The organism is Streptomyces megasporus, assembly GCF_000718985.1.
Lineage (GTDB): Bacteria > Actinomycetota > Actinomycetes > Streptomycetales > Streptomycetaceae > Streptomyces > Streptomyces megasporus.
This window is the reverse complement of the sequence record NZ_JODL01000020.1, coordinates 1-57,671: the sequence shown is the minus strand read 5'-3', so window position 1 is coordinate 57,671 and position 57,671 is coordinate 1. Positions and strand designations below refer to the sequence as shown.

Sequence of the window (57,671 nt, the reverse complement as noted above, 5' to 3'; positions counted from 1 at the left end):
GCGAACCGTCGGAGGTCTCGTTGGTCACGCGGAAACATATGACTCATCACTCTTTGTAGAGAAAGTGATGGCGGGGCGAAGGAGATCGGAGGGCCGGCCCGACCGGAGGGGCCCGGCTCACCAGGCCGTTTCCCGGCCGCCGGGCGGGGCAGCCGAACCATCGGAACCGGACGCCCGGCGGCTTGCAGCCGGAGCCCAGGGAAAGGACCGAGCGCCACCATGCCGGACCGACGCGAAGCGATTCCGTTCGAGCCCCCTCCGGACCGTCCGGAGCCGGTGCTCGACGTCGACTCCTCCGCCCGGAGCCTCGCCCGGCTGGCCGAACAGATCGTCCGCTGCACCCCCGGCTGCTGCGGAGCCACCGCCACCGCCCACACCGGCGGCGAGAGCTCCGAGGCGCCCACCGCCGTCACCCATCCGGACCTGTCCGCCCTGGTGGCCGTCCAGTGGGAGGTCGGAGACGGCCCCGTCCCCCACGCCCTCCACACCGGGCGTCCCGTCGGGACCGACGACCTGCTGCGGGAGGAGCGCTGGCCGCACTACCGCGCCAGGGCCCTGGACATGGGCCTGCGCGCCAGCGCCACCCTGCCCTACCGCCGCGACGTCCTCACGCTCGCCATCACCGTCTACGCCTTCCGCCCCCGCCCCCTGGAGGAGACCGTGCGCGGCTCGGCAGCGCTGCTGGGCGACCTGGCCGCCACCGGACTCGCCCGCGACCTGCGCTACCACGAGGCGCTGGCGGAGGTCGAGCACCTGGAGAGCGCCCTGCGCAGCAGGCCCGTCGTCGACCAGGCCTGCGGCATCGTGATGTACGTGCTCGGCTGCGACGCGGAGGAGGCGTTCGCCCTGCTGCGCCGGATCTCCCAGCACACCAACCGCAAACTCTCCGACCTGGCGCGGGCCCTGGTCCGCACCCGCGGACACGGCATAGAGCAGGAACTCCAGCGGTTCCGGCGGCACACCTAGCGGCGGAGGCACGGATGCAGCCGATCCACACCCACGCACCCATGGCCGGCCCCACACCCACGCCCACACCCACGGCCGTGGCCGAGGCGGCCGGCGACTACTGGCACCGGCGCGGCCTGCCCACCGACCCCGACCACGTCGTGGCGGCCCCCACCGCGCCCCTGCTGCTCCTGGCGCTGCTCGCCGCCGCCTGCGGGGACGACGGACGGGGCGGAGTGGTGGTGCCCCGGCCCGGCGCGGCCTGGCACGCCGAACAGGCCCGACTGCTCGGCCTCCCGCTGCACACCGTCCCCGTGCCCGCCGAGTGCGGCGGGGTGCCCGACTCCGTCGCGCTGCTGGAGGCCGTGAGCCGGGCCCGCGCCGACGGCGGCGACCCGCGGGTGCTGGTGCTCTCCGTGGCCGACGACGTCACCGGTACCACCGCGCCGCCCGAAATCCTGCACGAGGTGTGCGAGGCGGCCACGCGGGAGGGACTGCTGATCATCAGCGACGAGAGCCTCCGCGACACCCTCCACGACCCCCACGACACGGTGATCGTCAGCCCGGCCGAGATCATGCACTGCGCCGGACCCGTGGCGAGTGCGGGCACCCGCCCCGAGGGCGCCCCGGGAACGGGCCCGCGCACCCCGGCCACCCCGACCACGTCGGCCGCGGCCGGCCGCTCCGTCGTGGTGCTCGCCGACCTCGGCGCCGACCCCGGCGCCGATCCCCGGCCCGGCCCCGGGGTGGGCGTCGCCCGGCTCCCCGCCGGAGCCGGACCGCACGGCGGGGAGACGGGCGACAGGACGCGCGCCGTCCTCAACGCCCTGCGCGCCCGGCTGGACGGACCCCGGACCACCGCCGCGGTCCGGGCCCTCACCGAACCCCGGGCGCTGCGCGAACGCCGCGCCGCCGCCGGCCGCGCGCACGGCGCGCTCGCCGCCGCACTCCACCGCGTCCTGACCGACGCCGGCGCGGTGTGCCGCCCGCCGAACGTCGGACGGCACCTGTACCCCGACTTCGAGGCGCTCCGCCCCGACCTGGCCGCCCGCGGCATCGAGGACGCCCCCCGACTCGAGGCGGCACTGGTACGGCGCCTGGGCCCCCACGTCCTGGGCGGCCACCGCTTCGGCGACGACCCCGGCGCTCTGCGCGTGCGGCTGTCGACCGACGTGCGGCCCCCCGGCGTCCGCCCGGACCACCCGGACCGCGTGGACCGGCCGGAGGCGGCGGAGACGTCGGCGGCGGTGGCGTCGGCCCTGGCCGGGCTGACGGCGGGGTGATCCGCCGGCCGCGCATCCCGTGAAGTTCTCGGACGCTGATGGGAGCCCCGCATGACCCAACGGACCAGGAAACCCGCCCACGTCCTCCACGACGCCCCGCGTCCCGGGCCCGCCCCGTCCGCGCCCCGACCGATCGGCGAACCGCGCACCTGGCCGTCCTCCTTCGCCGACCGGCTCACCGACCCGCTGCCCGGCATACGCTCGCTGGCGCGCGTGGCCCGGGAGGGCACCACGCGCCCCGATCCCGCCTCGCTCCGCGACATCCCCCACGTGCCCGTCGAGCGGGGCCCCCTGCCGCGGGTCGACGCCGACACCGTCGCCGTCACCTGGGTCGGACACGCCTCGTGGGTGGTGCGCGTGGGCGGTCTGACCGTCCTGACCGACCCCGTCTGGTCCCGCCGCATCCTGGGCACCCCGGCCCGGATCACCCCGGTCGGCGTCCCCTGGGAGGACCTGCCCCGCGTCGACGCCGTGGTGATCTCCCACAACCACTACGACCACCTCGACCTGCCCACCCTGAAACGGCTGCCCCGCGACACCCCGCTGTTCGTCCCGGCCGGACTCGGCGCCTGGTGCCGGCGCCGCCGCTTCACCCGCGTCACCGAACTGGACTGGTGGGAGGCGGCCGAGCTGCCCTCGCCGGGCGGCGGCGCCGTGCGGTTCGACTTCGTCCCCGCCCACCACTGGTCGCGGCGCACCCTGACCGACACCTGCCGCTCGCTGTGGGGCGGCTGGGTGCTCACCGACCGCCACGGCCGGCGCGTCCACTTCGCGGGCGACACCGGATACGGCCACTGGTTCGCCGAGATCGGGCGCCGGCTGCCCGGCATCGACCTGGCCCTGCTGCCGATCGGCGCCTACGCCCCGCGCTGGATGCTCCGCCCCGTCCACACCGACCCCGAGGAGGCCGTCGCCGCCTGCCTCGACCTCGGCGCGCGGCGCATGGCCCCCATGCACTGGGGCACCTTCCTGCTCTCGGCCGAGCCTCCGCTGGAACCGCTGATCCGGGTGCGGGCCGCCTGGGAGGCCGCGGGCCGTCCGCGCGAGGACCTGTGGGACCTGCCGATCGGGGCGTCGAGAGTGCTGGACTGACGGCCGTTCCCCAAGGACCCGCCGGAAAGGGGACGGCTACCGGGAGGCCCGGGCGGAACGCAGCCGCCGCCACACCGACGGCGCCGCGCCGATCAGCAGCGTCAACCCCACCGCCGCGGCCACGCCCTCCCACGGCTCGGGGAACAGCGACCCGCCCAGCACGCCGATCAACTGGTAGGTCGCCGCCCAGGCCAGACACGCCGGCACGTCACCGCGCACGAAGGAACGCATCGGCATCCGCGACAGGAGGCAGGCGACCATCACCGGAATCCGCCCGGCCGGCACCAACCGGGAGAGCACCAGCACCGTCACCCCGTGCTCGTCCAGCTTCCGGCGGGCCGCCACCAGCCGATCGGGCTCGGCCCTGGAGCGCAGCCACTCCCGCCAACGCGTGCCGACCCCCGACCGCTCACCGCGCTGCCCCAGCCAGTACAGGCCCAGGTCGCCGAGGAACGCGGCCGTCGCCGCCACCACGAACACCAGCAGCAGCGAGAGCGCCGGGAGACCGCTGTGGAAGGCCACCACCGCCGCCCCGCTGACCACCGCCCCCGTCGGCACCACGGGCACCAGGGAGCCGAACACCACCAGCAGGAACAGCGATGGATAGCCGGCCTCCCCCGGCACCACCTGGGCCGGGAACTCCTGTATCGCGGCGAGCAACGCCTCTAACACCCCTCGTCCCCCAGCCGCACGCTCTCGCCGTGCTCCAACCGGTGCACCGCCGCCTCGGGCGCCGCCCGCGCCGCCAGCCGGACGAACTCGTCACCGGGGGAGTGGAACTCGTGCGGGCGGACCGCGTCCAGGCCGATCGGCCAGTACGTGCCGTAGTGGACCGGCACCGCGCGGGGCGCCTTCAGCCTGGCCAGCGCCTCGGCGGCCCGCCGCGCGTTGAGGTGTCCCTCGCCCAGCCGCGGCCCCCAGCCGCCCACGGGCAGCAGCGCCACGTCCACCTCGCCCACCGCGTCCGCCATGGCGTCGAACAGCCCCGTGTCCCCGGCGAAGTACGTCCGGGCCTCGCCCTCCACCACGTAGCCGAGCGCGGGGGCCAGTCGCGGCCCGTACGGCAGCCGCCGCCCGTCGTGCAGCGCGGGCACCACACGGACGTCCACCGGACCGACGCGCACCAGGTCGCCCACGTCCACCTCCTGGAGCCGCAGCCGCTCCGCCAGCCGTCGCAGTCCCGCCACCGAGGCGAGCGCGCCGCGCGGCACGACCACCCGTGTCCCGGGCTCCAGCCGGGCCAGGGAGGGCAGGTGCAGGTGGTCGGCGTGCAGGTGCGAGACCAGCGCCACGTCCACCTGCGCCACCGACTCGGGCGGCAGATCCCCGCGGCGTCTGCGCAGATGGGCCAGCCGGCGGACGAAGAGCGGGTCGGTGAGCACCGTCACACCGGAGTCCCGCACGGTCGCCGTCGCGTGTCCCCACCAAGTGATCTCCACCGGCACTCGGACTCTCCTTCCGTCCGCTCGCCCCGTTCCCGCACCGATCCTCTCATCATTCCCCTCCGGTGCCCCGTCCTCCTCGCCGCGCCCCCGGCCGCCCCCCGGTCGGGACCGGGTGCGCCCCCGGCCGGGTGGCCCACTGTGGAAAAGTGGAACGTGCCGCCGCAACCGGGGCCACACCCGGACCGACGGTCACACACGGTCGCACAGGGACGCGAAACCGGCGGGGCCGGCGGCCCGTCGGCGCGCCCCCGAGAGGAGCGCGTGGAGCAGGGGAAACACGAGGAAAGGCGGGACGGCGTGCGGATGGCAGCCTGGCGCAGGGCGGGCGGCGCGGTGCTGCGCGTGCTGGTCGTATGGGCGGTGAGCACCCTCACCATGCTCGTGCTCGCCGGAGTGCTGCCCGACTTCCGCATCCAGTCCGCCGACGGGGACTCCGCGACCCGCATCGGGATCACCGCCGCCGTGGCGGCCGGCGCCTTCGGCCTGCTCGGCGCGCTGGTGTGGCCCGTGCTGGTCAGAGCGCTGCTGCTGGTGCCCGCCCTGGTGCTGGGCCTGCTGGTGTTCTTCCTCAACGGCTCGCTGCTGTGGATCGCGCTCAGCCTCCTCCCCGACGGCAGGGGCGAGGCCGATCCCCGGACCGCCGTGGTGGTCGCCGCCGTGATGTCCGCGACCTCCTCGGCGGCCAGCACCTTCCTGGCCGTCCGCGACGACGGGGCCTACCGCCGGCGCATGGCCCGGCTCGCCGACCGCCGCTGGCGCCGCGCCGGACGCCGGGAGCCGCCCACCACCCCCGGCACCGTCTTCCTCCAACTCGACGGGATCGGCCACGACGTGCTGCGCGACGCGATCGCCGCGCCCGAGGACGGCGAGCCGCTGATGCCCACCGTCGCCGCCATGTGCCGCGACACCCACCGCCTCGTCCCCTGGCACACCGACTGGTCCAGCCAGACCGGCGCCAGCCAGCTCGGCATCCTGCACGGCTCCAACGAGGACGTGCCCGCCTTCCGCTGGTACGAAAAGGAGACCGGCGAGGTGATGATCAGCAACCGGCCCAGCAGCGCCGCCGAACTCCAGCGCCGCGCCGCCGCCCGCAGCGGACACCCCGGACTCCTCGCCCACGACGGCGCCAGCCGCGGCAACCTCTTCAGCGGCGGAGCCGCCCAGGTCGCCCTGGTGCTCTCCGTCTCCGCCCGCCGCGGCCGGCACAACCGCTCCCGCGCCGGCTACTTCGCGTACTTCTCCGACCCCGCCAACGCCACCCGCACCGCCGCCTCCTTCGTCGTCGAGGTCGTCCGCGAGCTCCTCCAGGCCGGCCGGGCCCGGCTGAGCGGAGAGCGGCCCCGCGTGGGGCGCGGCGGGCTCTACCCCTTCATCCGGGCCTTCGCCACCGTCGTCGAGCGGGACGTGGTGGTCGCCGCCGTCCTCGGCGACATGCTCAACGGACGGACGGCCGTCTACGCCGACCTGGTCGCCTACGACGAGGTGGCCCACCACTCCGGCCCCCGCGGTCGCGACACCCACCAGGTGCTGCGGAGGCTCGACCGGTCCGTCGCCCTCATCGCCAAGGTCGCCGAGCGGGCCCCCCGCCCCTACCGCCTGGTGCTCCTCTCCGACCACGGACAGAGTCCCGGCGAACCCTTCGCCGCGCGGTACGGGCTCACCCTGGAGGACCTGGTGCGCGCCGGATGCGGGCTGCCCGTCTCCCGACGCGCCCGGCGGTCGGCCAGCGGGGCCGAGGCCCGCGCCGCCGCGCGGGCCGCCCTCCACCGGCCCGAGGACGGGCACGGCGCCGAACCGCACCGGGTCACCGGCCCCGGACCGGTGGTGCTGGGGTCGGGCAACCTCGGACTGGTCTCCTTCCCCGGCATCCCCGGCCGCGCCACCCGCGAGGAGATCGAACGCCGCCACCCCGCCCTGCTGCGCACCCTCGCCGACCACCCCGGCATCGGCTTCCTGCTCGTCCACAGCGAACGCCACGGGCCGGTGGTCCTCGGCGCGAACGGCGGCGAGCACCGGCTCGTCACCGGCGAGGTCGTCGGCCACGACCCCCTGGCCCCCTACGGGCCGCGCGCCGCCGACCTGGTGCGGCGCACCGCCCGCTTCCCGAACGCCGCCGACGTCATGGTCAACTCCGCCCTCGACCCGGCCACCGGCGCCGTCCACGCCTTCGAGGAGCAGATCGGCTCCCACGGCGGCCTGGGCGGCGAGCAGTCCCGGGCGTTCCTGCTCTACCCGCGGCTGCTCTCCGCGCCGGACGAGCACGGCGAACTCGTCGGCGCCGAGCGGGTCCACCAGGTGCTGCGGCGCTGGCTGCGCGAGGCGGAGAACGCCCCCGCCCCGCCCGCGTCCCTCCCGGCCCGCGTTCCCCTCCGCTGACCGGCTCTCCACGGGCCGGTTCCGTCCGGGCCGGACGGCGGCAGGGTCACCCGTACGGGTGAGGAACCCTGCGCGAGCAGGGACGTTTAGTCTATTGTGAATGTGATGAATGAAGCGGAGCGTGTACTGGACAGAGGCCGGGTGAGCCTCCACTACTGGACGGGAGGGCCGCCCGGCGCCCCGCTGGTCGTGCTGACCCACGGCGCGGCCACCGACCACCGGATGTTCGACCCCCAGGTGCCCGTGCTCCACGAGCACGGCTTCCGGACCCTGCGGTGGGACGTGCGGGCGCACGGCCGCTCGCGGTCCGGACACGACCGCTTCCGGGTCCCCGACGCCGCCGAGGACATCGCGGCGCTGTTGGACCACGAGGGCGAGCGGGAGCCCGTGGTGCTGCTCGGCCAGTCCATCGGCGGCAACATCAGCCAGGAGTTCCTGCGCCGTCACCCGGAGCGGGTCGCGGCGCTGGTCGTCATCGGGGCGTCCTGCAACACCCTCCCGCTGAGCTTGCCGGACCGGATCAGCCTCGCCCTGTCCGGCCCCGCCCTGCGGCTGGTGCGGTACGGGCGCCTGGTGGACGCCATGGCCGACGCCTCGGCCGAGACCGAGGAGAGCAGGGACTACCTGCGGGAGGTGTTCCGGAAGACCGGGCGCAGGCAGTTCCTCAGCACCTGGCGGGGCGTCACCCGGGCCCTGACCCCCGACGCCGGCTACCGGATCGACAAACCGGAGCTGCTGCTGGTGGGGGAGCACGACGGCACCGGCCGAATCCGCCGGGACATGCGGCGCTGGAAGGACCGGGACCCGGACTGCGAACTCCACACCATCCCCGGCGCCGGGCACGTCGCCAACCTCGACCGGCCCGATATCGTCAACCGGTTGATCACCCGTTTCCTCGAAAAGAAGAGTCGAACATGACAGATGAGGCGGAGGCGGAGTTCATCGCCTCCCTCGGAGGCCTGATGGAGCGGTGGGGTCTGCCGCAGACCACCGGACGTCTCCTGGGCTACCTCCTGCTGCGCAACGAGCCGGTCGACCTGGACACCATGGTCAAGGACCTGGGGGCCAGCAAGAGCGGCCTGAGCGTGGCCGCCCGCCAGTTGGAGGCGTGGTTCCTGGTGCGCCGCAGCTCCCGCTCCGGCAGCCGCCGCGTGTGCTACGAGGTGGTCGGGGACATCGAGCGGCTGCTCACGGTCAACACCCTCCAGATCAGGAAGTTCAGCGAGGCCCTGCGCGACGGCGCCTCCGTCGCCAAGGGGCCGGCCGCGGAACGTCTGGCGGACCTGGCGGGGCTGTTCGAGGCGTACGTCAGGGAGACGACCCGGCTGGTGGAGGAGTACCAGGACGCCAGGAGGCCGACGGCATGACCGACCCCGCGACCGGCGCCGCGGCTCCCGCCGTACCCGCCGCCCCCGTCGTCGACGCGTGCGCGCTGCTGTACGACAACGCCTCCTGGCGCGCCTACCTGCGACGCTTCACCCACGGCGCCGCGGAGTACCTGGACGTGTTCTCGAAGTCCTTCGCCCGGTTCTTCGGCGCCGACCACGGCGCGTACCGCGCGGCGCTCGCGGACGGCTGGGAGGCGGCGGTGGACGTGCTGCTGCCGCGGGACCGACCCGAACCGGACCTGGCGGCGTACCTGGCCGACCGCGCCGCGCAGGGCGTCGTCGCCGAGATCGCCATGGGCAGCCCCGAGCGGCTGCCCGACGGCGACACCGTCAACGACCGGGTGCTCGACCTGACCTCCCGGTTCCGCGACCGGGTCCGGGTGTGGGCCGGGATCGCGCTGGGGGACACGGGCGCGGCGCTGGCGGAGCTGGACCGCGCCGTGCGGGCCGGGGCCACCGGACTGTGCGTCATACCCTTCCTCGACGGGACCGACGCGGCCGACCCCGCGCACACCCCGGTGTTCGGCGCCGCCGCCGAGGCCGACCTGCCCGTCTGGCTGCACACCGGACACCACTTCGCGGCCGGCCGCCCCACCGGGATCGGAAGCTGGCGCACCCTGGAGGCCCTGGCCGCCCGCCATCCGCGGCTGACCCTCGTGGCCGGGCACGCGGGCTGGCCGGACGTCATGGAGACGCTGCTGACGGCCGCCCGCCACCCCCGGGTGTACCTGGAGTTCTCCTCCCACCGGGCACGGAACATGGCCTCGCCCGGCTCCGGCTGGGAGCCCCTGCTGCACCACGCCCGCACCCTCGCCCGGCACCGCGTGCTGTTCGGCACCTCCACCTGGGTGAACCCGCTGCCCGTGGGCGTCCTCGCCGCCGAGGTCGAGGCCCTGGGACTGGGAGAGGAGATCACCGCGGACTGGCTGTCCGGGAACGCCCTGCGCATGCTGGACGGCCCGCGCCGGCACCGACGCCCGGCTCCGGCGGTCACAGGGACGGGGTGACCGCCGGAAGCCGGGCGGAACGGGCGGGAGGGACGTGACGCCGCGCCCTCCCGCCCGTGGTCGGGGGCGGCCCCGGGGGAGCGGGCCGCCCCCGGGACTCAGCGGCCCTCGAAGCGGGGCGGACGCCGCGCGACGAAGGCGTCCAGGCCCTCGGCGGCGTCGCGCACCTCGTCGTGGGTGCGCAGGTGGTACGCGTCCTGGAGCCGCAGACCGTACTCGGCCGGCTGCCCCCAGGACCGCTCCCGCAGCTCCTTGAACAGGCCCACCGAACGGGTGGGCAGGGCGGCGAAGCGCCGCGCCGTCTCCGCCAGCTCCGCCTCGAAGGAGGCCGCCGGGACCACCCGGTCCACCAGCCCCAGGGAGAGCGCCTCGGCGGCGGGCACCATCCGCCCGGTCAGGTAGATCTCGGTCGCCCGCGCCGGGCCGACCAGCCGGGACATCAGGACGACGTTGCCCACGTGTCCGACGGAGGCCAGCCGGCTGCCGATCGCCGCGGTGTCGTCCGCCAGCCGGTAGTCCGCCGCGCAGGCGATCTCCGCACCGGCCCCGGCCGTCGCCCCGGTCAACCCCACCACCACCGGCTTCGGCAGGTGGAGCATCTGCTCGCAGATGCGCAGGTAGTGGGCGTCGGAGGTGACGGGGTCGAAGGGCACGTCGGCGCGGTCGCCGTCGAGCCAGCGCCGCACGCTGGGCACGTCGTCCCCGGCGCAGAAGGCCGGTCCGGAACCACGCAGCACCACGGCGCGCACCCGGTGGTCGGCGCCGGCCCGCACCAGGCCCTCCAGCAGGGCGCCGGACAGGGGGAGGGTGAGGGCGTTGCGTCGTTCGGGCCGGTCCAGCCGGAGCACGGCCACGCCCTCGTGGAGGGAGGCCAGCAGCGGCACCGCGGGGTCGGCGGACACCCGGTCGGCGAACGCCGCGAAGCGGCCCCGGGCGCCGGGGTCCGGGCGCCCGCCGGAGGTGACGGCCCCGACGTCCGGGGCCGGGGCGGTCTCCGCGGTCTCCGTGTCGTACGCGGGAGCCGTCATGTCAGCCTCTCCATCCTCATCCGCAGACCGGCGTCCTCCCGGTCCCAGGTGTCCTCGGTGACGCCCTGCTCGCGCAGCACGTTCTTGCGGGGCTTGCCGGTGGGCGTCTTCGGCAGCTCGTCCACCACCCGCAGGTAGCGGGGCACCATGAAGTGGGCCAGTCGGTCCCGCAGGAACAGCGACAGCTCCACCGGGTCCGGGGGCTCGCGGTCGGCTTCTCGCCGTGCGCCGTCCTCCGCGTCCCCGCCGACCGGGGCGACGACGAGCAGCACCTCGTCCTCCCCGCCGTCACCGGGGACGGCCACCGCGGCGGCCTCCCGCACCCGGGGGTGGGCCAGTGCCTGCCGCTCCACCTCGAACGAGGAGATGTTCTCGCCGCGGCGGCGGATCGCGTCCTTGAGGCGGTCGACGAAGACCAGACCGCCGTCGGGCAGCCGCCGGAAGGCGTCACCGGTGTGGAACCAGCCGTTGCGCCACGCCCGTTCGGTCTCCTCCGGCCGGCCCAGATAGCCGTGCGCGAAGGACCAGGGCCGCTCCGGGCGGAGCAGCAGCTCGCCGGTCTCCCCGTCGGGCACCTCCCGGTCGTGCTCGTCCACCACCCGGGCCGCGATCCCCGGGCGGGGCTTCCCGCAGTACATGGGGACGGCCGGGTCGGGCTCGGAGATCACCGGGCACGACACCTCGGTCATGTTGAACAGGGCCCGCACCCGCACCCCGAAGCGCTCGGCGAAGGCGACCGTGTCCCCGCCCAGCGGGATGACGAACGCCTCCCGCAGGGGGTTGTCCGCGTCGTCCGGGCGCGGCGGCTCCTTGAGGAGGTAGGTCGCCATGACCCCCAGCAGGGTGCACATGGTGGTGCCGGTGCGCCGCACCAGCGGCCAGAACTCCCCGGTCCGGAAGGACGGGACCACCGTGATCGAGGCCCCGTGGACGAGCATCCCGTACGCGCCGATGGTGCCGCCCGCGTGGAACAGCGGGAGTTGCAGCAGGTAGCGGTCCCGCCGGGTGGTGCGGCCGTGGAAGGCGGCGGTGCAACTGCTGTACAGGTGCGCGTAGGAGGACAGCACGCCCTTGGAGGGGCCGGTGGTGCCGGAGGTGTAGATCACGGTCTGCGTGTCCCAGGGCTCCGGTGCCGGCACCGGCGGGGCGAAACGCTCGGCGGAGCCGTCGAGGCCGACGACGACGTGCAGTTCCGTGGCGGCCAGCTCGTCCAGCGCCGCGCACAGCTCGTCGGCGGAGTCCTCCGGCCCCGGCAGGAGCACCACGGTGCGCAGCTTTGCCGTGGCCAGACCGGTCAGCCGCCGGGCGAGGGCCGGACGGGTCACCAGCAGGCCGGCCCCGCTGTCGGCCAGGACGTGCTCCAGCATCGCCCCCCGGTAGGAGACGTTGACCGGCACCACCACCGCGCCCGCGAGATTGCCGCCGAACCACGACCGCAGGGCGTCGGCCCCGTTGGGCAGCCAGGTCATCACCCGGTCCCCGCGGGCGACGCCCAACGACTGCAGGGCCGCCGCGGCCGCCGCCGACTCCTCCCAGGTCCGGGCGTAGGTCCACTCCTCCCCGCCCGGCATGACCGCGTAGACGTCCCGGGGACGTTCCGCGGCGCGGCGTCGCAGCAGCGGCTCAAGGACGCACTGCTCGGCGGTCGGCACCCGAGGGTCGTCGGGGGCGAGGATGTCGCCGGGGACGTCGCCGAGGACGTCCCCGACGGTGTTCTCGGGAATGTCCCCGGGGACGTCCACCGCGCTCGGACCCTCCGCGCCCGCCTCCGGCACGGCGGTCGCCGTCGTCCCGTCCGCCCGGTCCGGGGCCTTCGGGTGCGGCCGGACCTGCAACCGCAGTACCGAGGGGTGGGAGGGGCCGTGCCGCACGGTCTGCCGGGCGGTGACCGGGATGGTCGCCAGTCCCGGGGCCTCGCCGGTGTTGGGATTGCGGTCCAGATGGGGGAAGTTGCTGCTGGTGACGTGGAGCCGTATCCGGTGGCCGGCCGGGAACCGCCAGGCGGTGTCGCCGAGCGGGACGTGGACCTCGGTGACCGCGTCCTCGTCGAGCCCGGTGAGCCGGACGTTGCCCTCGGCGACGAGCACGGAACGGCCGTCGGGGTGGACGTCGGTGAGCTTGGCCACCACGTCCGTGGAGGGGGCGTCGGAGGCGAAGAACAGCTCGACCCGGTGACGCCCGACGGCGTCCAGCGGGCTCTCCAGCGGGGCGGAGGTGTAGCAGAGCACGTCGGACCGCTTCTCCAGGTGGCTCTGGTCCAGCGGGCCCGCGACGAGCCGCCCGAGCTGCAACACCCGGCCCCCGTGGGTGGGCACGGGGTCCTGCGGGTCGTAGCGGAAGGTGTCCTCGCCGTCGGTGCGCGGCACGGCCCCGGACAGCAGCCGGCCGTCGCCCTCGGCGGTCCGCGCGGCGCCGCCGGACAGGTGCCAGGTGCGGTACTCGCACTCGGGGGGCGGCCAGCTCTCCGCGTCCCGCCACTCGTCGGCGCCCATCAGGAAGTAGCGGACCGGCGGCGGGGCGGGGGTCTCGGAGCCGTCGCCGGGACGCAGGTGCCGGTCGAAGAAGTCCAGGTGGAGGTCGGCGAGCCGGCTGCCCTGCGCGGAGCCGTACAGACCGGTGTTGAGCTGGCCCTGCACCTGGGGGAGTTGGCCGGAGTGCACCCACGGCCCCATGACCAGCCGGTGCCGGCCGGGCTCGGGGTCCTGTCCGCGCATCCTGCGGTGCAGCTCGACGGTGCCGTGGGCGAACACGTCGTACCAGCCGCCCACCGACAGGGTGGGGACGTCGATGGACGAGTACCGGTACTCGACCATGGTGCGGGCCCTGCCCTCCAGCACGTCCCGCAGCCGACCGGGGAAGCCCTCGTGGTCCAGGACGCCGGTCAGCGGCCACCGCCGCAGGATCTCCTCGGGATCGGTGAGCAGCCGCACGGCCTCGGCCACGGTGCGCGGATCGACCGGCTCGCCCGCCGCCGCGCACCGCTGCACCCACTCCAGGGCGGTCAGGGCGAGCCAGCTCGTGACGTGGTCCAGCCGCAGCGCGCCGCCGGTCTGCTCCGCGTCCAGCTCCGCCGAGGTGGACATGGCCGGGGCGATGGCCCGCAGGTGCGGGGGCTTCTCCATCGCGGCCAGCCACTGGACGATGGCCTGGTAGGAGGTGCCCGCCATCGCGACGTTGCCGTCGCACCACGGCTGGGCGGCGACCCACTCCACGCTGTCGTACCCGTCGGGGCCCTCGCGCTCCCAGGCCAGCGGGGCCCAGTCGCCCTCGGAGCGGAACCGGCCCCGGGTGTCCTGGACGACGGCCGCGTAGCCGCGCTCCACGCACTGGGCCGGGGTGAGGGTGGCCAGCCCCAGGGTGGACTTGCCGTAGGGGGTGCGGAAGAGGACCGCGGGCCGGGCCCGGTCGTCGTCGGGCCGCCACACGTCGGCGCGCAGCACCACGCCGTCGCGCATCGCGACCGGTACGTCGTGCTCCACCCGGGTGGCGGTGGTCGCTGTGCTCATCGAGTGCCGTTCTCCCTTTCGCCGGACTCACCGGATGCGCCGGACTCACCGGATCCACCGGGTCCACCGGATCCACCGGATTCGCCGGAGGCGAGGGCGAGGTGACGGGTCATGGCCGCCGCCGCGTCGGCGCGGCCGGCCGTGGGCTCCACCCGCAGCAGGGGGCCGGTGCTGACCCGGGCGGGCCGGGACACCAGCCACGCCACGGTCTCCGCGATGTCCTCCGGGGTGAGGAGCTCCTCGCGCTCCACCCCCAGCCCCTCGGGGCGGGCGGCCAGCCGGGTGTCCACCCAGCCGGGACTGACCGCCACGGCACGGATCCCGTGGTCGCGGTTCTCCTGGTGGATCAGCTCGGTCAGCCGGTTGAGCGCGTGCTTGCTGACGCCGTACGCGCCGCTGCCGGGGACGACCTCGGCGCCCACGCCCGAGCCGATGTTGACGATCCAGCCGCGCCGCCGGGCGCGCATGCCGGGCAGCACCAGACGGGCCAGCAGGAACGGCACGGTCAGGTTGAGCCGCAACTGCCGCTCCCAGTGCCGGGGATCGGTCTCGTGCACCCGGGACAGACGGATCGCGGCGGCGCTGCACACCAGCAGGTCCACCGGGCCGAGCTCCGCCTCGGTGCGGGACACCGCCTCGGCCGGCCCGTCGTCGGCGCCCAGGTCGACGCGGAGCTCCAGGGCCCGGCCGCCGCGGGCGCGCACGGCGGCGGCCGTCTCCGCCAGTTCGGCGGCGCGCCGACCGACCAGCGCCACCGAGGTGCCCGGCGCGGCGAGCGCCACGGCGGTGGCGGCGCCGATGCCCGACGACGCCCCGGCGACCAGCGCCACCGAGGGCCCCGGCCGCGCCTCGTCCACGGACCCGCTCACCGTCCCGCCTCCTGCCCGAGGGAGCCGTCGGCGGCGTTCCACAGGGGCGCCGCGCCGAGCAGGCCGAAACCGCCGTCCACCCGGGGCGCGACACCGGTGAGGTGGGCCGCGGACGGGCTGAGGAGGTGCCCCAGCACCGTGGCCACCTCGTGCGGCCGGCCGACCCGCCCGGCGGGAATCCGACTGATCCAGCCACGCCGGTGCTCCGGGCCGGCCGCGTCCCCCATCGGCGTGTCGATGATGCCGGGCGCCACGCAGTTGGCCCGGATGCCGAACCGGGCGCGCGAGACGGCCAGGCAGCGCGCGTACTGGATCATCGCGGCCTTGCTGGCGCCGTAGTGCTCCAGGTGAGGGACGGGGGAGAAGGTGCTGCTCACGGAGGCCACCCCGGCGACGGAGCCGCGGATCCCGGCGTCCGCCCAACGGGCCGCCAACTCATCGGTCACCGTGACGAAACTCCGGAGGTTCACCGCGAAGGTGGTGCGGGCGGGGTCCGTCTCCCCGGGGCCGTCCCCGGGACCGGAGGCGAACCCCAGGTGTCCGGCCGCGTACAGCAGGCAGTCCAGGCGCTCGGCGGCCTTCCAGGCGAGACCGGCCAGATCGCCGGCCTCGTCGGCGTCCGCCAGGTCGCAGCGCAGGATGTGGGCCCGACGGCCGAATCCCTCCACCGCATGGGCCACGGCCTCCAGTTCGGTGGTGCGGCGGGCGGCGAGCACCACGTCCGCGCCGCGCTCGGCGAGGTGGAGTGCGCAGGCGCGGCCGATGCCGCTGCTGGCGCCGGCGATCAGGACCCGGAGCCCCTCGAAGTCGCGGGAGCCGGCCGCGCCCGGCGGCACGGGCGGCGCGGTGGGCCGCCGGGCGGGAGCGGCCGGACGGCGCTCCTGGTCGTCGCGGATGGCGGGGATGACCCCCAGGTCCATGCCCCCGTCCGCCCGCAGGGTCTCCGCCACCAGGTAGGAGCAGCCCCGGGAGGTCAGCAGGCTCAGGCACGAGGCGACGTCCTCGGGCGCGGTGGGCCGCCGCAGCGCCTGGTAGCGGAGCAGCCCGGCGGCCCGGTCGGCGGCCAACCGGTGTCCCAGGAAGGGCGCGTGGCCGACCTGGACGGTGTTGGCGACCACCCCGCGCGGGGCGAGGGAGGCGGCGAGCCGCTGCCACCAGGCCCGGTCGGCCGCCAGCCCGCCGTGCCGGTCCGGGTCGCTGCCGAGGTGGGTGTCGGACGAGGCGTCCGTCACCAGCACCAGCCGCCCGGCGCCCCGGTCGGCCATGGCCTCGGCCACCCGCCGGATGCGCGGGCGGTCCAGCCCCGGCGAGGGGTCGGCGCAGCCCAGCGCGTCGTTGCCGACGAGCAGCGCGCAGTAGACGTCGGCCCGGGCGTCCTCCTCCGGGTCGGCGGCCCGGAGGACCCGCAACCCGCCGGCGCCCAGGGCGCCGGCGATCTCGTCCGCCCCGTCCGCCCGGCCCGCCGCGCCCGGCCCGGAGCCGGAGGTGTCGAGGACCGCGAGCGAACCGAGCGGGGCGCGCAGGGCGGCCCACTGCTCGGGCGTCTCGGGTGTCCGTGGTGCGCTCGGTGCACCGGTCCTGGCGTTCACGGCAGTTCGCCCCCTTCGAGTTCGACGATCATGCTGGTGGCGTCCCCGCCCGCGCCGGAGGACAGCACCAGGGCCGCGTCCCCGCTCGTGGGCAGACCGCCGGCGGGCACCGGTCGGCCCGGCAGACGGTCGTAGGGGGTGCGGCAGTTGGCACTGGGGGCGATGTGCCCGTGGTGCAGCATCAGCAGGCTGGACAGCAGCTTGACCAGCCCGCCGGTGCCGGCCACGTGGCCGAACACCGCCTCCTGGTTGGTGAGCAGCAGTTCGCCGGTGTGGCCGGTGGTCTCGCGGACCAGGGTCAGCGCCTCGCACAGGTGGTCCTCGACGAAGCGGTTGCCGTCGGCGTAGTCGTTGACGAACGCCAGGTCGCCCAGGGAGCGTCCGCTGGAGCGGAGCACCGCGGCGACGTCCCCGGCCACGTTGTCGGGCGGGCCCGTGGCCACGGTGGACGGTCCGTTGCTGCGGGAGCTGTGCAGGTGCATCCGGTGACGCAGGCCCCGGCCGCCTCCCGGCCGGGCGCGGTCGTTCTCCAGGACGACGGCGATCGCCCCCTCCCCGGTGGCGTTGCCCGTCTGCACCCGGTCGTGGGGGCGCACGTCGCCGGGGTCGTCGGAGAGCGAGGACGCCCGGTAGCCGCTCCTGCCGGTGTGGGAGGTGCCCGCGACGAACACCGGGTCGGTGGTCTCGTCGACGCCCACCACCACCGCCCGGTCCACGTCCCCGCAGCGGAACATCTGCTGCACCACGTGCAGGGCCCGCAGGGCGACGTTGCAGGACCCGGCGACGCTCAGGGTGGGGCACGGGATGCCCAGGGCCGAGGAGACGGCGCCGATGACGCTCGGCGGGGTGCCCGTCATCCAGTAGGCCATGCCGAGCGCCGCGGGCCCCTCGGCGTGGACGGTGGCGTAGTACCGCTCGGTCTCCGGGAAGGCGAACTGCAGGGAGGAGGCGACGAACACGGTGCGCTCGGGATCGAGGTCCGCCGGGGACAGCCCCGCGTTCTCCAGGGCCCCGTGCACGGCGCCCATGGCGAGCAGGGCGGCGCGGGAGGAGCGCGACACGGTCTTCTCGGCCACCGGCAGGGCGGCCACCGGGTCCCAGCCGCGGACCAGGCCGGCGATGCGCAGCGGCAGCCCCGGACGGTCGTAGGGGGACAGGCAGACGGTCCCGTCGCCGACCGTCTTCCAGAAGGTGTCCAGGTCCGTGCAGGCGACCCCGCCGGGGCCGGGCAGCACCATCCCGGCGCCGGCCAGCCACAGTTCCGGGGGCGGGACGGCGCCGGTCCCACGGCCCCCACGGGACTCGGAGGACAGGGGCTCAGAGGACATCGTCACCGCCCAGCAGGAGCGCGCTGTTGACCCCGCCGATCTGGTAGTTGAAGCTCAACGCCCTGGAGAACTCCAGCTCGCGGGGCTTGTCGCCGGGCACGGGGTCGAAGGTGCACACCGGCGAGGGCCGGTCGCAGTTGGCGGTGGGACAGACCTGTCCGCGGCGCATCATCATCAGCGACAGGGCGGCCCCCAGGTTGCCCAGCGGCGCCCCGCTGTGGCCGAAGCACGCCTCCTGCGAGCTGACCAGCACCTCGGCGGACCGCTCCCCGTACAGCTCCCGCACGGCGTTGGCCTCGATGCGGGTGAACAGCCGGTCGCCCTCGGCGCCGCCGTTGATGTAGGGCACCTCGGACAGCTCGGTGCCCGTCTCGGCCAGGCAGCGGCGCGCGGCGTCCGCCAGCCCCCGGCCGCTGGTGTCGATCCCGACGGCGCTGCCCAACCCGCTGCGGGTGGTGACCTGGGAGAGGAGGGCGCCGTGCGGGCGGGCGCCGCGCCGCTCGGCGTGCTCCCGGCTCTCCAGGATCAGCGTCACCGAGCCGTCCCCGTAGTTCATGCAGTCGCCCTCCGCGTCGTACGGGCGCATCGGGCGGTCGTGCCGGGGCGCGGCCGGCGGCTCGTCGTTGTGGCGGACGGTGATGCCGCCGCGCTCGGCGACCCGGCGCAGCCGGTCGCCGTGCAGGACCCGCTCGGTGTCGAAGCGGTCCACCCCCGTCACCACGGCCAGGTCCACCTGGCCGGAGGCGATCAGGTGCCGGGCCGAGCCCAGCAGGACGGCGGAGGACGCGCAGCCGCAGCTAACCGTGTAGCTGGGGCCGGTGCTGCCGCACAGGGACGCCTGCACGGACCCGACGTCGCTGGAGGTGCCCGCGATGACCAGCCGGACGAACAGGGACTTGGCGTCCGCCGGGTCGATGGTCTCCGGATCGGCGTCGTGCCACGCCCGGTAACTGTCGTAGTTGCTGTCGACCCCGGCGCGGGCGGTGAGCACCGCCGCCGGGGCGAGGTCGCCGGCACGGAAGTCCAGCCCGGCGTCGCGGCAGGCCTCGTCCAGCGAGATCAGGCCGTACAGGTGCACGTCGGCGTAGCTGCGCAGGTGACGCCGCGGGATCTCCGGGACGCGCTCGCGGAACACCTCGGCGGCGCCGTGCACGATGCCGTGGAACAGCCCGTCGTTGTCGAGGTGGCTGATTCCGGCGGACGCGGTGCGCCACACGTCCTCGGCGGTGACCGTCGGGGCGTGCGGGCCACCGGGCAGGCAGAAGCCCATCCCGGTGACCAGCACGTCCCGGGCGTCGCGACGCGGTCTCACAGCGCCCCCGCGTCGACGTTGACGGCCTGGCCGGTCATCCCGCCCGACATGTCGGAGAGCAGGTAGAGCACCTGCGTGGCGACCTCCTCGGGGCGGACCAGCCTGCGCAGCACCGTGCTGCGCACGGCCCGGCGCAGGTAGCGCTCCCAGGTGAGGTCGGCCGGCCCGTGGTGCCGGGCGAGGCTGGCCATGAACGCGTCGCCGTACCGGCCGCCGTCGGTGGCCGCGGGGCTGTCGGTGAGCCCCGGGCAGACGGCGTTGACCCGGATGTTGAAGACGCCGAGTTCGGCGGCGAGCGCCTGGGTGAGGCCGTTGAGGCCGAACTTGGACGCGCAGTAGGCGGTGTTGGCCGGCAGCCCGCGCTTGCCGGCGATGGAGGAGACGATGACGATGCCGCCGCTGCGGCGCTCCATCATCCCCGGCACCACCTCGCGGCACACCCGGAAGGCGCCGGTCAGGTTGGTCTCCAGGGTGCGGGTCCACTGCTCCTCGGGCAGGTCGCACAGGAACGCCTGGTCACGGGCCTCCCCGGCGCAGTGCACCAGGTGGTCGAGCGGTCCGAGTTCCCGCGCGGCCTCGGCCACCGCCGCGCGGACGGCGGTGGTGTCGGTGAGGTCCGCCGGCGTGGGGACGGCGTGGCCCCCGGCCTCGGCGATCTCCTTGGCGATCCGGCGCAGCGACTCCTCGTTGCGCGCCAGCAGGGCCACCCGCGCGCCGTGCGCGGCGAGCATCCGGGCGATGACCTCGCCGATGCCGCTGCTGGCGCCCGTCACCAGGGCGGTGCGCCCGGCGAACAGGTCCGCGGCGAAGCCGCTGCCGTACTCGTGCCCCACCGTCCGGTCCGCGGCGAAGCCGCTGCCGTACTCGTGCCCCACCGTCCGGTCCGCGGTCCGCGTACCGTTCACGCTGTCATCCGACGACGACCCGGCTGGGAAGTCCGCCACCGTCCACCTCCAACACAGTGCCTGTTATCGCGGTGTTCCGTGCCGCGAACGCGACCGTGGTCGCGATGTCCTGTTCGCTGCACCAGCGGCGCAGCGGTACGTGCCCGCGCAGGGCCTCCATGTAGGCCGCGTGGCGCGGGCTGGCCGCGCTGCGGCGGCGCAGGGCCGCGCCGTCGATGACGCCGGGGGAGACGGCGACGGCCCGGATGCCGTACTCGCCCAGCTCCACCGCCCAGGTGCGGGTCAGCGACTCCACCCCCGCCTTCGCCGCGCTGTAGGCCGACTGCCCGTAGGAGCCGGCGCTGACGGCGGAGGAGATGTTGACGATGACGCCCGGCGTGCCGTCGCGCAGCATCGCCTCGGCGGCCCGGCGGCCGACGAGGAAGACGCCGGTGAGGCAGAGCCGCACCGTGCGCTCCCAGGTGTCGACGGGGTGCGGTTTCAGCTCCCTGTCCCCGGGGTCGTCCCCCTCCCGGACCCCGACGAGGCGGTGCGAGTAGTTGCCGCCCGCGTTGTTGACGCACAGCTCCAGGGGCGGGGCGCTCTCCGCCAGCTCCTCGAACAGGGCGTCCACGGAGGCCGGGTCGGTGACGTCGGCGCGGACGCGGTGCAGCTCGACGCCTTCCTCGGCCGCCTCCCGGACCCGGGCGTCGAGGTCCTCCTCGGAGCGCCCGCAGATGACGGTGTGCCAGCCCTCGCGGGCGAGGTGCCGCGCGATGGCGGCGCCCAGCCCCCGACTGCCCCCGGTGACCAGCGCGGTGCGGGGGGAGCCGGCGATCGGCTCAGACATGGAACAGGAGCCCCCCGTAGAACCACCCGGAGCCGACCGTGGGGGTCAGGACGAGGTCGCCCGGCCGCAGCCTGCCGTCCTTGGCCATCTCGGAGAGCACGATCGGGATGGACGCGCTGCCGGTGTTGGCCCGCTCCTCGAAGTTGGTGACGAAGCGCTCCTCGGGGATGCCGAGGCGTTCGCGGACGGCCGCGTGCAGCGGTCCGGTGCCGGGGTGCGGGACCACCCAGTCGATGTCGGCCATCTTCACCCCGGAGCGGGCCAGCATCCGTTCGGCGACCTCGGTGTGGGAGGCCACGGCCACGTCGACGAGCGTCTTCTTGCTCTTGATCCAGCCCTGCGGGGGCAGCACGGTGACGGTGTCGCTGGCCTCGCCGTCGCTGATCAGCAGGGTGTCCAGCAGTCCGGGCTCGCCGCCCGGGGTCTTGGCGAGGACGACGGCTCCGGCGGCGTCGCCCACGATCAGCTCGCCCTTGCTGCCGGGCCGCACCCGTCGGGAGAAGCGGTCCACGCTGGAGACGACGGCGGTGGTCCAGTGCGGGGTGGCGGCCAGCAGCGCGGCGGCGGTCTGCACGCCGTGGACGAAGCCGGTGCAGGCGCCGCACAGGTCGAAGGCGAGAGCGCGGTCGGCGCCGAGGAGGTGGGCGGTGACGGGCCCGAACTCGGGCACGAACTGCCGGTCGGTCCAGTTGCTGACGATCAGCAGGTCCACGGCGCCGGGCTCCACCCCGGCGTCGTCCAGGGCCTGCCGGGCCGCCCTGCGGGCCATGTCCTGCGGAGTCTCGTCCTCGTCGGCGACGTGCCGGGCGCGGACGTCGATCCTGCCGATGACGGCCGCGTCCACGGCGTTGCCCGCGGGATCGTCGCCGGTTTCGTTGACCACTCTGGTGCGCGGGTAGTAGTGGCCGTATCCGGTGATCCGGATGCCGGCCTCGCGCCAGAGGGCGTGCTCTTCCTTCACGAGGTCCTTCCCTGGTGGATGTCCTGGTCGTCGCCCCGGGCGGCGCGGCGGTCCGCCGCGCCGCCGATCATCGGCGACTCACTGGTGGCGGCTCACTGGTGGCGGCTCATCGGCGGCGGCTCACTGGTAGCGGAAGAGCATCGCGCCCCAACTGAAGCCGCGGCCGATGCCCACCGAGGCGATGAGGTCGCCGGGGCGGATCACACCGGCCTCGACGTTCTCCGCCAGGCAGCTCGGGATGGAGACGCTGGAGGTGTTGCCGCGCTTCTGGATGTTCGTCAGGACCCGGTCCTCGGGCAGCTCCAGTTCCGCGCAGACCTGGTTGATCATGTTGAGGTTCCCCTGGTGGGGGATGAACCAGTCGACGTCGGACACCTTCAGCTTGTTGCGCTCCAGCAGCTCCCGGCCGGCCTGCACCAGCAGCTTGGGGCCGAGGTCGCCGACCTGGCGGCCACGCATGATCATCTTGTCGTTCTCGTCGATGTCGAAGGCGTTGAAGTGCTCGCCGTCGGAGTGGAGGACGACGTCCAGCAGGCCGGGCTCGGCGGTGTCGGCCGACCAGACGGCGGCGGCCGCGCCCGCGCCGAACAGGGCGGAGTAGCGGTAGTCGAAGTTGAGGATGGGGCGCGGGTTCTCCGCGCACACCACCAGGGCGTTCCGTATCCCCATCACGGGCAGCAGGGCGCAGGCGACGGAGCTGGAGTACATGAACCCGGCGCAGGCGACGGCGCCGACGTCGAAGCAGGTGGCCCGCTTCAGCCCCGCCTGGTGCTGCAGGGGCAGCGAGATGTCCATGTAGTTGTTGGTCGCGGAGGAGGGGTTGACCCGGGGCCTGGTGGTGGAGGTGGTCCCGATCACCAGGTCGATGTCGTCCGGCTCCAGACCGGCCTGCTCCAGGGCGCGGTCGACGGCCTTCACGGCCATCTCGACGGCGCGCTCCTTGTCGTCCTCGGGCCAGTGCCGGGAGGAGATCCCGGTGTGCTCGCGGATCCAGGCGTCGTCGATGCCCAGGGCCTCCATGGCCTCGAAGTGGTCGTTGCGGACCGGCTCCCCGGGGAAGTAGTGCCCGATGCCCGCCAGCCGGGCGGGGGCGAAGGTGCTGGGCCGGGCGGCGGGGGCGGGTGCGGAACCGGCGGACGGGGCCTCGGGAGGGAGGACGGTGGTCATCGGTAGTGGCCTTCCGGATCCATGCGGCGCAGGGCCGCGAGCTCTTCTGCGGTGATGGGTTTCTCGTGCGAGGCGTCGGAGGCGGAGGCGTCCCAGGAGGTGAGCCGGGCGATCGCCGTCTCGGGGTCCTCGGGCGCGTCCGGGCCGCCCGCCGGGGGCAGCCAGGTGGCCAGCCGGAACGGCTCGTCGGGGCCGGACCGGTGGAAGCGGCCGAACTGGGAGACCACGTCCCTGATCCGGTGTCCCGGACTGGTCAGGTGCGTCACGGTGGGCACGTAGCGGCGCGGTGAGGCGGTGGCGACGACGAGGCAGTCGGTGGTGGACGCGATGTCGTTGGCGCCGCCGGAACCGGTGATCCAACGGCCGTCGGGCAGCGCGGTGGTGTTGAGGTTGCCGGCGCGGTCGACCTCCGCCGCGGCGAGCACCCCCAGGCAGCGGGGGTTGGCGGCCACGACGCCGCCCAGCACCTCCGGTATGCCGGAGAGCATCCGCGACCGCGTGGCGTGCCGCTGGCTGAACAGGAAGACGTCGCCCGGCTCGGGGTCCATGGACTGGAAGCCGAGTTCGGCGGCGACGTGCACGGTGATGCCCCGTTCGGCCAGCATGCGCGCGGCGAGCCAGACGGCCATGTGGGAGGCGCCGATGCCGGCCAGCAGCGTGTCGTAGCCGCGCTCGACCACCGCCTCGGCGACGGCCCGCGCGCCGAGCACGATGAGCTGTTCCTGCGCGGTGGGCGGCTCGACGGCCTCCTCGGCCTCCGGTCCGGCCTGCCGCGCGCTCGGCGGCGAGGGCTTCGCGGCGGTGTCCTTGGCGGGGTCCCCGGTGGACCGGGGGTCCGGCAGCAGGAGGGAGTCGCGCCGTGCGCCGAGGCGCTCCACGTACTCGGCGTGTCCCCGGACGCCGCCGACCCAGGTGTCGAACCACTCCCGCGCGGTCTCCGGCTCGCGGCAGGCCCGCACGATCTCCGCCAGGTGGTCGAAGTCGTCCAGGTACCCGGACACCCCGGCCAGACCGTCGGTGCGCAGGGACTGCGGGTGGGCGCCGAACGGCGCCTCGCACACCCCCAGCACCCGGGAGGCCGGCAGGACCACCCGGTCCGGCATGCGGGCGATCACCTCGTCGTCGACGATGGCCTCGACGGAGACGAGGACGCCGCGCCGCGCCGCCCAGGCCGCCCAGGCTCCCTCGCCCAGCGGGGGCACGGCGACGACGTTGCCGTGCCGGTCGGCGCAGACCCCGTGGAAGAGGGCGTAGTCGGGACGGAGCGGCTCCAGCAGGGACACCCGGCGCTCCGGGTCCTCGGGGTGCGGCACGAGGTGCAGCAGGCCCTCCTTGCCGTGGCGCAGGTCGCTCTCGGCGATCCGCGAGCCGGTGGTGGCGAAGGGCTGGCCCAGCGCGGCGGCCATCAGCCGCTGGGTGTAGGTCAGCAGCGACCACAGCTCCACCTCGAACGGCTCGCCGGAGGCGAGGTTCCGGTAGAGGCGGTTGGGTCGCGGGGAGGGGTAGGTGTCGCCGAGGAAGCCGGTGATCACCTTGCGCACCGCCCCGGAGAGGGCCAGGGCGTGGGCGTTGGAGTGCACGGCGGTGGTGCTGACCGTCAGGCTCCGGGTGCCCCGGAAGACCCGGGCGAGGGCGTTGAGCAGGGCGTTGGGCCGGGAGAGGGTGGCGGCCAGGTGGACGTGGTCCCCCGGCTCGACGAAGCGTCGGACGAGGTCGTCGGGGCCGTCCGCGAGGACGGGACCCGCCGTCCTGGGCCACGGTCCGTCGGTGTTCGGTCCGCCGGTGGTCGGTCCGTCGGTGGTCGCGGTGCTCACGAGGCACGCTCCAGGGCCATCAGGGAGGTCTGGCTGCCGAAGGCGAAGGACATCGACAGGGCGAGTTCGAGGTCGGCGTCGCGCGGTCCGTCGGCCACGTGGTCGGTGTCGCACTCGGGGTCGGGGTTGACGAGGTTGGCGGTCCTGGCGAGCCGCTGGTGGTGCAGCATCAGCGAGGTGGCGGCCACGTTGATCGTCCCGGCCATGCCGAAGGTGTGGCCGTAGATGGGCTTGTTGGAGCCGTGCGGGGGCAGTTCGGCGTCCTCGCGCTCCGGGTAGAGGGCGCGCAGCGCGCGGCTCTCCGCCAGGTCGTTGTAGCGGGTGGCGGTGCCGTGCCCGCAGATGTAGCCGACCCGGTCCCGGTCGCGGTCCACGTCCTCCAGGAGTCGGGACATGACACCTGCGGTGACCTTGCCGGTGAGGTCCATGCTGGTGCCGTGGGCGGCCTCGTTCAGGGCCCGGTGGCCCAGTATCCGGGCGTAGGCGCGGGCTCCCCGGGCACGGGCGGAGGACTCCCGCTCCAGGCAGAGGGTCACCGCTCCCTCGCCCATGGCGAAGCCCGAGCGGTCGCGGTCGTAGGGGCGCACGGCGCGTCGCGGGTCCTCCCGTTCGGGGGAGAGGACGCCGTCGCCGAGCGCGAGGTAGCAGCGGACCACCTCGGGGAGGATGGGGAACTCGTGTCCGCCGGCCAGGACGACGTCGGCGCTGCCGGACCGCAGTTCGCGCAGGGCGAGGCCGATGGCGTGGTGGCCGCCGACGCAGGCGCTGCTGATGGTGGTGACCAGCCCCTGGGCCTGTACGTGGATGGCGGCCATGGTGGCCGGGCAGCCGGCCAGCCCGCGGAACATCGCTCCGCTGTCGCCGTAGGGGACCGCCGGGTCCGGGGCGTGCATCGCGGAGCGCCACCACTCCAGGGGGCCGCGGGAGGAGGACTGGACGATGCCCAGCCGCTCGGGCGGCACGTCCCCGCGGCGGAGCCCCGCGTCGCGCAGCGCCTGGGCGATCGCGGACATGGCGATCAGGATTTCCCGGCTGTATTTCCCGGCGTGCCCGTCGGGAAGCTCGGGGAGGTCATGGCGGTGGTCGAACTCCTCGATCTGCGCGGCCGCGTGGACGGGAAGGCCGAGTGCCGTGGAGTCGAATCTCTTGAGGGGGCTTATCTGGGATGTTCCGGTCGAGATGTGGTCCCAGAATTCCCGTGCGTTCCGGGTTCCGGGGAGCACGGTTCCGATTCCTGTGACGACGACGGGTTCCTGCCGTCCAGCAATTGAGGAGTCACCACTGTCCATGTGACGAACCTAGCGGGGCGTCGAGGGCGCGGGAACTTACGTCCGGTACTCAATGAGGACCGCGCATGATGACCGTTGATACTCAATGCCGGCGCCCGCGGGGGGAGGGACGGGCGCCGTCTCCGGTCCCGGAGGAACCCGTCTTTCCGGCGCCGGGTGCCCCGGAAGGACGGCCCCGGAAAGACGGCCGCCCCGGGAGGGGACCCGGGGCGGCCGAGATCGGGAGCGCCGGCACGGCCGGCCGGCGGTCAGGCGGTCTTGACGTCCCGTCGGTCGACGACGGCGGTGCCCACGGCCGCGAGCACCGCGCAGCAGACGGCCAGCAGCGCGATGCCGCCCCAGGGGAAGCCGTTCGCCAGCGGGTCGGAGCCCAGCGCCCACTCCCAGGGCGAGACGGCCGCGAGGGGTTCGAGGGCGTCCGACAGCGGGGCTATGGCGTGCAGCAGGTAGCCGACGACCAGCACGGCGGCGGCCGCGCCCACGGTGACTCCGCGCCGCGCGCCGAACGCGGCGACGGCGTAGGCGACCCCCGCGTGCAGCACGGCGAGCAGCCAGGTGGTGAGGGACACCGCCGACACGCCGGCGGCGGTCACGTCCATGTCGAGGGAGACGACGGACATCAGCACCGCGGCCCACACCAGGAACGCCACCACGGCGAGGGCGAAGGCCACCACCAGGAAGCGCAGCAGGTAGACGCTGCGGCGCTCGACGGGCAGGGCGAGGAGCAGCTCCAGCCGTCCCGCCTCCTCGTCGCCCGCGGTCAGCGTGCCGGTCGCGGTCACCGCCATGAGCCCCAGCAGGAGGGGCAGCAGAACCGCGTAGAGATTCCCCTTGAGATATCCGACGGCGGTGTTGATTTCCGCCACGCCGAATGCGTCGGCCAGTTCGGGGGAGAGGCCGGAGGAAAAGTCCTCAAGCGATCCGGATTCCTCCATGGAGGGCCATACTCCGACCACGGAGAGGGCGAGGAGAACAAGTGCGGCGGCCCAGGCGATGATACTGCGACGCTGTACGTGGACACCGCGGACGAAAAGCTCGGAAGTCGGCGACGACAGCGAGGGGGGTGACGTCATGGTCTTCTTCTTTCCTGCTCGGAGAAATCGTCGTCAGATGCCCGCGGCGTCGGCGCCCGCTTCGACGCGCCCGCCGGTGTCCGTCCGGTCGCCGTCCGTCCGGTAATGGTGGAAGAACGCGTCCTCCAGGTCGGGCTCCGGCGCGGTGAGCGAGTCGAGCCGGTACCGGGACAGCGTCCGCAGCAGGGCGTCGGGCGAACCGGTCCAGGCCACGGTGACGCGCTGTCCCTCGGCGGTCACCTCGGCGGCGCCGGGCAGTCCCTCCAGTTCCGTCAGGGGCGGGACCTCGTCGGTGAACACGGCGTGGAACTTCTGCGCGGCCCCCCGGCGGAGCCGCGCGGTCTCCCCGGAGGCGACGATCCGGCCGGCCCGCAGGACGGCCACCGATCCGGCGACCCGCTCCACCTCGGAGAGGATGTGCGAGGAGAGCAGCACGGTGCGTCCCTCCCGGGCGACCTCCGCGACCAGGTCGAGGAAGACCTGCTGCATCAGGGGGTCGAGCCCGTTGGTGGGCTCGTCCAGGACCAGCAGGTCGGGCCTGGACATGAAGGCGCCGACGAGACCGACCTTGCGGCGGTTTCCGGTGGACAGGCCGCGGACGGCCTTCTTCGGGTCCAGGGCGAACCGCTCGATCAGCTCGTCCCGGAGGGCGAGGTCCACGGTGCCGCGCAACCGTGCCCAGGACTCCAGCGTCTGAAGGACCGTCAGGCGGTCGTCCAGGCGCAGCTCGCCGGGGAGGTAGCCGATCCGCCGCCGCACCGCCGCGTCGGCCAGCGGGTCCTGCCCGAGCACCCGCACCCGGCCCGACGTCGGCCGGGACAGGCCCATCAGCATCCTGATGGTGGTGCTCTTGCCGGCGCCGTTGGGGCCCAGGTAGCCGAAGACCGAACCTTCGGGGACGGTCAGGTCCAGGCCGTCGACCGCCGTGAAGTCACCGAAGCGCTTCGTGACCCCTTCGCAACTGATTGCCGCTGCCACACCTTCTCCGATCATCAGGGCGGTGGGCGCGCACGCCCCCGTCGGCCCCCTGGGGTCTCCACACCGCCGACGACATATTCTATAGATTCAGTAGTTGCTGAACGAAATTAGTGCACGTGGCCCGGGGGCCGCAAACGGAAGCGGGGGGTGCGGTGCCTCACACGTCCCGGGCCGCCACGGCGGCCCCCCACCAGTACCCGTCCTCGACGCCCAGGGCGGTGGCCCTGTCCAGGTGCCCCGAGTCGCGCAGCAGGCGCGTCGCGGCGGACAGCAGGGCCGAGTCCGTCCGTGCCAGGGCGCGCGCCAGTTCCAGGGCGGTCGGCAGCGCCTCACCGTCCGCGGTGAGGCGCTCCACGCCGCCGAGTTCGGCCAGCCGGGCCGCCGGCAGACGAGCGCCGGTCAGCAGCATGTCGGCCGCGACCCCGCGGCCGACCCGGCGCAGCAGGGAGTGGACGCCGCCCCCACCGGGGATCGCCCCCACTCCCAACTCCGGCAGACCGAATCGAGCCCCCTCCGCCGCGATCACGAGATCGCAGGCGAGCGCCACCTCCAGACCGCCGCCGAGGGCGTGCCCCTCGACGGCGGCGACGGTGGGCAGGGGAAGGTGGTGCAGGGTGGAGAGGACGGAGCGGAAACGGGCCCGGCGCACGGCGCGCCGGGACAGGTCCCGCCAGTCGGGCTCACGGGTGTCCGCCCCGCTGGAGAAGGAGGGGCCGGCGCCGGTGAGCACCAGGCACCGCGGCGCCTCGTCGCTCTCCGGGGCGGGGGCGGCGAGCCGCGCGAGCACATCGGCCAGCCGCCCCAGCATCTCGGTGGACATCGCGTTGTGGCGGTCCGGCCGGTTGAGCACGACGGTGACCACCCGCTCCCCGGTTCGCACCAGGACGCTCTCCCGGCCGTCCGACGACACGGCCACTCCTCTCCGGTCGGCTTTCGGGGCCGACCCGTCACGGTTCATCGGAGCTTTGCCTCCGCTTTGCCCTGTCAAGCCGCTTTGAACTCGCCGCGCAGCAGTTCTTTCCTGCTGGAAACGCCCATCTTCCTGAACACTCGGCTGACATAATTCTTCACGGTCTGCCTGGTGAGGGAGAGTTGGTCCGCGATCTCTTCATTGGAGCGGCGCAGGAGGAGAAGCTCCAGTATTTGCTTTTCCCGTTGCGTTAAACTGGCCTTCAGGGGCCGACCTTCATCTGTGACAGATGAAAGGGAGGTGAAGTTCTCGCCCAGGTGCAGGAAACTCCTGCCGTCGAGCGCGTCCAGGAATGCGGAGACCAGATGCTCCAGCGGGCAGGAATCGTGGACGAAGCCGGCCGCGCCGCAACGGATGGAGTCGACCGCCGCCTGGGCGTCGCTGCTCCTTCCATACATGACAATCCTGACCCTGCCCGCATCATTTATCCAGGTCAAAGGGTACTTCCAGGACTGCGCCCGCCACTGTTCGTACTCCAGCAGGAGGACGTCCGGGCGGTGTTCGCGCACCACGGTTTCCACTTCTCCCAGCCGCGACGCGCCGCCTGTGAAGTGGAGAGTCGCGTGTGGTCGCAGCAAGTCTCCCATGGCTTTTCTGACAAGCGGAGACGCATGAATTATGGCAATTCTGCGCCCGATGGCATCGCTCATGCCAAGCTCCCCCATGGGGGGGACGCACCGCCACCGTTCACGTTGTGACGGGTGGCCGCCCCCCTCGTTTAGCACGTTCGCGAAGACGATAACACACGTTTGTGGAACGGAGGTTCAGTCATGTAACAGACATGTTTATGCGGATGACGGGCCGCAGAGAAACATCACGGTTGTCACTTTTGACCACTTTAAAAATTTATTACCCAGGAGTAAAAATACCGGGCGGTAGCACGGCCGCCGAGCGGGCGTCGTCGGCGTGAACCGTCACCCCAGGATCGCCGGAAGCGCGGCGGCCGTCCCCGGATCGGCCGGGACGAAGGTCTCGATGGCCAACTCGGAGACGGTCACGTCCATCGGGGTGTTGAACGTGGTGATCGTGGAGAAGAACGACAGCGTCCGCCCCCCGTGGTCGAGCACCAGGGGCAGGGCGAAGGGAGTCTCGCCGCCGCGCCGTTCGGTGCCGCCCTCGGGCAGCGGATAGGCGGCGACCTCCTCGTACAACTCGCGCAGCGGCGCCGAACGCAGCAGCGCGAGCTGACGCCGCATCTGCTCCAGCAGATGCTCGCGCCACTCCAGGAAGTTGCGGATGCGCGGGGCCAGGCCATCGGGGTGGAGGGTGGCGCGCATGGCGTTCAGCGGGGGTCGCAGCAGGTGCTCGGCCACCCCATCCAGAAGGACGGCGATGCCGCGGTTGGCGGCCAACACCTCGTACCGGCCGTCGACCACCAGGGCCGGATACGGCTCATAGGCCGTCAGGACCCGCTCCAGGCCCTGGCGGAGGGAGGTCAGGGAAGGGTCGTCCACCGGGGTCTCGGGATAGTGCGGCGCGTACCCGGCGGCCAGCAGCAGCGCGTTCCGTTCCCGCACGGGAACGGACAGGTGCTCGGCCAGCCGGAGCACCATCTCCTCGCTGGGTCGGGCCCGTCCGGTCTCGACGAAACTGATGTGCCGGGCCGAGGAGCCGGCGCGCAGGGCCAGCTCCAACTGGCTGAGTCCGGCGCGCTGCCGCCAGTGCCTGAGCAGGGGGCCCACTGCGGTGCTCGCGTCGGTTGCCACGTATCCCATGACCGCGACCCTAGGCTTGGAGGGTCGTCCAGTGAAAGCGAGATTCGTGTCATGGCGCCGCGACCGTTGACCCCGGAAGAGATCGACAGTGCCCTGGCGGAGCTGCCCGGCTGGGAGTGGGACCGGGAGGGGAACCTGCTGAGGCGTTCCTACTCCTTCGCCCGGCACCTCCAAGCCGCGGCGATGGTGGTCCATGTGGCCGAGATCCAGGACGAGTCGGACCACCACGCGGATCTGCTGCTCGGCTACAACACGCTGGGCGTGTCGGTGAACACCCACAGCGTAGGCGGAAAGGTGACCGAGCTGGACGTGCGGCTGGCGCGTCGTATCGAGGGGATCGCGGCGGCGCACGGGGCGAGGTGAGCCCCGCCCCGTGCGCCGTGGGGCTCAGACCGTGGGGCTCAGCCCGTGACGAGGGTGAGGCCGTAGGCCGACAGGATCTCGTCGACCGGCCGGTGGTACGTGGTGCCGCCGGTGGTGCGGTTGCCCGAGCCGCCGGAGGTCACGCCCTGTGCCTGGTCGCCGGAGACGTAGGCGCCGCCGGAGTCGCCGGGCTCGGCGCACACGGTGGTCCGGGTCGCCCCGCGGACGGTGCCCTCCGAGTAGGTGACGCAGGTGTCGTGCTGCTCGATGGTGCCGCGGTGCCGGCCGGTGGTGGAACCGGAACGGCGGACGGAGGAGCCCACGGGCGCCCGAGTGGAACCGCCGACCGTCACGTCGACTCCGGCGGCGCCCTTGACGTGCGGGGTGGCGGTCCGGTCGCCGTTGGTGGCGATCCAGGCGTGGTCGTCACCGGGGAAGGACGAGCCCTGGAACGTGCCCTGGGCGGTCCGGTCGTGACCGGTGATGGAGCTGCCGACGGTTCCGCGGTGGCCGGCGGTGAGGAAGCCCCGCCGGTCGCCCTTGGTGACGGGGAAGCCGATCGAGCGGCGGCCGGAGCCGTTGACGTGGTACGCCTCGCCGCCGCGCGGGTCGGCGTAGGCCCGCGGCTTCTCGGTGGGCCCCACGATCCGCACCAGACCCTCGTCCACGCCGCCGGCCTCGACGAACGCCTCCGTCTCGGCGGTGTCGGAGGCGTGGACGACGACGCTGTCGGTGCGGACGTCGACCTACCACACCGGCGCGGCGGTGGTGGCGTTCCGCTCCGCGGCCTTGGCCAGGGCCGCCTTGGCCTTCTCCGGGGAGCGCATGTTGTGCTCGACGCCCCTCGCCTCCGCGCCGGCGGCGGTGACGGTCCCGGCCTCGGCGGCGGATATGCCGAAGTCGCGCTGCATGGCCTGCAGGGTGCCCGCGGGCATCCCCTCGGCGACGCGGAGGGCCTGGGCGGTGAGGGCGTCATCGGCGGAGACGTCGGCGGAGGCGGGGGCGTCGGTGGAGGACGACGACACCGCTCCGGCGATGGAGGGCAGGGCGGTCAGCGCGAGGGCGGTGACGGCGAGAGCCGCATCGACGGTCGGACCACGGCCGTGGCGTGTTCGTTCTCCTCGATGTGGGGGGGAGATGCGGGGGGATGAGCGGCACGCCACGGGCATCGGCCCGGACGTGTACCCGGCAAGCCGCCCGCCCGCGGCACACCGAAATCACCTATCGGACACCTGTGGAGAGGCGGTCACGGGACCTTCGCGCCCGGTCACACGGAGGTCTCCGGCCCTTCGCCTCCGAAGCCGCCCCCGAGAAGCCGTCCGCCGCGCGGCGTGACGGAACCGCGCGGCGGACGTGCTCACCGAACCCCCGCCCCCGGACGGCGGCGGGAAGGGTCAGCCCAGGGTGTCCGGGTCGGCACCGAGCCGGTTGCCGGTGTCGAGCCCGGCCAGCTCCGCCATGTCGCCGTCCTCCAGGGCGAAGTCGAAGACGTCGATGTTCTCCTCGATCCGGGAGGGGGTGACGGACTTGGGGATCACCAGGTTCCCGAGCTGGAGGTGCCAGCGCAGCACGACCTGGGCGGGGGTGCGGCCGTGCCGGCGGGCGATCTCGCCGATGGCCGGATCGTCCAGCAGGCCCTTCCCCTGACCCAGGGGCGACCACGCCTCGGTGGCGATGCCGTGCTCGGCGTGGAAGGCGCGCGACTCGGCCTGCTGGAACCAGGGGTGGAGCTCGATCTGGTTGACGGCCGGCACGATCGAGGTCTCCTCCATCAGCCGCCGCAGGTGGGTGGGTTTGAAGTTGGAGACGCCGATGGCCTTGGCCCGGCCGTCGGCGTACAGCTTCTCCAGCGCCTTCCACGTCTCGACGTAGCGGTCCTGCCTCGGCGCCGGCCAGTGGATGAGGTAGAGGTCCACATACTCCAGGCCGAGCCGCTCCAGGGACTCGTCGAAGGCCCGCAGGGTGGAGTCGTACCCGTGTCGATCGTTCCAGACCTTGGTGGTGACGAAGAGTTCCTCGCGCGGCACCCCGGAGTCGGCGATGGCCCGACCGGTGCCCCGCTCGTTGTGGTACAGGGCGGCGGTGTCGATGCTGCGGTAGCCCGAGGCGATGGCGTGGGCCACGGCGGGGGTGGCCTCCTCGTCCGGAACCTGCCACACGCCGAAGCCGAGCTGCGGCATCCGGACGTCGTTGTTGAGGATGATGTTGGGAACCTTGCTCACGTGTGTGTGGTCCTTCGGTCGGTTGGCGGCACGTTTACCCGGCGGCACAACGATCATGGCCGTCACCGCATTCCCGGCGGACGGCAGTCCGGGGTCAACCGTGGTAGAGCGCCTCGATCTCGACCGCGTACGCCTCCTCGACGGCCTTCCGACGCAGCTTCAGGGAAGGGGTGAGCAGCCCCTCCTCCTCGGTGAACCGCGAGCCCAGTATCCGGAAGGTGCGGATGGACTCGGCCTGGGAGACGAGGGTGTTGGCGGCCACCACCGACCGTCTGATCTCGGCCTCCAGATCGGGGTCGCGGACGAGTTCGGCGGGACCGAGGCGGGGCTTGTTCCGCATGGTCAGCCAGTGGTGCACGGCCTCCTCGTCGAGGGTGATCAGAGCGGCGACGTAGGGCCGGTCGTTGCCGACGACGATGCACTGGTCCACCAGGGGGTGCGCCCGCACCCGATCCTCCAGGAGCGTGGGGGACAGGCTCTTGCCGCCGGAGGTGATCAGGATGTCCTTCTTGCGGCCGGTGATGGTCAGGTAGCCGTCCTCGTCCAGGGAACCGAGGTCGCCGGTGGCCAGCCAACCGTCGCGCAGGACCTCGCCGGTGGACCGGGGATCGTTGAGGTAGCCGGCGAAGACATGGCCGCCGCGCAGCCACACCTCGCCGTCGTAGGAGACGTGGACGGTGGTGCCCGGGATGGGGACGCCGACGGTGCCGAAACGGGGCCGCTCGGGCGGGTTGGCGGTGGCCGCGGCGGTGGATTCCGTCAGCCCGTACCCCTCGAAGACGCGGATGCCCGCGCCGTCGTAGAACAGCCCCAGACGCCTGTCCATGGCCGAGCCGCCGGACATGGCATGGCGGCAGCGTCCGCCGAGCGCCGCGCGGAGCCTGGAGTAGACGGTCCTGTCGAAGAACCAGTGCTGGAGCCGGAGGGCGGGACCGGGCCCGGGACCGGTGCCGAACGCCTTGCGCTCCACGGCCTCGGCGTAGCGGACGGCGACCTCCACCGCCTTGTCGAAGACGCCGTCCCGGCCCTCGGCCTCGGCCCTGCGGCGGGCGGCGTGGAAGATCCGCTCGAAGATGTAGGGCACGGCCAGGACGAAGGTGGGACGGAATGCCTCCAGGTCGGGCAGGAGCGCGGTGGCGGTGAGGTTGGGCTGGTGGCCGAGCCTGACGCGGGCGCGGACCGCGCCGACCTCGACCATCCTCCCGAAGACGTGCGCGAGCGGCAGGAAGAGGAGGGTGGCGGGCTGCTCGCCGGACTTGGTGGTGAACACCGTCGCGTAGCGCCGGACGATGTTGTCGCACTCGGCCATGAAGTTGCCGTGGGTGAGCACACAGCCCTTGGGGCGGCCGGTGGTGCCGGAGGTGTAGATGACGGTGGCCGGGGTGTCCGGGGTCAGCGCGAGCCGGTGCCGGTGCACGACGTCGTCGTGGAGGTGGGCCCCGGCGGCGGACAGCTCGCCCTCGGCGTCGGCGTCGAGCTGCCACAGTCGCTTCAGACGCGGCAGCCGGGCGACGACCGAGCCGACGGTCATCGCGTGGTCCTCGTGTTCCACCACGGCGGCCGTCACCTCGGCGTCGTGGAGCATCCAGCGGACCTGCTCGGCCGAGGAGGTGGGGTAGATCGGCACGGGTTGGGCGCCGATGGACCACAGGGCGAAGTCGAAGAGGGTCCACTCGTAGCGGGTGCGGGACATGATGGCGATCCGGTCCCCGAACCGCACGCCCTCGGCGAGCAACCCCTTGGCCAGGGCGAGGACCTGGTCGCGGAACTCGGCGGCGGTGACGTCCCGCCAGACCCCGGAGGCGTCCTTGCGGGACAGGGCCGGTCGGCGCGGGTCCCGGTCGGCGTTGTCGAAGACGGCGTCGGCCAGCCCTCCTGCCTGAGGAGCCGTCGCCAGGGCGGGGACGGTGAACTCGCGCAATTGCCGCTCCTTGGTGCGCCGCCGCGAGGGGACCTCGCGGCGGGGCGACCGTATCCGATCGACGAGCTGTCCGGGAAGTGAGGTGATACCGCCCGGTGGGGTGAATGGGGGCAGTTCGGACCGGGAATGCCGAGCCGTCACCGTTCATCCCGGATATCCGCACGGATCCCCCGTGTGCACCACATCGTTTCGGATGTCCGGTGAAGTCCGACCGGCCGTCAGGCGCGGCCGGGCAGGGCGACGCGGTGCTCGCCGGCGTAGACGTTCATCGACGCGCCGCGCAGGAAGCCCACCAGGGTGAGCCCGGCCTCGGCGGCCAGGTCGACGGCGAGGGAGGAGGGCGCCGAGACCGCGGCCAGCACCGGGACGCCCGCCATCACGGCCTTCTGCGCCAACTCGAACGAGGCCCGGCCCGAGACCAGCAGCACCGTCTCCGACAGGGGCAGGCGCCCGTCGGTCAGGGCGCGCCCGACCAGCTTGTCGACGGCGTTGTGGCGGCCGACGTCCTCCCGCAGGTCCAGCAGCTCCCCGTCGGGGGTGAACAGCCCGGCGGCGTGCAGGCCCCCGGTGCGGTCGAACACCTTCTGGGCGGCCCGGAGTCGGTCGGGGAGGGCGGACAGGACGGCGGGGGCGACGCGCACCGGGGCGCCGTCGGCGAGCGACCAGCGGGCCGTGGTGCGGACCGCGTCCAGGCTGGTCTTGCCGCACAGACCACAGGCGGAACTGGTGTAGACGTTCCGCTCCAGCCGCAGCACGGTGTCGTCGGGGAGGGGGACGCCGGGGGCGAGGCGGACATCGACGACGTTGTAGGAGTTGCGGGTGGTGCCGTCCTCCTGCTCGGTGGCGCCCGCGCAGTAGACGATGTTCGCCACCTCCTCCGGACCGCCCAGGACGCCCTCGCTCACCAGGAACCCCGCCGCCAGCGCGAAGTCGTCGCCGGGGGTGCGCATGGTGATCGCCAGCGGCCTGCCGTTCAGCCGGATCTCCAACGGCTCCTCGGCGACGAGGGTGTCGGGGCGTTCGCTCACCGCGCCGTCGCGTACGCGGACGACACGGCGGCGCTCGGTGACTCGGCCCATGGAAGATCGTCCCGCCTCGGAATCGGTGCCGTACGGCCGTGACCATCTCCCGCCGCGGCCGGTCCCATTGTGCGCCTTCGACGAGCCGGGGACGAGTGCGCCACCGTACGCGTCCGCTCACGTGGTGTGAAAGGCCCCGCCGCCCCTCCCACACCCCACCGGACCATGGGTTATGCGGGTGAGAGGCACCCCGAAAGCTTGGTATGGTGTTCCCCGTCGCCGCGGCCGGAAGGCCGTGAGACGTACACCGGTCCGGGTGGCGGAATGGCAGACGCGCTAGCTTGAGGTGCTAGTGCCCTTTATCGGGCGTGGGGGTTCAAGTCCCCCCTCGGACACCAAGCTTTCACCAACGGAGTGCGGGTCGAGGTTGGTCTCGGTCCGCATTCTGCGTCTTCCGGACCCCGTGGGACATGTGCAGCCCGGGCTTTTGGTGTAGGCGGTTCTTTGCCGCCTGTCGGTGTTGCGAAGTGTCCCGGTGACGTTCTGCACCGCACGACAACCCCGGCTCTTCGTTCGAGTGAGGGGTTGGTCCGTCCGCGCGGCTACGGCCAGGCCATGGCGGCGGCCCGGCGGGCTTCGAGCCCGGTGATCCATCGGGCGGTGGTTCCGGACGATGGCCGCCTTTCGCCTGACCCGCCGTGCCCGGCGCGCAGAACCTGTGCCTGGCGCGTCCGCTCCATGACGGATGACCTGCAAGATGTCACGGGGTGGTCGACGGTGCCGCCCAGGACGTATCGGCCGGGAAGCGGCGCCGGCAGTGGGTCCCCCTCCGGGGCCGTGTCCTCGGTCGTACGTGGGCGGGCACGGGGCGTCAGCAGCGGCTTTGACGGGCAGGGCCTGATCCGGGAGTTGGTGGCCGTAGGGCGGACGGCCACTCGGGAAGCGGCCTCCGAGCCGGGGCCGGGAAGATGTATCTCCACTGGAAAAGCTTCCCCGGGAGGGGAGTTGAGTCGGTCGGACGAGCGCCACGGAGCTCCCCTTTTCCGACATCATCGGAGCATGCAAAAACTCGAGGCGCACGAGATGCCCCTGCACAAGGTGTTCAGCAGCGACTACGACTTTCAGATCCCTGACTACCAACGCCCCTACGCCTGGCAGGAGGAGCAGGCGATCCAACTGCTGACGGACCTGCGGGAAGCGCTGGACCGCGGGACGGATGAACCTTACTTCCTCGGTTCCATCGTGCTCGTCAAGGACGGCGGGGCCCCGAAGGCGGAGGTCATCGACGGCCAGCAGCGCCTCACAACCCTGACCATCCTCCTGTCCGTCCTGCGTGATCTCACCGGGGACCCGGACCTGCGCGGCGACCTCGACCGGTTGGTCATGGAACCGGGTGCCAAGATCCGTGGACTCGCCCCGAGGCCGCGGCTCACTCTGCGGAGCCGAGACGCGGACTTCTTCGAGAAGTACGTGCAGACGAAGGGAGCGGTGGACGCCCTGCTCGAACTCCGGGAGGACTCCCTGCGGACCGACGCGCAGAAGGCCGTCCTCCGCAATGCGGCGGCCCTGTATCGCAGCCTCACCACGCTGCCCGAGGAAAGCCGGCTGGAACTGGCCCAGATGCTCGCCGAGCGGACGTTCCTGGTCGTCGTCAGCACCCCGGATCTCGACAGCGCCCACCGGATCTTCAGCGTCATGAACTCCCGGGGGCTGGACCTGTCGCCCACCGACATCTTCAAGTCGCGGATCATCGGTGATCTCGACGAGGAGGCCTCCGAGGCGTGCGCCACCACCTGGGAGGACGCCGAGGAGATGCTGGGACGCGACGGTTTCGCGGAACTCTTCCTCCACTTGCGGATGATCTTCTCCAAGAAACGGGCGGAACAGGAGCTGCTCAAGGAGTTCCCGGAGCAGGTGCTCAGCCACTATCTCCCCGGCAAGGCCGAGGTCTTCGTCCATGATGTCGTGCGGCCGTACGCCGAGGCCTACGCCCAGATCCGGGAGGCACGTTACGAGTCCGCCTCGGGAGCGGAGGCCGTCAACGCCTGGTTCAGGCGGCTGCAGCAGATCGACAACTACGACTGGCGGCCCGCCGCTCTCTGGGCGTTGCGCCACCACGAGGACGACCCGGCCTGGCTGGACGCGTTCATGCGGGCCCTGGAGCGGCTGTCGGCCAGCATGTTCATCCGCCGTGTCTACACGACCCCTCGCGTCACACGCTATGCCGAACTGCTCCGGCAACTCGATGAGGGGCAGGGACTCGACTCCCCGGCCCTCGAACTGCGGGAGGACGAGAAGGCGGAGACCCGGGCCAGGCTCGACGGTGACCTCTACCTCGTTGGCAGGATCCGCAAGTACGTGCTGCTCAGGCTCGACGAGTTGCTGGCCCGCGGACAGGGAGTGACGTACGATCACCCGCTCATCACCGTGGAGCATGTCCTGCCCCAGAACCCGAAGGTCGATTCCAGGTGGGTCGAACTCTTCGACGAGGAACAACGCGCCCAGTGGACGCACCGTCTGGGGAACTTGGTTCTGCTGAACCGTGCCAAGAACTCGGCGGCCCAGAACTATGACTTCGCAGCCAAGAAGGTCAAGTACTTCACCGGCCGCAGAGGAGTGGTCCCCTTCGCGCTGACCAGCCAGGTGCTCCAGCACGCCGAGTGGACCCCCGAACTGGTCAAAGCCCGGCAGGAAGAACTGCTGGGGGTACTCGCGGAGGAATGGCGTCTGTGAGCGAAGTCGCACCGGGCCTGCCGCAAGCACGGCCTGCCGGAGCCCTGCCGCCCGAGAAGGAGCGGCAGGGCTCCCGTATGCGTACGGATGTCAGATGCCCCACTGCGAAGAGGCCGGCCGCGCGCTGGGACCGGCACACGCGCCGGAACGGGCCGGGCAAGCCGTCCGGACGGAAGTACGCGCTGGGGGAGCGGTGAGCAGCGATCGCCTGGTTCGTTACTTCGGTCCCTCGGCCCCGGTCTCAGCCTCGGTCTCGGCCCGCAGGGTGTCGCCGCGCAGGGCCCTGTCCGTGGCCCGTCCGATGACAGCGGTCGCTCCCGCGTCCACAGCGCCTCCGACAAGGCCCCCCAGGATCGGAACTCCCTTGGCGAGCGTGATCGCAGCGCGCTTGGTTCCGTGCTTCGAGACGAGGAAGAACCCGACCTTCTTGTTGATCGCCCGGAGCATCGCGATCGGGATCTTCTTGATCATCTGTTCGCCGAGCTTCTGGCCGACCTTCACCCCGAAGGTCGCCAGGACGTTCTGCGCGCTCATCCCGATCGCGAGCATCATCGCGACGGTCCGTACGTGCGGATCATGGATGTCCCATCCCCGAAGGTGCGCGATGGCGCCGGCCATCCGCATGTTGATGGCGATGGACGCGGCCACGTTCGCGGGGATCGTCACGCCCGCGGTGAGCAGACCTCCGAGTCCGGTGATGAACCCCTGAGCCCCGGCCGCGGCCACGGACTCCTTGATGAGGCGGGCGACGACCGCGTCGATGTCGTCCTTCATGTCCTCGGGAGAACGGCGCTCGTCGTCATCGGGCGCCCTGTAGTCGGTGCCCTGCCGACGTGAGAGGCGCTCCTCGGCCCAGGCCACCGACCCCGTGATCGGCCCCACGCCGTTCACCATGACCTTCTCCGCAAGATCGGCGGCCCACCGCCCGGTCTTCTCGACCGCTCCCTCATCAGGAGTCTTCTCGTCGGCCATCACACACCCCTTCCGCGAGCGCCCCCCGGGGCGTCCCGCACCGCTGCGGGCAGGAGAAGGATTCCGGTCGCAGGCATCCCCGGCAAGACTGTGGGTGGCCAAAGCCGCATCCCGCTTGCCGCCGCCCGCCCACCCCTTCGCGCCACGACGTCCTTCGTCGTGCTGCTTTCACGAGCCGAAGCGGTCACACTTTCCCATTCAAATGAAAGCGCCGTCAAGTTGCTTCGGTTGATTCGTGTGCGTTCGATTCAAGAGTGGCGGGTAGGTTGGGCCGGCTATCCCGCCTCGCAACCGGCCTCCACCAGGAACGGGCTCGGTTGCCCCGTCCACGAGACGTACAGGCCATCCCGGGCTCGGGTGCAGGCGACGAACAACAGGCAGCGTTCCGCGGCGAGGTCGGCCTCGTGCTGAAGCCGGTCGACCTCCTCCGGGGTGATGGCCGAAGGGTTCGGCAGGGCACGGTCGTTGACGCCGACGACGGCGGCGTAGCGGTACTCGAGCCCCTTGAAGGTGTGCATGGTGCCCACATTGACCGCGTCGTCGGTGCGGGCGGCTCCCGCGCGGACCCGGCCGGCGGGGATGCCGGCCGCGATCAGACGGTTCTTGGCTCTCTCGCACGTCTTGTTGAACCGAGCGCAGATCCCGATCTCCCCGTACGCGGCACCGCCGTCCACCCACGCACGCACCTGCTCGACCAAGGCGTCGAGCTCGGCCTCCTCCGTCTGAGCCTCGTGGACGCGCGGCCCGGAGCCGTGCAAGGCGGAGCTGTACCCGATCAGGGTGTCGTGCCGCCCGCTGTCGGCCAGATCGGCATAGGGACGGCCGAGCAGGATCCCCGTCGCCCAGCTGAGGATCTCCTGGGTGGAGCGGTAGTTCTTGCGCAGCTTGGTCGAACGGCCGGCGACGTTGATGCCGAGGGACTTCAGCGACACCCGGTTGTCGTAGATCCGCTGGTGCGGGTCGCCCGCGATGAACAGGTCGTCGGGACGCCGAGGAGCGGCCGCGCGGAGCATCCGCCACTGGGCCGGGTGGAGATCCTGGGCCTCGTCGACGACGACGTGCCGGTAGCACGGCCCCCGCTCGGTCAGCAGATCGGTGGCCTCCACGCAGGTGCCGAGGTAGGTGCGCAGTCCGTCCTCGGCCAGGCGCCGGGTGAATTCCTCCATGGTCCGCCACACCAGCGGTCGGGCGGAGGAGGGCAGCGCGCTGCCGCGGCCCCGGCGCTCGCAGCGCTCGTACTCATCCCGGCCGCGGATGTCCTGGGCGAGGACGACGTGCTTGTACTCCTGGGCGAGGAACTGCGGGGTGCCGGTGAAACCGGTGGCTGCCGCGGCCTGCTCCCACCGGGCGGTCTCCTCGTACCCGCTGAGCGGCCGGCGCGAGGTGTTGACCACGCGCCCGGCGAAGGCGTCGACGGTCATGACATCGACCCGGTCGCGCAGGTCCGGATCGTCGACGAGCAGACGGAGCCCTTCGGTGAGGGAGTCCACAAGAGCGTTGGTGAAGGTGGTGAGGAGGATGCGGTCGCCGTCGCGCAGGTGCCACAGCAGGTGTTTGACCCGGTGCAACGCGACGACGGACTTCCCGGTGCCGGGTCCGCCGGTCACCTGCGCGGGGCCGGAGTACGACGGGCGGTAGGCGACCTTGTGCTGGGTGGGGTGCAGGAAGATCCGCCAGGCGGCGAACGGCTTGTCGAGGATGTCGCGCAGTTCGTCGGCGTCCGTGACGACGGCGATCCGGGTGCGGGTGTGCGCGATGGCGGTCGCGTAGTCGGTGGTGTCGACGGGCTCCTGGGAGGCCGCGTCGGCGAGCGCCGGCACGACGACCTCCTGCCACGTCTGCTCGACACTCGCGCCGAGGGCCAGATGCTCCAGCACCTTGTACTGGTCGGGCGGGAAGAACCGCCCGAAGACGTCGAGCTGTTCCAGGCTGGTCAGCACGCGCGCCTGCGCGAGGGTGGTGGCGTCGATGCCGAGCGCGGCCATCTCCCCGTCGGAGATCTTCGCGAAGAGCCGCTGCTCCTCGGCGGGCGCGATGCGCTCATAGGCGGGGGTCAGCTCCTCCAGGGTGGCGATCTCACGGAGCTCCACGGCGCCGGTGACGGCGTTGATGGTGGCCTTCTGCTTCACCGCCCACTCGGTGGCCTCGTCGTGCGGGCCGACCCGGAGCAGCACGAAGGTGTCCCCTGTCTCGGGCGCGAGGACCACGCCGCGGTATCCCTGGGTGATCCGGATGGTCCGGATCTGCCGGTCCTTGGCGCCCTTGAGGGATTCCAGCTTCAGGCCCGGGTCCTTGAAGAGCTGGTCGAGGGTGAGCCGCTCGAACTTCTCCCAGGCTTCGAACACGCCGTTCCTGACGTGCTTCTCGAGCTTCTCCAACTGCTGACAGAAGGCCTTGTCGAGGGCGAGGTGCGGCATGACGGGATTTTAGGGCCGCCCCGGCGTGGCCGCAGGCCGTTCGGGTGTTCGTCCACCGGCTCCCCTGACCGGGCTGTGCCGGTCACTGGCCGTCGAGTTCCCGGCGGAGCATGGCCAGGACCTCCGCGACCTCGACGGCCACCTCGTGGCGCGGACCGTGGACGAGTACGACGTCCTCGTACAGGGCCTCCAGACAGGCCCGGGCCTCCTGTGGGTTGCCCTGGCTCAGCAGCAGCATGCCGATGTCGCGGCGCAGCTCCACGGCCGCGTCGCTGACGTCGCTCTCGACGGCCCGTTCCACCTCGAGAACGGCCTGGAGCTCCGCCAGCGCCTCGGTCACCTGGCCGAGTTCGCCGCGGCAGCGGGCGGCCTGGGCACGGCAGTCACGGGCAGCCTCGCTGGTCGGCCCGTTGATGCGGCCGAACGCCTCGGCCAGCGCCTCGAACTCGGGCAGGGCCGCCCGGTGGTCTCCCGCCAACTGCCGGCTGACCGCCCGGCGCTGCCGCAGCCGCAGGACGGCCTTGTTCTCGGCGCCCAAGGCCCGCGCCAGCGGCTCGATCATCTCGCCCGCGACCTCGGCGGCCTGCGTGTAGCGCTCCTCCTCCATGAGGGCGATGTAGTGCTCGTCGACCTCCCGCAGCCGGGCCCGCAGCAGCTCCCGCTCGGGCGGCGAGACCACGTGTTCGGCGACCCGGCCGGGCGCCGCCGTGTCCGGGGCGAGACGGGGACGGCTCTCGGCCCGGGCGCGGGGCGCGTAGGGGCGGCGGTAGAGACCGGTCGGGTCCGGTGCCCCGGGCGGCCCGGCCTCCCCGAGGGCGGAGGACTCCCCGGGCGCCGGCAGGAAGGGCATCAGCCGCTCGTACACCTCCTGCACGTCCACCGGTCGGCTCTCCGGAGCCTTGCGGAGCAGGTGCAGGACCAGTGCCTCCAGCTCCTCCGGCACGTCGACCCGCAGCCGCCGCAGCGGGGTGGGCGCGGCGCGGACGTGCCGGTCCATCAGCTCGAACTCGCTGCTCCCGCTGAACAGCGGCTTGCCGCAGAGGAGTTCGTGGAGCACGCAACCGAGGGCGTAGAGGTCGGTGCGTGGGGTGACCCGGGTGCCGCGCACCTGCTCGGGCGACATGTACTGGTGGGTGCCGATGGGCCGGCCGGAGGCCGTCAGCCTGGTGACGTCGGTCTGCAGGATCGCCGCGACACCGAAGTCGAGGACCTTCACCGTGCCGTCCCGCGCGACCAGGATGTTGGACGGCTTGAGGTCCCGGTGCACCACGGGCACGTCGTGCGCGTACGACAGCACGGTGGCGACCTGCGCGGCGACCGCCACCGCCCAGCTGATCGGGAGGGGCCGCTCCTCGTGCACGTACCGGGTGAGGGGGACGCCCTCCACCAGCTCCATGACGAGGAACAGGTGCTCGTGGGTGCTGTCGAGGACGGCGTCGTACACCTGCGGCACGCCCGGGTGCTGGATGCGGGCGGTGATCCGGGCCTCGCGACGGAAGCGCCGCTCCAGCTCCTCGGCCAGTTGGGGCGTGGCGGCGACGGTCTGTGGTCGGATCCGCTTCACGGCGACGGGCCGGTCCAGCACCGCGTCGTAGCCCCGCCACACGTCCCCCATGCCACCGTTGCCGAGCCGCTCCAGCAACTCGTAGCGGCCCGCGATCGGTTTGTCCGGCACCTGTCCCCGCCCCGCGTCCTGCACTCGCGCTCGCTCGTTTCCCGAGCCCCGTTGGCCGCGGACAGTGTCCCCGGAAAGGGATCACTGCGTCCAGCCCGGCCCTACGAGGGCGCGGCGGACGGGCCGTATCGCGCCACTGTGTACTCGGCCCAGACCGTCTTGCCGGGGCCGTCCGGGCGTGGTGCGCAGCCCCAGCGATCGGCGAGGGCCTCGACCAGGAGCAGGCCGCGTCCGCCGATGGGGACGGGGCTGGTGTCGGGGGTGGCGGCGGGCGCGGGGAGCGCGTCGCCCCGCGTGTCGGTGACCTCCACGCGGACGGTGAGGGACGCGGCGGCGGGCGCGGTGAAGGCGAGGAGGTGGACGCGGAAGTCGCGGCCGGTCACATGGCCGTGGGTGACGGCGTTGGTGGCGAGCTCGGAGACGAGCAGGCTCAGCACGTCGTGGTCGTCGCTGCCGTACGGCACGCCCCAGGAGTCGAGCCGTTCCGCGCAGAGCCGGCGGGCCAGGCGGGCGCCTCGGGGCGTCGAGCTGAAGCGGAGGGCGAAGCAGGCGTGGGCGGGGGTCGCTGGTGCGGGTTGTTCTGTTCGGTTCATGCACGCAGCGTCGCCGGGTGTGCCATAGCGTGACCAGTGGTGACGCGCCGACGCGGTGGGGAGTACCCGCGGGCGCGCACCGTGTACGTCACGGTACGGCCGCGTGAGCGGAAAGTGGGGATGTGCGGTGCTGGACGACAGTGAGAGTGGCGTCGACGCCGAGGCGCCGGGGCAACGATGCGCCGAGGACGAGCCCGCCAGAGGCCTGATCGGCGCGTTCGGGCGGCAGTTGAAGCTGCTGCGGACGCGGGCGGGGCTGGACCGGGCCGAGTTCGGCAAACGGGTCGGGTACTCGGCCGACACGATCGCCTCGTACGAGCAGGGACGGCGGGTTCCGCAGCCGCGGTTCATCGAGCAGGCGGACGAAGTGTTGGACGCGCGTGGGCTGTTGGTGGCCATGAAGGGGGAGGTGGCTCGGGCTCGGTATCCGGCCTTCTTCCGGGACATGGCCCGGTTGGAGGAAGAGGCGGTCTCACTCCACGTATACGGGGCACTTGCGGTGCCTGGCCTGTTGCAAACCGAGGAGTACGCGCGTGCGGTCTTCACCATGCGCAGGCCCCTCCTTGACGAGGCGACCGTCGAGCAGCGGGTGTCCGCTCGCCTTGCCCGACAGGAGATCTTCGCCAGAAGCCCACTCCCGACACTCAGCTTCGTGATCGAGGAGGCGGTTCTGCGCCGTCCGCTCGGCGGGGCGTCCACACACAGAGGGCAACTCGAACAGATCTTTCTCCACGGCCAACGACGAAACGTGGAGATTCAGATCATGCCCACTGCCGGCGTCGAACACTGTGGCCTCGGAGGCCCGTTCACCCTCATCGAGACCAGCGACGGACAGCGGATGGCTTACGTTGAAGTCCAGCGGACCAGTCGCCTCTACAGCGAGCGGGAAGAGGTGCGGGATGTCGAGGAGCAGTACGGCATCCTCAGGGCGCAAGCCCTGACTCCGCGTGAGTCGATGGCTTTCGTCGAGGGACTTCTGGGAGAGAGATGAACTGCCAGGCAAGGGAGCCCCACTGGTTCAAGAGCAGCTACAGCAGCGGGGAGGGAGGCGAATGCGTCGAGGTCTGCCTCGCGCCGGACGTTGTACTAGTCAGGGACTCGAAGCGGGCAACAGGGCCGATGCTCAGCGTTGATCCCGATGCCTGGTCCGCCTTCGTGCAGCAGGCCGCGCGCGGCTGAAGCGGGCAGGAGCCCATGGGGTCCTGCACTGAGTGGTGCCGGACCCCACTCTCCGCCAGAAATCCACGGACCCCAGGCGGAGGATGCCTCCGGCACCCAGTCCGCACAGCATCTGGGACTGGTGGCATGGGGAACTGAGCGTCTCAACGTCCCAAGGTCATAACTTGCCAGTGCCAGGACTGACCGTGGTACCTGGTTCCGAACTCGTCGAGTTGCTCAAAGCCTCTCATCCATCGCCCGTGTCCGTGATTCTTCGCCAGGCAGGAACAAGTGCAATACGGGCCTTGTGCGTTCTGGCAGCGATGGTTGCAATTCTCGTCAGGGTGGTACTCACGCCCCAGAAGGATGCTGCTGTAGCGGCGCACGAGTTTGCCGGCTATCAGCAGGAAATAGCCCTTTGGAATCGTCCAGCACTGGTTGGACGGATCCCAGATCGGCCGTGCACTTGTAGGCATAATGGTTCCGATGGATGCGATATGCCCCAAATTGGTAGTGTTTGGTAGCCAGATCCGAAGCGCATCGGCGGCCGGAAGGGCAAGTGAGGCACGATGTTGCTTACGCCATGACGGCAGCCAGTTGGGGGCAGGAAGTTCTGGACTCTGTCTCTCCTGCTTGGAAGACATGTCGCTGCGGCCGGCCCCTCGTTCCTCGTGTATTGGTGCACGCCCCGCACCTTTGCAGAGGATGTCACTGAACTCGGTGAGTTGGTGAGGGGCCACGAGCCCCCTGCGGGTGCACTCAACCGGCTGAGCGCAGTGCGGACATATGAACAACATGGCGTCCCTTCCTGACAACGAGGGCGTCATGTCCTCGTTCGCCCGCCATAAGATGCGAGGGGCTCGTGAGCTGGATTCCTGGCATAAGGAGTTGTCCTGGCAGGGCCCCAGGCATAGCCTCAGGGCCCCTCCGTCAGAAGTCGTCCAGCCCTTCCTCCCGGCGGATCATCCGCCAGGCCGCGCGGCGGGCACTGCGGTCGAGGTTGGACTTGAAGTCCCGGTCCGTCCCGAAGTACCGCTTGCCGAGGGTGTCGATCGTGGAGACATGGTCCATCATGTTCTCCTCGAACTTCTTGTCGAAGACGACGCCGAAGTTCTCCTCGTCGTTGACGAGGGCGGCGGCCCGGACCTTCGGGTCCTTCTTCGTCGCGTTGAAGGCCGGGAGGACGTCCTCCTCGGTGAACTCCGTGCCGAACTTCGCGTTGAACTTCTCGATCAGCTCCGACAGCAGCGACTTCTCGGCCTCCTTCCCGCCGCCGACCCCGTCGCCGAACCCCTTGAGCTCGGCCGGGCCTTCGGGCACGAGGGACTTGTCGTGCTCGCCGGTCTTCTCGACGCGCAGGTGGCTGAGGTCGACCTCCCCTATGTCGACGCCGCCGTCCGCGAGGCGGGGCAGCCGGTTGAGCAGGTAACGCCCGTACAGGTACAGCCGCTCCAGGTCGGCGTCCTGGTAGGGGACGATCTGCGCGAGGAAGCCGTACTTGCGGACGTAGTCGTTGAGGTGGGCCCGGAACTCCTCGGCCGTCTCGACGTCGTCCTCCTCTTCGCTCTCCAGGAGAGCGCTGAAGCGGGTGACGGCGGGGGAGAGGAGCCGGTACAGCTCGGCGTGCAGCTTCTCCCACTTGGCCTGGGAGCCGCCGGCCTTCTCCTGCGCCTCGAAGTACGCGGCGACGAACTCGTCCATGTCCTGCTCCGAGATGATCGGCGCGGACATGACGAGACTCTGGGCCGTGTAGAGGAGGTTCGGGTCGGAGGGCAGGGTGTGCGCCTCCTCGAAGTACGGGCGGAAGGCGTCCTGGATGTCCTCGGCCTCGTTGACGAAGTCCAGGACGGCCAGGTCGGCCTGCGACTTGCGGTCGGCGGTGCGGTTGAGGCGCGAGAGCGTCTGCACCGCGGCGATGCCGGTCAGCTTCTTGTTGACGTACATCGTTGTGAGGAGCGGCTGGTCGAAGCCGGTCTGGTACTTCTCGGCGACGACCAGGATCCGGTACTCCTGCTGCCCCTTGCCGCCGGCCTTCGCGGCCCTGTCGTCGGCGCGGGTGTAGGCGAACGCCTTGGGCAGCGCGCTCTCCGGCAGACCGCCGTTCTCCTTGCTCTCGGTGGTCTCCTCGCCGTCGATGGTGAGGGAGCCGGAGAAGGCGACCAGGACACCGAGGTCCGGGTACTTCGTGTCGTACTCGCGGTCGGCGATGTAGCTCTTGATGGCGCGGGCCATCTCCACGGCGGACTGGCGGGACGCCGTGACCACCATGGCCTTGGCCCGACCGCCGAGCCGGCCGCGGGTGTGGGCGACGAAGTGCTCGACGATCACCTGGGCGTGCTGGGACACTGTGTGCTCGTGCATGAGCGCGAACCGGGCGAGCAGGCTGTTCGCCTTGGCGGGGTCGACCTCCTTCTCGTCGCGGTTGAGGTTCGCCAGCTTCCAGTAGGTGTTGTAGGTGACGTAGTTGCGCAGGGGGTCGAGGATGAAGCCCTCCTCGATGGCCTGGCGCATGGAGTAGGTGTGGAAGGGCCGGTAGACGGTCTTGCCGTTCTCGACGGCTTCCGTACCGAAGAGTTCGAGGGTCTTGGCCTTGGGGGTGGCGGTGAAGGCGAAGTAGGAGAGGTTGGCGGCCTGGGAGCGCTCGACCGCCTTCGCCTTCAGCTTGTCCTCCACGGTGACCGTGGTCGCGCCCTCGTCGTCCGAGTCGGCGTCCAGACCGAGGTCGCGCAGGGCGGCCCGCACGGAGGTGGCGGCGTCACCGGACTGGGAGGAGTGTGCCTCGTCCACGATGATCGCGAAGCGGGTGCCCTTGATCTCGGTCGGGTTGTCCTTGATGTAGTTCAGCAGCGCCGGGAACGAGTGCAGGGTGACCGTGACGATCTTCCCGGTGTCCCGGGAGAGCGCGCGGGCGAGCTGCTCGCTCTTCGCCCCGTGCTTCTCGTCGACCTTCACCACCAGGCCGTCGGTCTGCGAGAAGCTGCCGACCGTCGCCGAGAGCTGCGCGTCCAGCGCGCGGCGGTCGGTGATGACGATGACCTTGTCGAAGACCGGCTCGCCGGGCTTGATGCGGCCCTCGGCGAGGGCGTCGGGCCGCAGAACGGCGGGATCGCGCCGGGCGTGCAGATCGCTGAGGCGGTGGGCCAGCCAGCCGATGGTGTTCGACTTGCCGGACCCGGCCGAGGCCATGACCAGGTAGTTCTGCCCGGCGCCGTGGACGGACGCGTGCGCGGTGAGCTTGCGGACCACGTCCCACTGGTGGAAGCGGGGGAAGATCGTCGTCCTGGTGGTGCCGCCGCCGGGCGTCTTCTGCTTCTGCTGGTGCACGAAACGCTGGAGGAGGTCGAGCCAGTTGTCCCGCTGCCAGACCTCCTCCCAGAGGTAGGAGGTGGCGTACGTGCCGGGGGTGGTCGGGGCCGGGTTGCCGGCTCCGCCGGGCTGGCCGGGACCGTTGGAGCCGGTGTTGAACGGCAGGAACCGGGTGCTCTTGCCGCGGAGCTGGGTGGTGACGAAGACCAGATCCGGGTCGACCGCGAAGTTCGCGATCACGCGGCGCGTGAAGATCAGCTCGGTCGGGTCGCGGTCCGTGCGGTACTGCTCCTTGGCCTGCTCGACGCCCTGACCGGTGAGCGGGTTCTTCAGCTCGGCCGTGGCGACCGGGATGCCGTTGAGGAACAGGGCCAGGTCGAGGCGGTGGCCCCAGTCGGCCTGCTTGGTGGCGTAGGGCAGCTCGCGGACGACGGTGAGGCGGTTGGCCCGGTAACCGTCGAGGACGGAGTCCGCGGAGATGAGGTTGGGCCTGAAGTAGGCGACGCGGAGCAGGACCCCGCGGTCCTTCACGCCGTTGCGCAGGACGTGGAGCAGCCCGTCCTCGGCGATGGCCCGGTCGAGGCGCTGCGCGAAACCGCGCTGCGCCTCGTTGGGGTTGCCGCCGTAGACGGTGAGCAGCTCGTCCCACTCGTCGGGCTGGGTTGCGCCGATGAAGGTGAACAGTTCGTTGGTGTCCAGACCGAGATCGGCCTGGTAGTCCTCTGGGTTCGCCTCCCGCCAGCCGCGCTCGCAGAGCGCGGCGACGATCGCGGAACCGAAGGACGACTCGTCGTGCACGGGGCTCATGCGGAAACTCTTTCGGTCACGTTGCGGCCGCTGGCGGTGGAGACGTCGAACTGGCCGGTTACGGCGGCGGTGATGAGGGCTTGACGGCGCTCGGCAAGCAACTGCAACTGTCTCTCAAGAGCCTGTCTGACCTCCTCAGACCATGCACGCATGGCCGTGAGGTGCGCAGAGATTTTGCGTTGCAGTTGCAGCGGAGGTCGAGGCATGGGGAGCCGAGCCAGGGATTCCCACGGTCTGAAATCTACTGATCGCTGGCGAACATTTCCGGCTTGGAGTGCCAAGTAACCCGTCAAACCCATCGCCCTTAGCGCAAAAGCCATGAACAATGGGTCATCCTCTGGACGCACGGCGCAAACATGGTAGACGGGACTGGATTTACCTCGAGAATCTGATACCCCCACGGCTCCAGCGAAGCCATCCAAGGCGTGGAATACAAGATCTCCCGGTTCCACGCCTTGATATCCTTGTTCAAGATCAGAGAAGGTGTACCCCTCTTCTCTGTGACGAGAACGAAGAGTAACCGTTCCGTCCCTGTAAGCCGTAACGACCGAATCCGTGGATCTAGTAGGTCGGTTCAATTTCTGCATAATCCTGCGCAGCGGGACGACTTCCCAATCCGCAGGGGCTGTGGGCGCTAGCACGCTACCAGTCGATCCATGCTGCGACTTGCTCGACAGGGTATTTGTTTCTGTCTGAGTCCCCGGAATCACGGTGCCGCTCGTGGCCCCAATCAATAGAGAATTCTGGCGCTCATGCAGAAGACTGACTTGCTTCCTTCGAACTTCCAGTAGGCGGGCAATTCGGTTTGTTGCGCCTTCCAGGAAATTTACGATTCTGCGCTGCTCGTCGAGCGGGGGAAGTTCTATCGGCATGCCGAGAAGGGCATCATTCGCGAAATTCATCTGCGATTCAGCCATTCCCGTCTTCCTGGAGTCCAGGTAACTTTGAGACCTGGGAGTGGCAAGGGACCAGGACAAAAATTTCGGGTCGACAAAGGCTGGGTTCGGGCGCAACAGGAGCATTTTGCCCGAGACTGCCAGCCGGGGGGGAGTTTGATCCACGTAAACAGATACGCCGACCCGGTTCCGAGGCCCGGCTTTGGTGACGATCACGTCACCTACCCTTACCTCGGCGTCCGTCAACCCCCAGTACTCGGGCGGCAGGACCTTGTGCTGCCGCCAATCCCATCCATCCCACTTAATTGCTGTGGTTTTTAGGACACCCCATTCCTGGCTGCCGTTGACGTTTCGATCGTCGCTCGTAGGGCTTGGCCCTGACGCGACGTGTGTCAACAACCACCGGAGGCGCTGAGAGCTACGGGAGGCATTCATCAATCCGTCACCTCGCCCAGGAGTCGCTGAATTTCCGCTTCCAAGGAATTCAACTCTGCGTCGATCTCAGCCAAAGGTCGAGGCGGCTCATAAACGTAGAAGTGCCGTGTGAACGGAATTTCGTACCCGATTTTCGTCTTGCTGTGATCGATCCACGCGTCCGGCACGTATGGGTGGACCTCCCGCTTCAGGTACTCATCGATATCCTCACCCAACGGTGCGTTCTCGTAATCTCGAAGTTCCGGGTCCGGCTCCGGCCTGCCCTTGACGAGCTGGACCTCGCCCTCCGGGTCCCGCACGCCGACGACCTCGCGCAGCGCCTTGTAGAACGGGGTGCTGGTGGGCCACGTCCCGCCGGCCTGGACCACCGCGTCCTTCAGGGCGAGCCAGGCCTCCTGCTTCGTGGCCCAGCTCGTGCCCATCAGGGACTTGAAGGCGTCTGCCAGCACCGGGGCCTGGGGAAGCTTCTGGATCGCCTTGGACGCCTCCAGCGCCGCCAGCGACTCTTCCGTGATCTCGAACCGCAGCTTCAGCGGGCGTTCCACCGTGATCCGCTGGTAGCCGAAGGCCTCGTTGCGGAAGACCTTGACCTTGCCGTGCAGCGGGTGTTCCGGGTTCTTCGCCACGTCGAGGGCTTCGCCGTACAGCTTGACGACCGTGGCGATGTGCTCCTTGCCTAGCTCCTTGCGCTTGTCGCCCAGCGACTTGCGCATCTTCTGCCACTGGTCGCGGGCGTCCAGCAGGACGACCTTGCCCTTGTGGTCCGGGCTCTTGCGGTTGGTCAGGATCCAGAAGTAGGTCGAGATGCCGGTGTTGTAGAAGAGCTGGTCCGGCAGGGCGACGATGCCCTCCAGCCAGTCGTTCTCCAGGATCCAGCGGCGGATCTCCGACTCACCCGAGCCGGCCGCGCCGGTGAACAGCGGCGAGCCGTTGAAGACGATCGCGAGGCGCGAGCCGCCCCCGCCGTCCACGTTGACCGGCTTCATCTTGGAGATCATGTGCTGGAGGAACAGCAGTGAGCCGTCGTTGATGCGCGGCAGGCCCGCGCCGAAGCGGCCGGCCTCGCCGAGCGTCTTGTGTTCGGCTTCGACCTCGTCCTTGACCTTCTTCCACTCCACGCCGAACGGCGGGTTGGCCAGCATGTAGTCGAAGGTCCTGCGTGCGTGGCCGTCGTCGGAGAAGGAGTTGCCGAAGGCGATGTTCTCCGGGTTCTGGCCCTTGATCATGAGGTCGGACCGGCAGATCGCCCAGGACTCGGGGTTGAGCTCCTGCCCGTACACCTCCACCGTGGCGTCCGGGTTGAGCTCCGTGATCAGGTCGTCCATCGCGGAGAGCATGCCGCCCGTGCCGCAGGCCGGGTCCAGCACCGTGCGCACCGCGCCGGGAAGCTGGAGCGCGTCGCCGTCCGGGGCGACGAGCAGCCGCACCATGAGCTGGATGACCTCGCGCGGTGTGAAGTGCTCACCGGCCGTCTCGTTGGACTGCTCGGAAAAGCGGCGGATCAGCTCCTCGAAGATGTAGCCCATGTTGTGGTTGGGCACGACCTCGGGACGCAGGTCCAGGTCGGTGAACTTGCCGATGACCCGGTAGAGCAGCCCCGCGCCGTCCAGCCGCTTGATCTGCTGGGCGAACTCGAAGCGGTCCAGCACGCCGCGGGCGTTGTCGGAGAACGCCCCGATGTACACCGCGAGGTTCTTCGCCGCGTTCTGCGGGTCCGCCGCGATCTTCTTCAGGGTCAGACGGGACCTGTTGTAGAAGGCGTGGCCCGAGGCCCGGCGCAGGAAGCGGTCCGGGTCGATGTCGCTGTCCTTGTACCGCTCCGCGACCTCGGCGACCTTCTCGCGGGTCGGTTCCAGCACGCACTCCAGTCGCCGCAGCACCGTGAACGGCAGGATGACCTTGCCGTAGTCGGACTGCTTGTAGTCCCCCCGCAGGAGGTCGGCGACGGACCACGCGCGGTTCGCCAACTCCGTGTGCTTGCTGATGTTCAAGACTTCTTCCGCTTCCCTTCCGGGGCCGGTACGGATGACTGTGAGTGCGGCGGGAGGATTCGTTCCTCACCCGTCCGCATCAAGAGTGGGGGTAGCTCCAGAGCCTCGGTGGACTCCGGCACCAACTGCCCGCCCGTGAGCCCCCCGCTCACGAGCCGTGCCGTCTCCTCGGCCAAGTCCCGCGCGCGCCGCGCCTGTTCACGCAGCGCCTCGACGTGGCGGAAGGCCTCGCCGTACCGGCGCTGCTCCGCCAGTGGCAGCAGCGGTACGCGCAGCCGCCCCGGGTTGAGGTGGAGCGTGGAGCTGCCGGTCGAGGCGCCGGCCAGGTTGGCCTCGGAGCTGAGGAAACCGAAGAGGAACCAGGGGTCAAGCCGTGCCGGGTCCGGCCGGAACAGGTGGACGCCGGCCCCCAGCAGGGCACCGGCCTCCGCCTCGCCCGCGAGCCGGGCCATGGGGCCGCTGCCGCCGACCAGGTTGCGGACCAGGACGTCGCCCACGGCGATCTCCGGCATCTGCTCGGCCTGCGCGTCCAGGACCTGTCCCGTCGGTCCCGTCCCGCGGGCGATGTCGTCGCCCGTCAGGACAGGACGGTGTTCTCCGCCGTCGGCGCCCGCCCCCACGTCCTCCGTCTCGGCGACCGTAGCCCGCGTCGAGGTGGGAACCGTACGCAGCACCTTCAGCGCCCCGCCCCGCGCCAGGTCCGACACCGTGGCCGTGCGCCACTCGCGGGCCGAGACCCCCGCGGCGTCCCACGGCGCCGTGCCGGCCAGTTCGGCCACCGTCCGCACCGCCGCCGCCAGTTCTTCGCGGGCCGCCGCGGCCTTACGGGCCAGCTCCCGCGGGTCGATGTCCGCCTGGGAGGCACGCACCTGCCGGGCCGGGGTCACGTCGACCACGTCGTCGAGCAGGTCGACCACGCTCACCGCCCGCGCCACACCGGCCTGCGCCTCGAACCCGTCCGGGTCCTCGGCGTACACCGTCCACGCGGAGAGGATCTGCTCGGTCACCCGCGCCCAGTCCACCGCGCCGGCACGGCTTCCGCCGCGCGCCGGAGCCGTGGGCTCGCCCGCGGTGTCGACGAAGAGCACCGTCTGGTACGCGGGCCGGGTCGGCTCCGGGCGTTGCAGCACCCACACCTGCAGCCCGATGTGGAGCGGGATCGCCGCCCCCGGGGGCAGCGCCGCCACCGCTCGCAGCGCGCCGCTGCGGATCAGCTCGGCGCGGATGCGACGGCCGGAGGAGCGGGACGCCGTGGCCGGCGGGAGGAGCAGCACGGCGTGGCCGCCCGGTTCGAGGTGGGCCAGCGCGTGCTGGATCCAGGCCAGTTCGGACTCGGCGCGGGGCGGGAAGCCGTACGCCCAGCGCGGGTCGTAGGCCAGTTCGTCGTGGCCCCAGTTCCGGTCGCCGTAGGGCGGGTTGCACAGCACGGCGTCGACGGTGAGGTCGGGGAAGGCGTCGGCGCGCAGGCTGTCGCCCGTGCGCACGGTGACGTCCGCGCCCTTCTCGGCCGTCAGGGTCAGGCCGACCGCGGTGCGCCGTGCTTGGACGGGGAGGTTGTCCTGCCCGTACAGCTCGCGCGCGCCGCGTGCGGCGGCGGCCGTCAGCAGGGCGCCGCTGCCGCAGGCGGGGTCGAGGACGCGGGCCGGGGAGCCCGGGAGCAGACGGGCCAGCAGGTCGGCGAGCGGGGCCGGGGTCTGGTAGGCGCCGCTGGCGGCGCTGTCCTCCAACTCCCGCTCCGCCAGTACGCCCAGTGCCGCCTGCGCGCCCTCGTCGCGGACGCAGAGCAGCAGGGCGCGCAGGACCGCGGTGTCGGCGGGGGTGAACCGGACGGGTTCGGTGGTCGGCGCCACGTCCGCGACTCCGGCCGCCGCGTCGTTCGCCTGCTTCACCAGGTCGGCGTCGGGCAGCGCGAGCAGGTCGGTGAGGCCGTCGGCGGGGCGGCGGGCGGCGGCCAGGACCAGCAGGAGCAGGTCGGACGTGCCGGCGGCGGCCGGTTCGCGGAGGCGCAGGGTGGTGCGCAACTCCCCGCTGGGCGTGGCCGCCGTGCGCTGCCCGCGTGAGGCGAGCCAGGCGCGGACCTCCTCCAGGTCGTACAGCGGACTGCTGTCCGTGCCGCCCGAGGGGGCCGGGAAGTCGTCGTGCCGGCGTCGCCAGTTGCTGACGGTGGCGCGCGTGACGCCCGCGATGCGGGAGATCTCGGCGGCTGTCACCTGGGCGGATGGTGCGGATGGCTGCGGCATGGGTGGTCCTGGCTCCGATGGTCGGCGTGGTAACACCCTACAGCACGCGTCAACTCCTGCAAGCTGTTGGACGATGCTTTCGTTCTCATGCTTTCATGGAGACGCTTCCGACGGTGAGCGGCGCTCCCCGGCGTGAAGCGTCACTTTCCTTGCCACAGCCATGTCCGCGAGCGCCCAGCCCCTCGTCCTGCCCCCGTCCCTCTCGGCGGGAGGCCGGGAGAGGCGTGGCGCCTGGAGAGCCGGGCGACGGCCGACCGTCCACCACTCAGGGGGAACCCATGCGTCTGACCATGCCGAGCGGCACCCCGGAAGGAATCCCGCTCACCGTCATGCCGTTCCGCGAGGACGCGGTCATCGGCACCATGTCCCTCGCGACGCTGGTACGTCTCGTGCCGTCGCCGCGTCAGGAGGAGGACCCGCGCGCCCTCAAGACCGCTTCCGGGCACGACCGGCGCCACGCCGAGCTGCGCGCGACCGTGCAGCGGACGCTGAAGTCCCAGAAGGGCAGGAACATCCCGGCCTACGCCGAGTACATCGCCGCCGGCATCCTCGGCAAGCACGGCTCCGCCTGGTCCACGCCCCCGATCACGCTCTGGCACGCGGACGAGATCGCCGCGATGAGCGACGAGCTGGTCCCCGGCTCGGGCCTGCGGACGCTGACCGTCGCCCCGGACGCCATGGTGATCGCCATCGACGGCGAGACCCAGACCACCGCCTGGCACGACATCTACCAGGACCCGGAATCCTTCGGCCTCACCTACGCCGAGCTCGGCCGGCGGGTCCGCATCCCCTTCGAGCTCTACCTGGGGCTCTCCCCGGCGGACGCGCGGCAGATCTTCTACGACCGCAACGTCAAGGGCATCGACGTCGCCAAGAACCTGGCCATGTCCATGGACCAGCGCGACTTCGCCACCCGCCTGGCTTACACCGTCGGCGAGAAGCTCGAAGTCGAGTCGGACGGCCGGCGGATGCCGTTCGGCACGTTGGTCAACACCGGCAAGCGGCAGCTCACCAAGGCCGACAAGGAGGTCGTGACGCTGTCCGCGCTGCGGACGCTGATCGTCACCACCGTCTTCGGCAGCAAGGGGGTGCAATACTCGGCGGCCAACGTCCACGAGGGCGACCTGCCGCCCGGCACCGACGCCGACGAGGTGGAGACGGTCGTCATCCGTCTGGTGTCCCGGCTGATCGGGGACCGCTTCCCGGACTTCGCCCGGCGCAGCGCGATCACCGCACCGGCCGTGATGGCAGGCCTCGGCATCCTGCTGCACCGCACCACCCCCTGGTGCGCCCCCGGTGACGCCATGAGCCACGAGACGGTCGAGCGCCTGCTCGCCGACGTCCGCTGGGAGCGCGAACCCGCCTACTGGGACGGCGTCTGCGCCAGTGTCGGCTCCACCGGCCGGCTCAACTTCAGCGGCGGTGTGAAGGACTCCGCCGGCCGCGTCGCGGGCGCGCTCCTCGACCCGCACGGCGAGTTGGGCCGGAAGATCCGGGGCCGGTGGGGCTGAACAGGCCCGCGACGTGGAGCCCTGACGCCGGGCCCCGCTCGGCCGACCGCCCCGCCCCGTACCGGCCCCGCCCACGGCTCCCGCCCCCACGTACCGATCGCACACCGTGTGCGGCCCCGTTCACCACCACCCGCGACCTGGAAGGCCCTTGTGACGATCACCGAGCACACCGAGCTGATCCGTCGCCTCGCCGACGACTTCACCGCCCTGCAAGAGGCCGTCCTCGCCCGCATGAACGGGATCTGCGCCCCGGAGATCGCCGAGGCCCTGGACCACGCCTCGCTCGCCGGTCCCATCACCGTCGTTCTCGCCCACGCCGATGTCCTCGCTCGGGGGGCCGTCCGGCGCGCGGAGCTCTCGGCTCAGCTTCCCGAGCGGCTGCGACGGTTGCGCGCACACGCGCGCAGGGTGCGACGGGCCCGGTCGCAGGCGGAAGCCCTGTACAAGGAGCTTCCCAATCGGGTTGTCAAGCCACAGCAGTGACGGGAGGTGAAGCGTGGTAACACTCACCGTCACGGATCATCGCCCACAGGACGTTCACGC

The 57,671-nt window shown here is 71.9% G+C and carries 45 protein-coding genes and 1 tRNA gene; 14 read left to right on the top strand and 32 right to left on the bottom strand.

Annotated features, from left to right (window positions below; all coding sequences use genetic code 11):
- Nucleotides 1-219 precede the first annotated feature (219 nt).
- From IF47_RS0117855 to IF47_RS0117845, 3 genes are read left to right on the top strand one after another with little or no spacing between them, the layout of a single operon-like run.
- On the top strand, nt 220-966 hold the full coding sequence (locus tag IF47_RS0117855; RefSeq protein ID WP_078591925.1) for an ANTAR domain-containing response regulator: 747 nt from the start codon (nt 220-222) through the stop codon (nt 964-966).
- Between the two features lie 14 nt (nt 967-980).
- Complete coding sequence (locus IF47_RS0117850; RefSeq protein WP_106982593.1) at nt 981-2,228, top strand: aminotransferase class I/II-fold pyridoxal phosphate-dependent enzyme; 1,248 nt, start codon at nt 981-983, stop codon at nt 2,226-2,228.
- 51 nt (nt 2,229-2,279) lie between these two features.
- Nucleotides 2,280-3,320: an MBL fold metallo-hydrolase gene (locus tag IF47_RS0117845; RefSeq protein ID WP_031509811.1), complete on the top strand. Its 1,041-nt coding sequence runs from the start codon at nt 2,280-2,282 to the stop codon at nt 3,318-3,320.
- Between the two features lie 36 nt (nt 3,321-3,356).
- Here the strand turns inward: IF47_RS0117845 and IF47_RS0117840 are convergent, their stop codons facing one another.
- Together IF47_RS0117840 and IF47_RS0117835 are read right to left on the bottom strand one after the other, a co-directional pair.
- Complete coding sequence (locus IF47_RS0117840) at nt 3,357-3,980, bottom strand: DedA family protein (protein ID WP_051717836.1); 624 nt, start codon at nt 3,978-3,980, stop codon at nt 3,357-3,359.
- A 5-nt stretch (nt 3,981-3,985) separates the two neighbouring features.
- Nucleotides 3,986-4,765, bottom strand: a complete 780-nt coding sequence (locus IF47_RS0117835) for an MBL fold metallo-hydrolase (protein WP_031509809.1) — start codon at nt 4,763-4,765, stop codon at nt 3,986-3,988.
- Nucleotides 4,766-5,068: 303 nt separating this feature from the next.
- On the opposite strand from IF47_RS0117835, the gene IF47_RS0117830 reads away from it, so the two are divergent.
- The 4 genes from IF47_RS0117830 to IF47_RS0117815 all read left to right on the top strand — a co-directional run bounded on the left by IF47_RS0117830 (nt 5,069) and on the right by IF47_RS0117815 (nt 9,536).
- Nucleotides 5,069-7,141, top strand: coding sequence for a phage holin family protein (locus tag IF47_RS0117830; RefSeq protein WP_031509808.1), 2,073 nt, complete (start codon nt 5,069-5,071; stop codon nt 7,139-7,141).
- Nucleotides 7,142-7,246: 105 nt separating this feature from the next.
- Nucleotides 7,247-8,059, top strand: coding sequence for an alpha/beta fold hydrolase (locus IF47_RS0117825; RefSeq protein WP_037732872.1), 813 nt, complete (start codon nt 7,247-7,249; stop codon nt 8,057-8,059).
- Nucleotides 8,056-8,508 carry an ArsR family transcriptional regulator gene (locus IF47_RS0117820; protein ID WP_037732849.1) on the top strand — a complete coding sequence of 151 codons (453 nt, stop codon included), beginning with the start codon at nt 8,056-8,058 and terminating at the stop codon, nt 8,506-8,508. The genes IF47_RS0117825 and IF47_RS0117820 overlap by 4 nt, the downstream gene beginning before the upstream one ends.
- On the top strand, nt 8,505-9,536 hold the full coding sequence (locus IF47_RS0117815; RefSeq protein ID WP_051717834.1) for an amidohydrolase family protein: 1,032 nt from the start codon (nt 8,505-8,507) through the stop codon (nt 9,534-9,536). The genes IF47_RS0117820 and IF47_RS0117815 overlap by 4 nt, the downstream gene beginning before the upstream one ends.
- A 98-nt stretch (nt 9,537-9,634) precedes the next feature.
- Here IF47_RS0117815 and IF47_RS0117810 read toward each other — a convergent pair whose 3' ends face one another.
- The 17 genes from IF47_RS0117810 to IF47_RS0117725 form a co-directional block, all read right to left on the bottom strand.
- A complete protein-coding gene (locus tag IF47_RS0117810) occupies nt 9,635-10,564 on the bottom strand; it encodes an enoyl-CoA hydratase/isomerase family protein (RefSeq protein ID WP_078591924.1) in 930 nt (309 codons plus the stop codon).
- Nucleotides 10,561-14,070 carry a CocE/NonD family hydrolase gene (locus tag IF47_RS31615; protein WP_245641152.1) on the bottom strand — a complete coding sequence of 1,170 codons (3,510 nt, stop codon included), beginning with the start codon at nt 14,068-14,070 and terminating at the stop codon, nt 10,561-10,563. The genes IF47_RS0117810 and IF47_RS31615 overlap by 4 nt, the downstream gene beginning before the upstream one ends.
- Complete coding sequence (locus IF47_RS0117795) at nt 14,067-14,939, bottom strand: SDR family NAD(P)-dependent oxidoreductase (protein WP_078591923.1); 873 nt, start codon at nt 14,937-14,939, stop codon at nt 14,067-14,069. The genes IF47_RS31615 and IF47_RS0117795 overlap by 4 nt, the downstream gene beginning before the upstream one ends.
- Nucleotides 14,936-16,528 carry an SDR family NAD(P)-dependent oxidoreductase gene (locus IF47_RS0117790; RefSeq protein WP_245641151.1) on the bottom strand — a complete coding sequence of 531 codons (1,593 nt, stop codon included), beginning with the start codon at nt 16,526-16,528 and terminating at the stop codon, nt 14,936-14,938. Before IF47_RS0117790 ends, IF47_RS0117795 begins: the two co-directional genes overlap by 4 nt.
- A complete protein-coding gene (locus IF47_RS0117785) occupies nt 16,525-17,856 on the bottom strand; it encodes a beta-ketoacyl synthase (RefSeq protein ID WP_051717833.1) in 1,332 nt (443 codons plus the stop codon). The genes IF47_RS0117790 and IF47_RS0117785 overlap by 4 nt, the downstream gene beginning before the upstream one ends.
- On the bottom strand, nt 17,846-19,168 hold the full coding sequence (locus IF47_RS0117780; RefSeq protein ID WP_031509800.1) for a beta-ketoacyl-[acyl-carrier-protein] synthase family protein: 1,323 nt from the start codon (nt 19,166-19,168) through the stop codon (nt 17,846-17,848). The genes IF47_RS0117785 and IF47_RS0117780 overlap by 11 nt, the downstream gene beginning before the upstream one ends.
- Complete coding sequence (locus IF47_RS0117775) at nt 19,165-20,073, bottom strand: SDR family NAD(P)-dependent oxidoreductase (RefSeq protein WP_245641150.1); 909 nt, start codon at nt 20,071-20,073, stop codon at nt 19,165-19,167. Before IF47_RS0117775 ends, IF47_RS0117780 begins: the two co-directional genes overlap by 4 nt.
- Before the next feature lie 4 nt (nt 20,074-20,077).
- Nucleotides 20,078-20,902 carry an SDR family NAD(P)-dependent oxidoreductase gene (locus tag IF47_RS0117770; RefSeq protein WP_031509798.1) on the bottom strand — a complete coding sequence of 275 codons (825 nt, stop codon included), beginning with the start codon at nt 20,900-20,902 and terminating at the stop codon, nt 20,078-20,080.
- Nucleotides 20,895-21,863, bottom strand: coding sequence for a ketoacyl-ACP synthase III (locus IF47_RS0117765; protein ID WP_031509797.1), 969 nt, complete (start codon nt 21,861-21,863; stop codon nt 20,895-20,897). The genes IF47_RS0117770 and IF47_RS0117765 overlap by 8 nt, the downstream gene beginning before the upstream one ends.
- 120 nt (nt 21,864-21,983) lie before the next feature.
- The gene (locus IF47_RS0117760) at nt 21,984-23,030 is read right to left on the bottom strand and encodes a ketoacyl-ACP synthase III (RefSeq protein ID WP_031509796.1); all 1,047 of its coding nucleotides are present in this window, start codon (nt 23,028-23,030) and stop codon (nt 21,984-21,986) included.
- Nucleotides 23,027-24,844: a CoA-transferase gene (locus IF47_RS0117755; RefSeq protein ID WP_051717832.1), complete on the bottom strand. Its 1,818-nt coding sequence runs from the start codon at nt 24,842-24,844 to the stop codon at nt 23,027-23,029. Before IF47_RS0117755 ends, IF47_RS0117760 begins: the two co-directional genes overlap by 4 nt.
- Nucleotides 24,841-26,133, bottom strand: a complete 1,293-nt coding sequence (locus IF47_RS0117750; RefSeq protein WP_051717831.1) for a beta-ketoacyl-[acyl-carrier-protein] synthase family protein — start codon at nt 26,131-26,133, stop codon at nt 24,841-24,843. Before IF47_RS0117750 ends, IF47_RS0117755 begins: the two co-directional genes overlap by 4 nt.
- A gap of 248 nt (nt 26,134-26,381) precedes the next feature.
- Nucleotides 26,382-27,068, bottom strand: coding sequence for an ABC transporter permease subunit (locus tag IF47_RS0117745; RefSeq protein WP_483855126.1), 687 nt, complete (start codon nt 27,066-27,068; stop codon nt 26,382-26,384).
- Between the two features lie 171 nt (nt 27,069-27,239).
- The gene (locus IF47_RS0117740) at nt 27,240-28,184 is read right to left on the bottom strand and encodes an ABC transporter ATP-binding protein (protein ID WP_245641147.1); all 945 of its coding nucleotides are present in this window, start codon (nt 28,182-28,184) and stop codon (nt 27,240-27,242) included.
- A 157-nt stretch (nt 28,185-28,341) separates the two neighbouring features.
- A complete protein-coding gene (locus tag IF47_RS0117735) occupies nt 28,342-29,094 on the bottom strand; it encodes an enoyl-CoA hydratase/isomerase family protein (protein ID WP_037732846.1) in 753 nt (250 codons plus the stop codon).
- Between the two features lie 74 nt (nt 29,095-29,168).
- Nucleotides 29,169-29,804, bottom strand: a complete 636-nt coding sequence (locus IF47_RS31610) for a response regulator transcription factor (protein WP_031509790.1) — start codon at nt 29,802-29,804, stop codon at nt 29,169-29,171.
- Between the two features lie 264 nt (nt 29,805-30,068).
- Nucleotides 30,069-30,869, bottom strand: a complete 801-nt coding sequence (locus IF47_RS0117725; protein ID WP_031509789.1) for a helix-turn-helix domain-containing protein — start codon at nt 30,867-30,869, stop codon at nt 30,069-30,071.
- Between the two features lie 51 nt (nt 30,870-30,920).
- Here IF47_RS0117725 and IF47_RS0117720 point away from each other — a divergent pair, with 51 nt between their 5' ends.
- On the top strand, nt 30,921-31,232 hold the full coding sequence (locus IF47_RS0117720; RefSeq protein WP_031509788.1) for a 4a-hydroxytetrahydrobiopterin dehydratase: 312 nt from the start codon (nt 30,921-30,923) through the stop codon (nt 31,230-31,232).
- 38 nt (nt 31,233-31,270) lie between these two features.
- Here the strand turns inward: IF47_RS0117720 and IF47_RS31605 are convergent, their stop codons facing one another.
- The 5 genes from IF47_RS31605 to fdhD all read right to left on the bottom strand — a co-directional run bounded on the left by IF47_RS31605 (nt 31,271) and on the right by fdhD (nt 36,454).
- Entirely contained in the window at nt 31,271-31,900 is a 630-nt protein-coding gene (locus IF47_RS31605; protein WP_051717828.1) for a S1 family peptidase, read from the bottom strand.
- 78 nt (nt 31,901-31,978) lie between these two features.
- On the bottom strand, nt 31,979-32,401 hold the full coding sequence (locus tag IF47_RS31600; protein ID WP_245641157.1) for a hypothetical protein: 423 nt from the start codon (nt 32,399-32,401) through the stop codon (nt 31,979-31,981).
- A 225-nt stretch (nt 32,402-32,626) separates the two neighbouring features.
- Nucleotides 32,627-33,454, bottom strand: a complete 828-nt coding sequence (locus IF47_RS0117710) for an aldo/keto reductase (RefSeq protein WP_031509787.1) — start codon at nt 33,452-33,454, stop codon at nt 32,627-32,629.
- 94 nt (nt 33,455-33,548) lie between these two features.
- A complete protein-coding gene (locus tag IF47_RS0117705) occupies nt 33,549-35,375 on the bottom strand; it encodes an AMP-dependent synthetase/ligase (protein WP_031509786.1) in 1,827 nt (608 codons plus the stop codon).
- A 218-nt stretch (nt 35,376-35,593) separates the two neighbouring features.
- A complete protein-coding gene (fdhD, locus tag IF47_RS0117700; RefSeq protein ID WP_031509785.1) occupies nt 35,594-36,454 on the bottom strand; it encodes a formate dehydrogenase accessory sulfurtransferase FdhD in 861 nt (286 codons plus the stop codon).
- Nucleotides 36,455-36,704: 250 nt separating this feature from the next.
- Between fdhD and IF47_RS0117695 the strand changes: the two genes are divergently transcribed.
- Nucleotides 36,705-36,792, top strand: a tRNA-Leu gene (locus tag IF47_RS0117695).
- Nucleotides 36,793-37,453: 661 nt separating this feature from the next.
- Nucleotides 37,454-39,127, top strand: a complete 1,674-nt coding sequence (locus tag IF47_RS0117690; RefSeq protein WP_031509784.1) for a DUF262 domain-containing protein — start codon at nt 37,454-37,456, stop codon at nt 39,125-39,127.
- A 216-nt stretch (nt 39,128-39,343) separates the two neighbouring features.
- On the opposite strand, the gene IF47_RS28835 is transcribed toward IF47_RS0117690, so the two are convergent.
- The 4 genes from IF47_RS28835 to IF47_RS0117670 form a co-directional block, all read right to left on the bottom strand.
- Complete coding sequence (locus IF47_RS28835; protein ID WP_051717826.1) at nt 39,344-40,099, bottom strand: EcsC family protein; 756 nt, start codon at nt 40,097-40,099, stop codon at nt 39,344-39,346.
- A 275-nt stretch (nt 40,100-40,374) separates the two neighbouring features.
- Entirely contained in the window at nt 40,375-42,516 is a 2,142-nt protein-coding gene (locus IF47_RS0117680; protein ID WP_031509782.1) for an ATP-dependent helicase, read from the bottom strand.
- Between the two features lie 82 nt (nt 42,517-42,598).
- The gene (locus tag IF47_RS0117675; RefSeq protein WP_031509781.1) at nt 42,599-44,191 is read right to left on the bottom strand and encodes a serine/threonine-protein kinase; all 1,593 of its coding nucleotides are present in this window, start codon (nt 44,189-44,191) and stop codon (nt 42,599-42,601) included.
- Between the two features lie 101 nt (nt 44,192-44,292).
- On the bottom strand, nt 44,293-44,784 hold the full coding sequence (locus tag IF47_RS0117670; RefSeq protein ID WP_051717825.1) for an ATP-binding protein: 492 nt from the start codon (nt 44,782-44,784) through the stop codon (nt 44,293-44,295).
- 127 nt (nt 44,785-44,911) lie between these two features.
- Between IF47_RS0117670 and IF47_RS0117665 the strand changes: the two genes are divergently transcribed.
- Both IF47_RS0117665 and IF47_RS0117660 read left to right on the top strand, forming a co-directional pair.
- Nucleotides 44,912-45,775, top strand: coding sequence for a helix-turn-helix domain-containing protein (locus IF47_RS0117665; RefSeq protein WP_425423609.1), 864 nt, complete (start codon nt 44,912-44,914; stop codon nt 45,773-45,775).
- Nucleotides 45,772-45,963, top strand: coding sequence for a DUF397 domain-containing protein (locus IF47_RS0117660; RefSeq protein ID WP_031509778.1), 192 nt, complete (start codon nt 45,772-45,774; stop codon nt 45,961-45,963). Before IF47_RS0117665 ends, IF47_RS0117660 begins: the two co-directional genes overlap by 4 nt.
- A gap of 909 nt (nt 45,964-46,872) precedes the next feature.
- On the opposite strand, the gene IF47_RS0117655 is transcribed toward IF47_RS0117660, so the two are convergent.
- The 4 genes from IF47_RS0117655 to IF47_RS0117645 all read right to left on the bottom strand — a co-directional run bounded on the left by IF47_RS0117655 (nt 46,873) and on the right by IF47_RS0117645 (nt 55,587).
- A complete protein-coding gene (locus tag IF47_RS0117655) occupies nt 46,873-50,055 on the bottom strand; it encodes a type I restriction endonuclease subunit R (protein WP_031509777.1) in 3,183 nt (1,060 codons plus the stop codon).
- Nucleotides 50,052-50,972 (bottom strand): restriction endonuclease subunit S domain-containing protein, encoded by a 921-nt coding sequence (locus IF47_RS30775; RefSeq protein ID WP_157839998.1) that lies wholly within the window; start codon nt 50,970-50,972, stop codon nt 50,052-50,054. The genes IF47_RS0117655 and IF47_RS30775 overlap by 4 nt, the downstream gene beginning before the upstream one ends.
- A gap of 413 nt (nt 50,973-51,385) precedes the next feature.
- Nucleotides 51,386-53,377 (bottom strand): type I restriction-modification system subunit M, encoded by a 1,992-nt coding sequence (locus tag IF47_RS0117650; protein WP_031509776.1) that lies wholly within the window; start codon nt 53,375-53,377, stop codon nt 51,386-51,388.
- Entirely contained in the window at nt 53,374-55,587 is a 2,214-nt protein-coding gene (locus IF47_RS0117645; RefSeq protein WP_078591932.1) for an N-6 DNA methylase, read from the bottom strand. The genes IF47_RS0117650 and IF47_RS0117645 overlap by 4 nt, the downstream gene beginning before the upstream one ends.
- Nucleotides 55,588-55,895: 308 nt before the next feature.
- On the opposite strand from IF47_RS0117645, the gene IF47_RS0117640 reads away from it, so the two are divergent.
- Together IF47_RS0117640 and IF47_RS0117635 are read left to right on the top strand one after the other, a co-directional pair.
- Nucleotides 55,896-57,128, top strand: a complete 1,233-nt coding sequence (locus IF47_RS0117640; protein ID WP_031509774.1) for a DNA sulfur modification protein DndB — start codon at nt 55,896-55,898, stop codon at nt 57,126-57,128.
- Nucleotides 57,129-57,278: 150 nt separating this feature from the next.
- On the top strand, nt 57,279-57,611 hold the full coding sequence (locus IF47_RS0117635) for a hypothetical protein (RefSeq protein WP_031509773.1): 333 nt from the start codon (nt 57,279-57,281) through the stop codon (nt 57,609-57,611).
- The last annotated feature ends 60 nt before the right edge of the window (nt 57,612-57,671 follow it).

What these genes read in the sequence shown, in the direction of transcription:
- IF47_RS0117825 (WP_037732872.1), top strand. Translation starts at nt 7,247, where the DNA reads ATGAATGAAGCGGAGCGTGTACTGGACAGAGGCCGGGTGAGCCTCCAC.
- IF47_RS0117850 (WP_106982593.1), top strand. Translation starts at nt 981, where the DNA reads ATGCAGCCGATCCACACCCACGCACCCATGGCCGGCCCCACACCCACG.
- IF47_RS0117720 (WP_031509788.1), top strand. Translation starts at nt 30,921, where the DNA reads ATGGCGCCGCGACCGTTGACCCCGGAAGAGATCGACAGTGCCCTGGCG.
- IF47_RS0117655 (WP_031509777.1), bottom strand. Translation starts at nt 50,055, where the DNA reads ATGAGCCCCGTGCACGACGAGTCGTCCTTCGGTTCCGCGATCGTCGCC.
- IF47_RS0117745 (WP_483855126.1), bottom strand. Translation starts at nt 27,068, where the DNA reads ATGGAGGAATCCGGATCGCTTGAGGACTTTTCCTCCGGCCTCTCCCCC.
- IF47_RS0117770 (WP_031509798.1), bottom strand. Translation starts at nt 20,902, where the DNA reads ATGTCTGAGCCGATCGCCGGCTCCCCCCGCACCGCGCTGGTCACCGGG.
- IF47_RS0117845 (WP_031509811.1), top strand. Translation starts at nt 2,280, where the DNA reads ATGACCCAACGGACCAGGAAACCCGCCCACGTCCTCCACGACGCCCCG.
- IF47_RS0117725 (WP_031509789.1), bottom strand. Translation starts at nt 30,869, where the DNA reads ATGGGATACGTGGCAACCGACGCGAGCACCGCAGTGGGCCCCCTGCTC.
- IF47_RS31610 (WP_031509790.1), bottom strand. Translation starts at nt 29,804, where the DNA reads ATGAGCGATGCCATCGGGCGCAGAATTGCCATAATTCATGCGTCTCCG.
- IF47_RS31615 (WP_245641152.1), bottom strand. Translation starts at nt 14,070, where the DNA reads ATGAGCACAGCGACCACCGCCACCCGGGTGGAGCACGACGTACCGGTC.
- IF47_RS0117815 (WP_051717834.1), top strand. Translation starts at nt 8,505, where the DNA reads ATGACCGACCCCGCGACCGGCGCCGCGGCTCCCGCCGTACCCGCCGCC.
- IF47_RS0117820 (WP_037732849.1), top strand. Translation starts at nt 8,056, where the DNA reads ATGACAGATGAGGCGGAGGCGGAGTTCATCGCCTCCCTCGGAGGCCTG.
- IF47_RS28835 (WP_051717826.1), bottom strand. Translation starts at nt 40,099, where the DNA reads ATGGCCGACGAGAAGACTCCTGATGAGGGAGCGGTCGAGAAGACCGGG.
- IF47_RS0117660 (WP_031509778.1), top strand. Translation starts at nt 45,772, where the DNA reads ATGAACTGCCAGGCAAGGGAGCCCCACTGGTTCAAGAGCAGCTACAGC.
- IF47_RS30775 (WP_157839998.1), bottom strand. Translation starts at nt 50,972, where the DNA reads ATGGCTGAATCGCAGATGAATTTCGCGAATGATGCCCTTCTCGGCATG.
- IF47_RS0117750 (WP_051717831.1), bottom strand. Translation starts at nt 26,133, where the DNA reads ATGGACAGTGGTGACTCCTCAATTGCTGGACGGCAGGAACCCGTCGTC.
- IF47_RS0117670 (WP_051717825.1), bottom strand. Translation starts at nt 44,784, where the DNA reads ATGAACCGAACAGAACAACCCGCACCAGCGACCCCCGCCCACGCCTGC.
- IF47_RS0117680 (WP_031509782.1), bottom strand. Translation starts at nt 42,516, where the DNA reads ATGCCGCACCTCGCCCTCGACAAGGCCTTCTGTCAGCAGTTGGAGAAG.
- IF47_RS0117785 (WP_051717833.1), bottom strand. Translation starts at nt 17,856, where the DNA reads ATGTCCTCTGAGCCCCTGTCCTCCGAGTCCCGTGGGGGCCGTGGGACC.
- IF47_RS0117690 (WP_031509784.1), top strand. Translation starts at nt 37,454, where the DNA reads ATGCAAAAACTCGAGGCGCACGAGATGCCCCTGCACAAGGTGTTCAGC.
- IF47_RS0117830 (WP_031509808.1), top strand. Translation starts at nt 5,069, where the DNA reads ATGGCAGCCTGGCGCAGGGCGGGCGGCGCGGTGCTGCGCGTGCTGGTC.
- IF47_RS0117640 (WP_031509774.1), top strand. Translation starts at nt 55,896, where the DNA reads ATGCGTCTGACCATGCCGAGCGGCACCCCGGAAGGAATCCCGCTCACC.
- IF47_RS31600 (WP_245641157.1), bottom strand. Translation starts at nt 32,401, where the DNA reads ATGCCCGTGGCGTGCCGCTCATCCCCCCGCATCTCCCCCCCACATCGA.
- IF47_RS0117760 (WP_031509796.1), bottom strand. Translation starts at nt 23,030, where the DNA reads ATGACCACCGTCCTCCCTCCCGAGGCCCCGTCCGCCGGTTCCGCACCC.
- fdhD (WP_031509785.1), bottom strand. Translation starts at nt 36,454, where the DNA reads ATGGGCCGAGTCACCGAGCGCCGCCGTGTCGTCCGCGTACGCGACGGC.
- IF47_RS0117810 (WP_078591924.1), bottom strand. Translation starts at nt 10,564, where the DNA reads ATGACGGCTCCCGCGTACGACACGGAGACCGCGGAGACCGCCCCGGCC.
- IF47_RS0117855 (WP_078591925.1), top strand. Translation starts at nt 220, where the DNA reads ATGCCGGACCGACGCGAAGCGATTCCGTTCGAGCCCCCTCCGGACCGT.